42 protein-coding genes, 1 tRNA gene and 2 pseudogenes are annotated in these 44,096 nt (G+C 70.1%); 21 read left to right on the top strand and 24 right to left on the bottom strand.

All coding sequences use genetic code 11. The features are described from left to right. Positions 1–2,281, top strand: a 2,281-nt coding sequence (locus HW837_RS30545; protein WP_237270447.1) for a D-alanyl-D-alanine carboxypeptidase, incomplete at its 5' end; no start/stop codon positions are given. A gap of 145 nt (positions 2,282–2,426) precedes the next feature. Here the strand turns inward: HW837_RS30545 and HW837_RS30540 are convergent. From HW837_RS30540 to HW837_RS30525, 4 genes are all read right to left on the bottom strand, one after another. After that, the gene (locus tag HW837_RS30540) at positions 2,427–4,109 is read right to left on the bottom strand and encodes a hypothetical protein (RefSeq protein ID WP_045556153.1); all 1,683 of its coding nucleotides are present in this window, start codon (positions 4,107–4,109) and stop codon (positions 2,427–2,429) included. A gap of 319 nt (positions 4,110–4,428) precedes the next feature. Continuing rightward, entirely contained in the window at positions 4,429–5,310 is an 882-nt protein-coding gene (locus HW837_RS30535; RefSeq protein ID WP_390623583.1) for a MerR family transcriptional regulator, read from the bottom strand. 109 nt (positions 5,311–5,419) lie between these two features. Continuing rightward, on the bottom strand, positions 5,420–5,926 hold the full coding sequence (locus tag HW837_RS30530; RefSeq protein ID WP_045556155.1) for a glutathione peroxidase: 507 nt from the start codon (positions 5,924–5,926) through the stop codon (positions 5,420–5,422). Then, positions 5,916–6,944 carry an ArsR family transcriptional regulator gene (locus HW837_RS30525; protein WP_193380368.1) on the bottom strand — a complete coding sequence of 343 codons (1,029 nt, stop codon included), beginning with the start codon at positions 6,942–6,944 and terminating at the stop codon, positions 5,916–5,918. Before HW837_RS30525 ends, HW837_RS30530 begins: the two co-directional genes overlap by 11 nt. Before the next feature lie 134 nt (positions 6,945–7,078). Between HW837_RS30525 and HW837_RS30520 the strand changes: the two genes are divergently transcribed. The 4 genes from HW837_RS30520 to HW837_RS30505 all read left to right on the top strand — a co-directional run bounded on the left by HW837_RS30520 (position 7,079) and on the right by HW837_RS30505 (position 10,691). Continuing rightward, positions 7,079–8,269: an MFS transporter gene (locus HW837_RS30520; protein WP_193380417.1), complete on the top strand. Its 1,191-nt coding sequence runs from the start codon at positions 7,079–7,081 to the stop codon at positions 8,267–8,269. A 471-nt stretch (positions 8,270–8,740) separates the two neighbouring features. After that, a complete protein-coding gene (locus HW837_RS30515) occupies positions 8,741–8,929 on the top strand; it encodes a hypothetical protein (protein ID WP_143110795.1) in 189 nt (62 codons plus the stop codon). Then, on the top strand, positions 8,926–9,873 hold the full coding sequence (locus tag HW837_RS30510; protein ID WP_045556158.1) for a sigma factor-like helix-turn-helix DNA-binding protein: 948 nt from the start codon (positions 8,926–8,928) through the stop codon (positions 9,871–9,873). The genes HW837_RS30515 and HW837_RS30510 overlap by 4 nt, the downstream gene beginning before the upstream one ends. Then, a complete protein-coding gene (locus tag HW837_RS30505) occupies positions 9,870–10,691 on the top strand; it encodes a hypothetical protein (protein ID WP_143110794.1) in 822 nt (273 codons plus the stop codon). The genes HW837_RS30510 and HW837_RS30505 overlap by 4 nt, the downstream gene beginning before the upstream one ends. A gap of 82 nt (positions 10,692–10,773) precedes the next feature. On the opposite strand, the gene HW837_RS30500 is transcribed toward HW837_RS30505, so the two are convergent. Together HW837_RS30500 and HW837_RS30495 are read right to left on the bottom strand one after the other, a co-directional pair. Continuing rightward, positions 10,774–11,067 (bottom strand): zinc ribbon domain-containing protein, encoded by a 294-nt coding sequence (locus HW837_RS30500; RefSeq protein ID WP_045556159.1) that lies wholly within the window; start codon positions 11,065–11,067, stop codon positions 10,774–10,776. An 82-nt stretch (positions 11,068–11,149) separates the two neighbouring features. Then, positions 11,150–11,872 carry a hypothetical protein gene (locus HW837_RS30495; protein ID WP_193380367.1) on the bottom strand — a complete coding sequence of 241 codons (723 nt, stop codon included), beginning with the start codon at positions 11,870–11,872 and terminating at the stop codon, positions 11,150–11,152. Positions 11,873–12,172: 300 nt separating this feature from the next. Between HW837_RS30495 and HW837_RS30490 the strand changes: the two genes are divergently transcribed. The 4 genes from HW837_RS30490 (at position 12,173) to HW837_RS30475 (ending at position 15,372) form a co-directional block, all read left to right on the top strand. Continuing rightward, the gene (locus HW837_RS30490; protein WP_193380366.1) at positions 12,173–13,219 is read left to right on the top strand and encodes a Clp protease N-terminal domain-containing protein; all 1,047 of its coding nucleotides are present in this window, start codon (positions 12,173–12,175) and stop codon (positions 13,217–13,219) included. Positions 13,220–13,302: 83 nt separating this feature from the next. Next, positions 13,303–13,647 carry a hypothetical protein gene (locus HW837_RS30485; RefSeq protein ID WP_196789312.1) on the top strand — a complete coding sequence of 115 codons (345 nt, stop codon included), beginning with the start codon at positions 13,303–13,305 and terminating at the stop codon, positions 13,645–13,647. A gap of 225 nt (positions 13,648–13,872) precedes the next feature. After that, the gene (locus HW837_RS30480; protein WP_060886596.1) at positions 13,873–14,346 is read left to right on the top strand and encodes a carboxymuconolactone decarboxylase family protein; all 474 of its coding nucleotides are present in this window, start codon (positions 13,873–13,875) and stop codon (positions 14,344–14,346) included. A gap of 102 nt (positions 14,347–14,448) precedes the next feature. Then, complete coding sequence (locus HW837_RS30475) at positions 14,449–15,372, top strand: RNA polymerase sigma-70 factor (protein ID WP_193380365.1); 924 nt, start codon at positions 14,449–14,451, stop codon at positions 15,370–15,372. Positions 15,373–15,893: 521 nt separating this feature from the next. Here HW837_RS30475 and HW837_RS50450 read toward each other — a convergent pair. The 4 genes and pseudogenes from HW837_RS50450 to HW837_RS30460 form a co-directional block, all read right to left on the bottom strand. Beyond that, positions 15,894–16,586 (bottom strand): annotated as a pseudogene (locus HW837_RS50450) (IclR family transcriptional regulator); the annotation flags it as partial. 21 nt (positions 16,587–16,607) lie between these two features. Continuing rightward, positions 16,608–16,934, bottom strand: coding sequence for a GYD domain-containing protein (locus HW837_RS30465; protein WP_193380415.1), 327 nt, complete (start codon positions 16,932–16,934; stop codon positions 16,608–16,610). A gap of 236 nt (positions 16,935–17,170) precedes the next feature. Beyond that, positions 17,171–17,296 carry an Imm32 family immunity protein gene (locus tag HW837_RS50445; RefSeq protein WP_419583498.1) on the bottom strand — a complete coding sequence of 42 codons (126 nt, stop codon included), beginning with the start codon at positions 17,294–17,296 and terminating at the stop codon, positions 17,171–17,173. Between the two features lie 119 nt (positions 17,297–17,415). Next, positions 17,416–19,977, bottom strand: a complete 2,562-nt coding sequence (locus tag HW837_RS30460) for a GH32 C-terminal domain-containing protein (RefSeq protein ID WP_193380364.1) — start codon at positions 19,975–19,977, stop codon at positions 17,416–17,418. A 538-nt stretch (positions 19,978–20,515) separates the two neighbouring features. Here HW837_RS30460 and HW837_RS30455 point away from each other — a divergent pair. From HW837_RS30455 to HW837_RS30420, 8 genes and pseudogenes are all read left to right on the top strand, one after another. Continuing rightward, positions 20,516–21,523: a LacI family DNA-binding transcriptional regulator gene (locus HW837_RS30455; protein WP_193380363.1), complete on the top strand. Its 1,008-nt coding sequence runs from the start codon at positions 20,516–20,518 to the stop codon at positions 21,521–21,523. 420 nt (positions 21,524–21,943) lie between these two features. Beyond that, the gene (locus HW837_RS30450; RefSeq protein ID WP_193380362.1) at positions 21,944–23,242 is read left to right on the top strand and encodes an extracellular solute-binding protein; all 1,299 of its coding nucleotides are present in this window, start codon (positions 21,944–21,946) and stop codon (positions 23,240–23,242) included. 34 nt (positions 23,243–23,276) lie between these two features. Then, positions 23,277–24,263, top strand: a complete 987-nt coding sequence (locus HW837_RS30445) for a carbohydrate ABC transporter permease (RefSeq protein ID WP_193380361.1) — start codon at positions 23,277–23,279, stop codon at positions 24,261–24,263. Between the two features lie 6 nt (positions 24,264–24,269). After that, complete coding sequence (locus HW837_RS30440) at positions 24,270–25,157, top strand: carbohydrate ABC transporter permease (protein ID WP_193380360.1); 888 nt, start codon at positions 24,270–24,272, stop codon at positions 25,155–25,157. 66 nt (positions 25,158–25,223) lie between these two features. Further along, a complete protein-coding gene (locus tag HW837_RS30435) occupies positions 25,224–27,521 on the top strand; it encodes a glycoside hydrolase family 3 N-terminal domain-containing protein (protein ID WP_193380359.1) in 2,298 nt (765 codons plus the stop codon). A gap of 116 nt (positions 27,522–27,637) precedes the next feature. Further along, positions 27,638–29,110, top strand: coding sequence for a glycoside hydrolase family 32 protein (locus tag HW837_RS30430; RefSeq protein WP_193380358.1), 1,473 nt, complete (start codon positions 27,638–27,640; stop codon positions 29,108–29,110). A 92-nt stretch (positions 29,111–29,202) separates the two neighbouring features. After that, positions 29,203–32,139, top strand: coding sequence for a discoidin domain-containing protein (locus HW837_RS30425; protein ID WP_193380357.1), 2,937 nt, complete (start codon positions 29,203–29,205; stop codon positions 32,137–32,139). Between the two features lie 245 nt (positions 32,140–32,384). Continuing rightward, positions 32,385–32,887 (top strand): annotated as a pseudogene (locus HW837_RS30420) (transposase); the annotation flags it as partial. 145 nt (positions 32,888–33,032) lie between these two features. Here HW837_RS30420 and HW837_RS30415 read toward each other — a convergent pair. The 3 genes from HW837_RS30415 to HW837_RS30405 form a co-directional block, all read right to left on the bottom strand. Continuing rightward, on the bottom strand, positions 33,033–33,479 hold the full coding sequence (locus HW837_RS30415; protein WP_193380356.1) for a hypothetical protein: 447 nt from the start codon (positions 33,477–33,479) through the stop codon (positions 33,033–33,035). After that, positions 33,476–33,742, bottom strand: a complete 267-nt coding sequence (locus HW837_RS30410; RefSeq protein WP_193380355.1) for a hypothetical protein — start codon at positions 33,740–33,742, stop codon at positions 33,476–33,478. The genes HW837_RS30415 and HW837_RS30410 overlap by 4 nt, the downstream gene beginning before the upstream one ends. 432 nt (positions 33,743–34,174) lie before the next feature. Then, positions 34,175–34,741: a Uma2 family endonuclease gene (locus HW837_RS30405; RefSeq protein WP_193380354.1), complete on the bottom strand. Its 567-nt coding sequence runs from the start codon at positions 34,739–34,741 to the stop codon at positions 34,175–34,177. 630 nt (positions 34,742–35,371) lie between these two features. On the opposite strand from HW837_RS30405, the gene HW837_RS30400 reads away from it, so the two are divergent. After that, positions 35,372–35,444, top strand: a tRNA-Arg gene (locus tag HW837_RS30400). 101 nt (positions 35,445–35,545) lie between these two features. On the opposite strand, the gene HW837_RS30395 is transcribed toward HW837_RS30400, so the two are convergent. From HW837_RS30395 to HW837_RS30345, 11 genes are all read right to left on the bottom strand, one after another. Beyond that, positions 35,546–36,682 carry a tyrosine-type recombinase/integrase gene (locus tag HW837_RS30395; RefSeq protein ID WP_193383083.1) on the bottom strand — a complete coding sequence of 379 codons (1,137 nt, stop codon included), beginning with the start codon at positions 36,680–36,682 and terminating at the stop codon, positions 35,546–35,548. Beyond that, entirely contained in the window at positions 36,682–36,894 is a 213-nt protein-coding gene (locus HW837_RS30390) for an excisionase family DNA-binding protein (RefSeq protein ID WP_193383084.1), read from the bottom strand. The genes HW837_RS30395 and HW837_RS30390 overlap by 1 nt, the downstream gene beginning before the upstream one ends. Further along, positions 36,887–38,167 carry a replication initiator gene (locus HW837_RS30385; protein WP_193383092.1) on the bottom strand — a complete coding sequence of 427 codons (1,281 nt, stop codon included), beginning with the start codon at positions 38,165–38,167 and terminating at the stop codon, positions 36,887–36,889. Before HW837_RS30385 ends, HW837_RS30390 begins: the two co-directional genes overlap by 8 nt. Before the next feature lie 155 nt (positions 38,168–38,322). Beyond that, entirely contained in the window at positions 38,323–38,568 is a 246-nt protein-coding gene (locus tag HW837_RS30380) for a SpdD protein (protein WP_193383085.1), read from the bottom strand. A gap of 23 nt (positions 38,569–38,591) precedes the next feature. Then, positions 38,592–38,786 (bottom strand): hypothetical protein, encoded by a 195-nt coding sequence (locus tag HW837_RS30375; protein WP_013002341.1) that lies wholly within the window; start codon positions 38,784–38,786, stop codon positions 38,592–38,594. A 24-nt stretch (positions 38,787–38,810) separates the two neighbouring features. Beyond that, positions 38,811–39,002: a mobile element transfer protein gene (locus HW837_RS30370; protein WP_093791186.1), complete on the bottom strand. Its 192-nt coding sequence runs from the start codon at positions 39,000–39,002 to the stop codon at positions 38,811–38,813. Continuing rightward, entirely contained in the window at positions 39,002–39,187 is a 186-nt protein-coding gene (locus HW837_RS30365; RefSeq protein ID WP_037705489.1) for a hypothetical protein, read from the bottom strand. The genes HW837_RS30370 and HW837_RS30365 overlap by 1 nt, the downstream gene beginning before the upstream one ends. Before the next feature lie 3 nt (positions 39,188–39,190). Further along, entirely contained in the window at positions 39,191–39,847 is a 657-nt protein-coding gene (locus HW837_RS30360) for a DUF2637 domain-containing protein (protein WP_193383086.1), read from the bottom strand. A gap of 88 nt (positions 39,848–39,935) precedes the next feature. Further along, positions 39,936–41,312 carry an FtsK/SpoIIIE domain-containing protein gene (locus HW837_RS30355; protein ID WP_193383087.1) on the bottom strand — a complete coding sequence of 459 codons (1,377 nt, stop codon included), beginning with the start codon at positions 41,310–41,312 and terminating at the stop codon, positions 39,936–39,938. Next, positions 41,312–41,668: an SCO3933 family regulatory protein gene (locus HW837_RS30350; RefSeq protein ID WP_193383088.1), complete on the bottom strand. Its 357-nt coding sequence runs from the start codon at positions 41,666–41,668 to the stop codon at positions 41,312–41,314. The genes HW837_RS30355 and HW837_RS30350 overlap by 1 nt, the downstream gene beginning before the upstream one ends. A 169-nt stretch (positions 41,669–41,837) precedes the next feature. Further along, positions 41,838–42,626, bottom strand: a complete 789-nt coding sequence (locus tag HW837_RS30345) for a GntR family transcriptional regulator (protein WP_193383089.1) — start codon at positions 42,624–42,626, stop codon at positions 41,838–41,840. Between the two features lie 107 nt (positions 42,627–42,733). Here HW837_RS30345 and HW837_RS30340 point away from each other — a divergent pair, with 107 nt between their 5' ends. From HW837_RS30340 to HW837_RS30330, 3 genes are read left to right on the top strand one after another with little or no spacing between them, the layout of a single operon-like run. Next, a complete protein-coding gene (locus HW837_RS30340) occupies positions 42,734–43,141 on the top strand; it encodes an NUDIX hydrolase (RefSeq protein ID WP_193383093.1) in 408 nt (135 codons plus the stop codon). Between the two features lie 46 nt (positions 43,142–43,187). Then, positions 43,188–43,616, top strand: a complete 429-nt coding sequence (locus HW837_RS30335; RefSeq protein ID WP_193383090.1) for an ATP-binding protein — start codon at positions 43,188–43,190, stop codon at positions 43,614–43,616. Then, positions 43,610–44,014, top strand: a complete 405-nt coding sequence (locus HW837_RS30330; RefSeq protein ID WP_193383091.1) for a hypothetical protein — start codon at positions 43,610–43,612, stop codon at positions 44,012–44,014. Before HW837_RS30335 ends, HW837_RS30330 begins: the two co-directional genes overlap by 7 nt. The last annotated feature ends 82 nt before the right edge of the window (positions 44,015–44,096 follow it).

The raw sequence follows: 44,096 nt of genomic DNA, 5'->3' as shown, positions 1-44,096 counted from the left end.
CTCCCCACGCGAGCCCGCCACCGACCGCGAGCCCGCCACCGACCGCGAGCCCGCCACCGACCGCGAGCCCGCCACCGCCCGTGGGTCCGCTACCGACCGCGAGCCCGCCACCGCCCGTGGGTCCGCTACCGACCGCGAGTCCACCGCCGCCCGTGGGTCCGCTACCGACCGTGGGTCCGCGACCGACCGCGAGCCCGCCACCGACAGCGAGCCCGCCACCGACCGCGTGCCCGCGACCGACCGCGAGCCCACCGCCGACCGCCAGCCCGCGACCGACGGTGCGCCCGTCACCGACCGCGAGGTCGCAGCCGACCACGACCCCGCTGACGCCCACGAGCCCACCGCCGACCACGAACCCACTGGTGGCCGCGCAAGCGCCCACGACGGACCGGCGGTCGTCCACGACGGGCGCGCGGTCGCCGACGACGGACCCGCAGTCGCCGACGGTGAGGACGCCCCACAGGGGCCACCCGCAGATGACGACGAAAGCCGCACGGGTGGGGCGGGTGGGGGCGTCGGGGCGGATGGCGGAGCCGACGTGGCTGTGGATCAGCCGACCGCCATCTTCCGGGCCCCCCGGCCCCCCGCCGTCGACCAGCCCACCACCATGCTCAAGCTGGGCGACGCCGTTCCCAGGGACGCGGCGCCCGCCAAGGCCGACCCCGCCCCCCAGGACGCCGAGCCCCGCAAGCCCGGCGCCCCCGAGGACGCCGGGCCCGCCGAGACCGACGACCGCCCCGTCCACGACGCCACCCCCACCGGCGCCGACCCCGAGGAGGAGACCCTCCGCGACGAGGGCGCCCACGGAGGCGTCGGCGTGGACGAAGCGGTGCCCCCGGCCGAGCGCACCAGCAAGTTCGTCGCCCTGAAGCCGCTGGTCCAGACCACGACACCCAGCCGCGCCGCGGAGCGCCCGGCGCCGTCCCTCACCCCGGCCGAGGCCACACGCGCCCTCCCGCAGGTCGGCCCGGAGCGCACGACGCAGCAGCCCCTGCCTCCGAAGCCGCCGCTGGACCTGCTGGCGGAGCTGACGAACACGCCCCCGCCGCGCCAGACCCCGGTCCGGACGGTCATCCGCAAGGTCAAGATCTGGACCCCGCTGGTCATCCTGCTGGTGATCGTGTTTGCGGTCGTACAGGCCGTACGCCCGCTCCCCACCCCCACCCTCGCCCTCACCACCGACGCGACATACGCGTTCGAGGGCGACAAGGTCTCCCTCCCGTGGCCCGACGAGGGCCAGGGCTGGATGGACCTCAACGGCATCGGCACGATGGACAGCTTCGGCGAGCAGAAGCCCGTCGCCATCGGCTCCGTCGCCAAGGCGATGACCGCGTACGTCATCCTCAAGGAACACCCGATGAAGCCGGGCGAGAAGGGCGAGACCATCCCGGTCGACGCGAAGGCGGAGACCGAGGGCGGCTACGACAAGGACGGCGAGTCCACGCTCAACACCGTCAAGGAGGGCGACAAGCTCTCCCAGTACGACGCGATCGCGGCCATCATGATTCCGTCCGCGAACAACATCGCGCGTCTCCTCGCCCGCTGGGACGGCAACGGTTCCGAGGCGGCCTTCGTCAAGAAGATGAACGCCGCCGCCAAGGACCTCGGGATGAAGAACACGACGTACACCGACCCGTCCGGGCTGAAGGAGACGACCGTCTCCACCGCCGAGGACCAGGTCAAGCTCGGCAACGAGCTGGTGAAGATGAAGGCGCTCACCGACATCACCAGGCTGCCCGTCTGGTACGACCCCTCGGGCGCCAAGTGGGACAACTTCAACCGTCTCGTCCCCTACAACAACGCCATCGGCATCAAGACCGGGTCCACCACGGCCGCCGGCGGCAACCTGCTCTTCGCGGGAACGAAGGAGGTCGGCGATGAGACGGCGATCGTCGTCGGCGCGATCCTCGGCCAGCACACCCCGCCGATCATCGACACCGTCAACGCGGTCAGCAAGACGGCGATGATCGCCGCCCAGGACGCGGTGACCTCCGACACGATCCTGAAGAAGGGCGATGTCGTCGGCTACGTCGACGACGGGCTCGGCGGCCGGACCCCGGTCGTGGCCACGAAGAACGTCACGGCGGTCGGCTGGGCGGGCAAGACCGTCAAGCTCGAACTCGACGCGAGCGCGGCCATCCCGCACGAGGGCAAGGCCGGCACCGAGGTCGGCAAGCTGATCGTCGGCGACGGCGCGGGCGAGGGCGTAGAGGTCCCCGTGGCCCTCCAGAAGCCCCTCACCGAGCCCGACTTCCTCACGAGGCTGACCCGCGTGAGCTGACCCGCGTGAGCCGACCGGCGGCCGGTCGCGAAGCCGACCGCCCCGAACCCGAGGCGCCCCTTCCGTCACCTGGACGGAAGGGGCGCCTTCGTACGAGTGGGCGCCTCTCCGCTGCTCGCCCCCGCCCGCTACTGCTCCCCGCCCGCTACTGCTCCCCGCCCTCCAGCCCCGCCTTCTCGTCGGCCTCCTTCTCGCACTCCAGGGTCGTCGTCCGGGACGGCCCGCCGTACTGGGAGCTGATCCGGACGTCGCCCGGCTCGTGGACCGTGAGGCGGGTGAACTCGGTGAGGGCGCCGTCGGACTCGCGGTCGGCGGTGAGGCAGCCGTTGTCGGCCCAGAGCCAGGGGGAGTAGGCGACACGGACGGTGATCTCGCCCGCCTTCGGCATGTGGACCACGAGGTTGGCCCCGTCCGCGCTGACCACGGTGGCCGGCCGGTCGACCAGCGGTGTCGCGTTCTTCACCCGGTAGATCTTCCAGTTGGCGTCCTGCCAGACCGGCTCCAGATAGTCCGGCCCGCTGGTCACCAGCGCGTGTTCGAGCTCGGCGGGCCCGTCCGGCTCGCCGTTGACGAGGACGACGAAACCGACGGCCCACTGCGACAGCCACGCCTTGTACGCGGCCGGGGTGAACGCCCCCTCGGGCACCTCGGTCCCGCCGTGACCCTCGTAGAAGAGGCGGCCGCGCTCGACGTCGGCCTGCCGGTTCCAGCCTCGCGCCATGTTGATGTACGGCGCGAGGATGGCGGCCTCACGGTGGTCGCGGGCCGGCACCACCTCGACGCGGGTCTTCCAGGCCCCCAGCCGCTTCAGCTCCTTCACCACACCGTCGGTCTTCACGGCCCACTCGGGCACCTTGGTGTTGGTGACGATGTCGGCGGTCGTCTTGCCGGTCAGCCAGGTCACCGAGAGGACCAGGGCCACCGCGCCGGCCACCGTCCGCCGCCGGGGCGTGAACCAGGACAGGGGCAGACGGCCGTCGTCGGCCGTGCGCGACTCGCCCCGGTGGAGGCAGATCGCCAGCGCGGCCGCCGGTCCCGCCAGTTCCAGGAGACGTTCGACGTTGGTGCCGATGGGGGTCGGGATCAGATAGCAGAGGACCACGCCGAGCGCGTAGATCGCGGCGCTCAGGCGCAGCACCCGCCAGGCGCTCGGCGCGACCAGCACCACCGCCGCGCACAGCACGACCGGCGGCCATATCCGGCTGAAGGCCATCGGCTGCTCGCCCTCGAAGGGGAACAGCAGCGTGGTCACGGCGACGACGGTCACCGGCGGCACGAGCAGCGCCGCCGCCCGGCCCCACTCACGGCACAGCAGATACGCGGCGCCGACCACGAGGAGGAACAGCCCGGAGACGGGGCTCCCCAACGTGGACAGCGTCGCGCACACCGCCGCCACCGCGATGTGCCGCCCGGTACGCCCGCTCACCACCGCCAGCAGGGCGCCCATCGCGAAGGCCGTGCCCAGCATGAACGTGGAGCGGCCGGACACCACCTGGCACCACAGCGAGAACGTCGCCGCCAGCGCGACCGGCACCGGCGCGCGTACGCCCGTCCGGGTGACGACCTCGCCGGCCAGCCAGGAGGACGCGAGCCCCGACACCAGCGTCACGGGGACGACCCCGCACGCCGCCATCAGATACGGCGAGAGCACGCTGTAGTTCGCCGCGTGCAGTCCCCCGTACCAGAACAGGTTGACCGCGGAGTCCGGGTACGTCTTCGCGAACTCCGCCCACGCCACCTGGGCCGCCAGATCGCCGCCGCCGGTCGCGAAGACCGCCCACCACACGAAGTACAGCGGCAGGGCGCACAGGGCGGCCGTGAGCGGCACCCGGTGGCGTTCCCGCCACGGCTCGCGCGACGGCGACGGCCCGTCGGCACGCGAGACGGGTCGTCGTGGGGTCAGCTCGGCAAAGGCCACTGCGGCTCTTCCGTTCCGTTCGACTCGGGCGGGCGGGTGGTGTGCGTTTGTCGGTGTAGACGCTAACCACCCGCTGACAGTTGGCCGACAGGACCTGCTCGATCCGGTACGGCCGTAGGGAAAGCCCTCGGCCGTACCGGTACTGCACGGCTCAGGATGTGACTACTGCACGGCTACTGCACCGCTACCGCGCGGCTACTGCTCGGCTGCTACACGGCTGCTACACGGCTCAGGATGCGACCGGGAACGCCACGTCGCACACCGGGTCCTCGGGGCCCGCCGCCGCCCAGTCCGCGAAGTAGATCTCACGGCACGGGCCGGTGACCCGCAGCCCCCGCGCGGCGATCCACCGCTCGACCGCCTCGAACGCCGCCAGGATCTGCGGATGCGCCACCTGGGCCTTGCTGATCCGGGTGTACGCGAGGCGCGCCGCCGGCTCCACGCGCACCCCGGTCTCCCAGGCCCGCCCGTGTGCGGCGGCCCAGGCGCGCGCGGCGCCCTCGTCGGCCACCGGCACACACGACTCCGCGGGCCCGTCGCTCTCCATCGACACCTCGGAGTGGTACACCACGAACGGCGCCCCGACGCCGCCGCCGCAGGCCGCCGCGCCCTTCTCCAGCCGTCCGAGCGACGCCCCGATCCACGCGGGCAGTTCGTCCGCGAGGGTGTGCCGTGACTCGGTCAGCACCACCTGTGGGGCGATGTCGACCGTTTCCACCGTGAAAGTCCCGTACGTCTCCGCCATGTCCGACTCCGTTTCCGACAACCGTCCACGGAGGTAGGCGACCAGGGTCCGCTGGGACGCGAACCGCTCCTCGGCCCCGGCCCAGTACCCGGCCAGCCGTTCGGCGGCCCGCGTGCCGTCCCGCTCGACGAGGCCCACGATCTCGGCGATCCGCGCGAGAGGCATGTCGAGCTGCCGCAGCAGCGCCACCGTCCGGGCACGTTCGACCTGCTCGGCCCGGTAGTACCGGTAGCCGTTCACCTCGTCGACGTACGCCGGAGGGAGCAGTCCCAGCCGGTCGTACAGCCGCAGCGCCTTCGCCGACAGCCGCGCACGGGCGGCGAAGGCGCCGATGGTGAGCAGGTCGTCCCTGTCCATGGGGGTCATTGGTGCATCCTCCGTCACCGGGCGCCCTCCGCCCGGCGAGAGGGACGCTGCCCCTTGCCCCAGGGGCAAGGTCAACGGCGGCCCTGGAGTCGACATGCCCTCGCGGGCGTCAGCCGAGGGCCTTCTCCACGGCGGCCACCAGCTCCGCCGACTCGGGCTCGGTCTGCGGCGAGAAGCGCGCGACGACCGAGCCGTCGCGGCCGATCAGGAACTTCTCGAAGTTCCAGCGGATGTCACCGGTGTGGCCCTCGCCGTCCGCGTGGTCCACGAGCCGCTCGTACAGGGCGTGCCGGCCCTCTCCGTTGACCTCGACCTTCTCGGTCATCGGGAAGGTGACGCCGTACGTCGCCGAGCAGAACTCCGCGATCTCCTCGGCCGAGCCGGGCTCCTGCCCGAGGAACTGGTTGCACGGCACGCCGAGCACGGTGAAGCCCTGCGCGGCGTAGCGGGCCTGGAGCGCCTCAAGGCCCGTGTACTGGGGGGTGAGGCCGCACTTGGAGGCCACGTTCACGACGAGGACGGCCTGGCCGGCGTACTGGGCGAGGTTCGCGGGGCCGCCCTTGAGGGCGTCGATCTGCACGTCCAGGACGGAGGGGGTGGCGTTGTCAGTAGTCATAAACGGATGCTATCTCCGGTACCGCACGCCCCCTCCGGGCGGGTTCACGCCCCCCCCGGCCGGCCTGGAGGAGCACCTCTCCGGCCGCCGTGCGCACGTACAGCACCGAGCGCCCGGCCCGCCCGCGCCGCACGAGACCGGCGTCCAGCAACACCTTCAGATGCCGCCCGACGGACCCGAGCCCCTGCCCGGTGAGGGCGCAGAGCTGAGTGGTGCTCATGGGCGAGTCGAGAAGCACGAGCACCCGCAAGCGGGCCTCGCCGAGGAGGGGGGAGAGGGGCGAGGGGACGACGGGGGCGATCCCGGGGTCGGAGAGGACGCCCGAGCACGGGTAGACCACGGCGTACCGCTCGCGCTCCTCCCACGCCACCCACCCCGTGCGCTGGGGCGTGACCGGCACGAAGAGCAGCCGTGCCCCGGAGATCTCGCGCGGCGGGTACTCGTGCAGATTGACCTGGAGCCGGTTCTCGCCGAGCCACCGCATCCCCGGTCGCATCGCGTCCAGCACGGCCGCCCAGCCGCCCTGCCCCAACCGCGCGGTCCGGGCGAGCACATCGGCCTCCAGTACGCGCCGCCGCCGCTCCCAGTACGGCCGTACGGCCTCCTCCCACACCTGGGTGAGGAGGTCGGCCGCACGGTCGGGCAGGTCGTCCCGGCGCAGGGCGGCGGGCAGCGGGCCGCGCAGGGAGACGGTGAGATGGGCGCGGGCGGCGGCCGGGTCGGCGCCCCGGACCCGGGCGATCTCGGTGGCGAAGGTCTCGTGCTCGCGCGGGGTGGGGGTGAGGAAGTCGGCGATCCACTCCTGGCCGAGCCCGGCGCGGATCAGCAGGGCGGTGAGCGGGTCGGCCGCCAACGCGGCGCGGTAGGCCGGGAGATGGACCCGTAGCCAGGTCTGCTCCCCGGGGTGCGTGCCCGTCCCGGCGTGCAGCATCTTCAGACTCGCGAACGTCTCCGCCAGCGGCGAGACGACGAACCGGCTGCCGGCGAGGGTGTCGGCGTTGACCTGCCACCAGCCCATGCGTCACCCCCGGGATCCGACGATTGCGACCCCACCGCTCCGTCTCCCGCACCACCATCCGGGCCCGGACCGACCTTTCGCGTGTGCGCGAAACATTACGGGAGACGAGCGACGCCCCCTCAGGCTCGTTCTCCATGCGCGGCTATCGATCCCTCTTCCGTACCAGGGAGTTCACCCCTCTCTTCGTCTCCTCCTCGCTCCAGGTCGCGGCCTCCACGATCGGCGGACTTGCCCTCGGCACCTCCGTCTACGAGGCGACCGGCTCCCCCCTCCTGTCCGCCCTCAGCATGTTCGGCCCGTCCCTCGCCCAGGTGGTCGGCGCGACGACCCTGCTCTCGGCGGCGGACCGGCTGCCCCCGAGGGCGACGCTGACGGGCCTGGCCGTGGTCTTCGCGACGAGCACGGCGGTGCTGTCGCTGCCCGCCCTGCCCCTGTGGACGGTCTTCGCCGTGATCGCGGCCCAGGGCCTGGTCGCCTCCCTCGGCGGGGGAGTCCGCTGGGGCCTGCTGAACGAGATCCTCCCCGGCGAGGGCTACCCGCTGGGCCGCTCGCTGTTCAACATGCTGCACGGCCTGACACAGATCGCCGGATACGCGACGGGCGGCGCCCTGGTGGCCCTCCTCTCCCCGGCGGTCACGCTGCTGGTCTCGGCGGCCCTGTACGCGGCGGCGGCCCTGTGCACCGCGCTCGGTCTGAGCCGCCGCGCCCCACGCGCCGCCGGCCGCCCGTCCGTCACCGAGACCTGGCGCACCAACGCCCTCCTGTGGTCGTCCGCCCCACGCCGCCGCCTCCTTCTGGGCCTGTGGATCCCCAACGGCCTCGTCGTCGGCTGCGAGTCACTGTTCGTCGCGTACGCACCCGACCGCGCGGGCCTCCTCTTCGCGTGCGCGGCGCTCGGCATGCTCGTCGGCGACGTGACCGTGGGCCGCCTGCTCCCGCCCCGGACACGCGACCGCCTGGCCACCCCGCTGCTCCTGCTCCTGGCGACGCCGTACCTGCTGTTCGCCCTCCACCCGCCGACCCTCGTCGCCGCCACCTGCGCGACCCTCGCCTCCGTCGGCTTCGGCGCGAGCCTGGTCCAGCAGCGCCACCTCCTGACCCTGACCCCACCCGAACTCACCGGCCACGCCCTGGGGTTGCACTCGGCGGGCATGCTCACCTGGCAGGGCCTGAGCGCGACGCTGGCGGGCAGCCTTGCCCAACTCACCACCCCGGCAACGGCGATGACCCTCCTCGCCGCGGCCTCGGCGACGGCGACCCTGACCCTGTGGATCACGTCGCGAGGCGACCGAGCCCTCTACACCCCGCCGATACCCGTCTCCTGACGGCCCACGGCCCACGGCCCACGGCTCACGGCCCTCGGGCCACGGCCGACGACCCCTCCGCTCCCGCCCGTCCTGGCCGGACGGAGCGGGAGCGGGGCGTCCCCCTCTTCATCGGCACGAGGGGCACGGCTTCCCGGACGGGAAGGTCCCGGCGCTCGGGGCGCCTGTGGTCTCCATCATGCGGGCCGTCGGTCCGGGCACCCGGAAATGGGGGAACTTCGCCCCGAAAGCCTGTACTGCCACGCGTTTCGCGGCTGATGTGCGCTGGGGGGCGGTACCTTGCGCGCTGTCGTACGGCTGCCGCATTGTTCCGCGATTCCCGGATGCCGTGGCGTCAGGGGCGGCGGGCCCAGCATGCTGACGTCCGGCTCCCCGATGACGCGCCGGCACCGCCGAGGGGGCCTCTCGGACGTACGTATGTCTCGGAAGGTACCGATGTCCAGAAGGCAAGTCTTATCCGTCATCGTGTTGTTGACGGTCCTCGGGTGGAGCGTGGTGCTCGTCGCCGTCGGGGAGACGGCCGCGGCCGCCGCCGCGGTCCCCGCGCTCGTCGTGAGCGCGGAACAGGTCGTGACGTCGATGACCACCGCCACGGCACGGGTGCCCGTGCCGAACGGCGACCCCCTGCGCGCACCGGGTGACGAGGAGCGCCTCGGGTGACCCCGCCGTCCCTGTCGCGGCGGCCCGGAGGGGGCGCGCCGGCGGGCAAACGGGGCCGGAAGCTGGGTCCGATAGCGGAGGGCGTGGGCCGGGCGCACCGGGCCTGGCTGGAGCCCCTGCGGATCCGGTTCCTGGCCAGCGGTCTGACGATCAGCGAGCTGAGCGACCGGTCGGGCTGGGCCAAGTCGAAGATCTCCGAACTGCTGCGCGGCGCGGGCCGTTACCCGCGCTGGGAGATCACCCACGGTCTGCTGGACGTCCTCGACCTGCCGGCCTGGCCGATGCGGCGGCTGTGGACGGCCGCCGCGCTGGAGGCGCGGAAGAAGCCGGACTGGATAGACGGCTGCATCCAGAGCCGCCGGGACCAGCAGCGCCCGAACCGTCCGCCCGGCCCCGGCGCGGTGCTGTCGGGCGGCCCGGCCGTCCCCCCGCTGGAGCACCGCGCGTTCACCGAACTCAACCGCGCCGCCTATCTCGCCTACGCCCGGCTCTTCGTGGGCGAGGACGAGGCCCGTGAGGCGGTCTCGGAGACGTTCGACGTGCTGTGGTTCCGCTGGGACGAGGCGCTGGCCAGTTCCGACGTGGTGCCGTTCGCGTGGTCGGTGCTGCGCGGGAGCGTCATGGCCCGGGCCCGCCACGCGGACGGCCACCCCGAGCTCGCCCGTACCGCCTTCGACACCGTCGCCCTGAGCCTGCTGTCGACGCCGGCGGCACGGTTCGCGCAGATCGAGGAGTCGATGTCCCTCTTCAGGACCATCAGCCGGCTGCCCGCCCATCAGCTGGACGTCATGGTCCTCACGTATCTGCGCGGCATGGACCACGCGGCCGTGGCCGACGTCCTGGGCGTCCCGATCGCCTCGGTCCACACGGCCGACCGCTACGCCCGCAAGACGCTGAGCGCAGCTCTCCACCCCCAGAACGCCCTGGGAGAGACCCCGGAATGATGCCCACCCCGATATTTCCGACGCCCCCGACGTCCCCGATGGACGCCCTCCTCGCCCGAGCCCTGCTCCTGGAGGAGCCGCACGCGCCGCACGACGTCGTCCCCGGCGTCCGGCGTCCCGACGCCCTGCTGCCGTTCCCCGGTCCGCACGACGACCGTACGAGCACCATGGCGGCCCGCGATCTGCGCACCCTCTGCGAGACGGTCCTGACCCACACCACCCTCCGGGCCCTCCAGGACTTCGTGACCGAGCATCTGCCGGAGCCGCCGGGCGCGCGCGTCCTCGGCTGCATCCTCCAGCTCGCCGACGCGGGCGACAGCGCCCGCTCCTGGTGGCAGTACGCGGCCGGCGCCGGTGACGACCTCGCCTCGTACTGCCTCTACCTCCACCATCTGATCCTGGGCGACACGGACGCGGCGGCCTGGTGGCGCGGCCAGACGAACATCGCCACCCGCCCGGCCCCCGAACCCCTGACGGCCGTCCCGGACCCGGGCATCCCCACCGCGTACGACGCCAGTTTCCCCACCGTCCTGCGCGCCCTCACCCACCTCGACCGCGCCGCCCCGCCCCGCCGCACGGAACTGGTCGACGCCGTCATGCACTACGTCCCCGGCGCCGTCGCCCTCGGCTACGTCGACAATCCCGACTTCGAGCTGCCTCTGCCGGGCCCCGACTTCGCCGAACACATCAGCATCCTCGTCGCCGCCGCCTCGGCCGCGGCCTCCTGGATGACGCCCCCGCCCCTGCACCCCACCTCCCCCCGCCTGCCCCGCCGCCCCCGGGAGTCCTCCGACTCGGGCCCGCCGGCCCACGGCTGAGACGGTGGCCTTCAGCGCGGGGCCGGGGGCGTGGTGGGTGGGCTGGGTGAGGTCCGACCATGTGCCCGGTCCCGGGCCGGTCTCACGACTGGTACGGCTGCTGCTGCGGCTGGCCGGACGACCGGCCGCCGTGCGCGCCGGCGCTCTGCTCCTGGAGCCGCTCGGCCTCCTCGGCGCTGACCTTGTGCTCGGCGCCGCAGAAGGTGCACTGCGTCTGGTACTTCGTCGAGAGCGGGATGAGCGGCACGAAGAACAGCGTGAACTTCGTGACCCGCTTCCTGAGCGTGTGCGCGGCGGGGTTCCCGCACTGCCCGCACACCAGCGTCAGTATCGCGAGCTGGTACAGGTATCCCTTGGTGCCGAAGATGATGAACATCTGATCCTTCCCGGGGGTGCCCTATCGACGCACCGCGCGCGCTGCGCGCACGATACGCACTGCCCTCAAGTGTGCCCGTCCCTCACTTCTTCACGTCGCCGGTGAAGATCGCTTCCTCGGAGTCCCAGTCGGGGGAGACCTCGACCTGGAGGAACGTTTCGCTCTTGGGCAGCTCACAGGCCCACGGAACGGTGAGGGAGCGTCCGGCGAGGATACGGGTGTCGGGGAGTCCGTCGAGGCCGTCGTCGTAGATCGCCTCGCCCTCCTTGCCCTGGTCGCCGTAGGCGCAGTTCACGGTCAGCTCGTTGGCGTCGACCGTGGCGTCGGACCCGTTGGTGATCTTGATGCTGAACTTGACGTACGGCGTGCGCTCGGGCACGGCGTACTCGCTGGACACCCCACGCCTGAACCCGGAGAGCGCGACCTCGACCTCGCTGTCGTAGACCACCTCGTCGTCGAGGGCGAAGACCCCGTCGTCGTCGGTCGCGGTGTCGCTCGCGTCCTCGGAGGAGTCCTCGGTCCCGTCGCCGCTGTCGTCGCCGCCGTCGCCCGTGCTGTCGTCGCCGGTGGTGTCGGCGTCCTCCGCCGCGACCGTCTTCGTGACGGTGACCGTCGGCGCGGGCGAGGCCGAGCCGTCGCCGTCGTTGGTCACCACGATGCCCGTGCCGATGACACTGGCGACGACGGCGACGGCACAGCCGACGATGATCAGGTTCGTACGGTTCCCGCTCGGCGGCTTCGGCGGCTGCGGAGGTATCGGCGGCCCGAATCCCGGCATGGGCGGTGGCGTGATGTCGTGGCTCATTGGTCCCCCCACGGTGGTGCAGTTGAAGGGTGAATCATCCCGTACGTACGCCGTTTTTTGGAGGGGGTGTGGCTGGATCGTGATGGCGCTGTGGAGGCGGTGCCCGCCGGGGACTCGCTCCCGGCCGTACTCGCCGGTGCCCCCGCGGATCACGCCGCACCGGAACTCCCCCCTGGGGTCGCCCGGCGTGTAACCAGAGAGGCACGCCGGGGCCCGCCGGGGTCCCCCTCCGGATCGATGTGGCCGGGACCCCGCTCGGGGAGGCTGGACGTCAGGACCAGCGAGAAGAGGGAAGCCGCGATGGAAGCGATCAAGGAGCCCGACTGGAACACCGTGGGCATTCTGGGGGCGGCCCGAGGCGCCCGGTCGGGCAGCGGGGGCGCTCTCGGCACCGAGCATCTGCTCGCCGGCATCACCACGTCCAAGGGGCCCGCGCGCGAGGCACTCGCGAGCGAGGGGGCGACGAAGACGGCCCTGCTGGCGGTGCTGCGGCACCGGCAGGACCGGGAGGCGGCGTGGAGCGCCGCCGACGACCCGGAGGCGAGCGTCGACGCGCGGGAGGTGCTGGGCGAGAGCGACGGCCGGAGCGACCGATTCACGGGCGCCGCGGCGAAGGCGCTGACCGCGGCGATGCGCCACGCGGAACGGGAGGGCGCGGCGAAGTTCGGCGCACCTCATCTGCTCCGGGCCCTGCTGGACGAGGACAACCGGGCGGTGGAACTGCTGGGCGCCTGCGGTATCACTCCCCGGGCCGTACGAGCCCGCCTCGACGGCAGCGGCGACGGCACCGGGGACGGCACGACGGGCGGCGGCCTGACCCCTCTCCTGCACGGCACCCGCGACCGGCTCCTCGGCCGCGACCACTACCGCAACCTGCCCTTCTGGAAGCGGTGGCTCATCAAACGCTCCGGCATCAACTGGGCGTCGCGCCCGTCCCGTTGGGTGGACATGGAGGCCCACGAGCTGGCGCACCGCCTGGGCGCCGACACGGTCGGCACGGAACACGTCCTCCTGGCGGTCCTCGCGACGCACGAGGTCGCGTCGCACCACCCGCATCTCGCGGAGGAGAACGCCCCCACCCCCGACCTCCGCTACACGGGCGGCGAACGCCTGACCGCCCTCGGCCTCGACTACGCCGCGGTCCACCGGGCCCTGGCGGGAAGCGACCGGGTCCGCCTGCTCCCCGACCCCCACCCCCTCACCCACTACCTGGCCGCCCCGACCCCCACCCCCACGGACGACCTTCCACCCGACCCGGGCACGGGCCCCGTGGTCGAGTCCCTGTTGAACGGACCAACCCGGGCCCACCAGCTGATCACGACCCTGACGGCCCCACCCGCCGCCTGATCAACAGCCGTCGACCGCCTGCCGGCCACCCGTGAACCCCCGTCGCTCGCCGCCCGCTCGTGAGGCTGCGCGAGACTGTCCCCGTGGCACACGAAACACCTGACGACGCGAAGGCCGCGACCATGGCCGTCCTCTTCGACCCCGAACCGGAGAGGTGGGGCCTGCGCGGCGATCCGCACCTGTGGCGGGCCATGCGCGCCCACCTGTCGCACACTGAGGTCCCGCCGTCGTACGACGAGGCCACCGCCCTGCTGCTGGCGACGTTCGACGAACTCACCGCCCTCGACCGAGCCGAGGCCGAGACGCCGGCCGTCTACCGGGAGCAGTACGCCCACGGCGGGATGTCCAGCGGCATGATCCACCTCGACACATGGCGTACGAGCCTGCTGCCCCTGCTCGCGGAGCGGGCCCGGGCCCTGACGGGGTAGTGACCGCGGTCAGCCGCCGAAGGCGGGGGCGTTGTCGCGTGCCCAGTCGGCGAAGGTGAGCGCGGGTCCCTGCGACCTTCCCCCGCGACGAGGCAGCACCCCCGCTTGTGGCATCTCCGAACAGCCGGGCCCGGTGAGTCGTGGGTCACACATGTCCGTGTCACAGGGCATCGGGCTGTCTCGTCCCAGGGGGTGTAGCCACCGACGAGCACGGAGGAGAACGAGATGGACGCTCGACTGAACTACTTCGCCAGCCCGACCGCCGCGAAGGCACTCAAGCACCTCATGGCGGCGGGCAGGACGCTCAAGGAGTCACCGCTGCCGGCCGAGACCCAGGAACTCGTGGCCCTGCGCGTGAGCCAGATCAACGGCTGCGCCCTCTGCATCGACATGCACACCAAGGAGGCCGCCGCGGCCGGCGAGACCTCCGTACGGCTGAACCTGGTGGCGGCGTGGCGGGAGGCCACGGTCTTCACCGAGGCCGAGCGGGCCGCGCTGGAGCTGGCCGAGCAGGGCACCCGCGTCGCGGACGCCGCCGAGGGCGTGAGCGACGAGGTCTGGGCACGTGCCGCGAAGCACTACGACGAGGAGCAGCTCACCGCCCTGGCGGTCCTGGTCTCCTTCATGAACACGGCGAACCGGCTGAACATCATCGCCCGGCAGCCGGCCGGCGACTACGAGGTCGGCCAGTTCCACTAGGGGACGGCGACACGGCGCGATCAGGGCGCCATCGAGTCGCGAACGGGGCGCGAACAGGGCGCGAACAGGGCGCCATCAAGTCGACATCAAGGGGGATACGGCGTGCACAAGGTCGAGGAGTTCGAGGAACTGCGGCCCCTGCTGTTCTCGATCGCCTACCGGATCCTGGGCAGCGTGAGCGAGGCCGAGGACGCGGTGCAGGAGACGTGGCTGCGCTACGACGGCTCGACGACCCTTCCCACCTCGGTCAAGGCGTTTCTGTCCACCACGGTGACGCGGATCTCGATCGACGTACTGCGCTCGGCGCGGATGCGACGGGAGGAGTACGTCGGGCCGTGGCTCCCCGAGCCCCTGCTGAGCGATCCGTACCAGGATCCGGCGCGCTCGGCCGAACTGGCCGACTCGGTGTCGATGGCGGCGCTCCTGCTGCTGGAGCGGCTCAGCCCGCTGGAGCGGTCGGTGTTCGTGCTCCGGGAGGTGTTCGGTTTCGGGTTCGATGACATCGCCTCGGCGGTGGGGCGTTCGGAGGCGGCGTGCCGACAGCTTCTGGTACGGGCACGGCGGCACATGCAGGCCGGGCGGCCGAGGTTCGAAGCGGACCGTCAGGAGCGGCAGGAGTTGGCGACGAGGTTCTTCGAGGCCCTTCACGAAGGTGATGTGGTCGGCCTGCGGGATCTGCTGGCCGCCGACGTGCAGTTGGTCGGGGACGGCGGCGGCAAGGCCCCGCAGCTGGCCAGGGCCGTCGCCGGTGCCGAGAACGTGGCCCGGCTGCTGGCCTCCGTCTTCCCGCTGCTGGCCAGGATCGACGTGACGTGCGAGCCGCACGAGGTCAACGGCCAACCGGGCGCCGTCTTCCGCGACCGGGACGGCAAGGTCCTGCACACCCTGGCCCTCGACGTGCTGGACGGGCAGATCCAGACCATCCGCTCGGTGATCAACCCCGACAAGCTGGGCCACCTCGGCCCGGTCGCCGACGCCTGGGCCATCGACGGCGAGGTGAAACGGGCCCGCAGACAGATGAGGTGACCCGGCACCGGCGAGGGTTCCTCACCGGACGAACCACCTGATGGACCACCCGTCGGAGCAGGCGCTTCATCCGGGACCCAGGTGCCCGCCCCCTGACGGCCGGCCCACCCCCCTCGACCCGCCCGCCCTCTGACGACCAGCCTGCCCCTGAACGACCCGCTCGGCCCCGGACCATGATCGGTCCGGGGCCTTCGCGCCGGCGCCCGCCGATGCCTTCGCCCGCCGCCCGAACCGCAGGACCGACGGGCCGACGGGCCGGCGCCCGGCGGGTTCAGCGGTTGGGGCCGAGCGGGTGGCTGAACCCGTGGTCGGAGATGAGCCCCGCCGCTTCGGAGAGGTCCGCCGCGAACCGTTCGACGGCCTCGTAGGGGAAGCGGTGGCTGGGGCCGCTGAGGGAGAGGGAGGCGATGCCCCGGCTGGAGCGGCTGGTGATCGGGACGGCGCGACGGTGACGGCGGGGGTGGCGTGGCGACCGCGGTCAGGCCCTCGTCCCATTCGCTGCTGCTGACCGCGTAGCCGCGGTCCGCCGCCTCCTGAGCTGGCGTGCGCAGTTCCTCCGCGTACGCCTCGCCGTGCGGGGAGGAGGCCGCGACCCGGTGCAGCAGGGTGTCGGAGGCGTCTCGCAGGAGGACCTTGGAGGAGGCGGCCGCCCACAGGGGCTGCTCGTCACCGATGTCGACGACATGGCGCAGCGGGTGCGGGCTCTCCTCGTGGGCGACGCAGACTCGCCTGAGATCGCGGGCGACGAAGACGTTGACCGTCTCGCCCAGCCGGCCGGCGAGGTCACGCATGACCTTGCGTGTCTCGCGCGGCACCTCCCATTGGCTGCGGGCCAGATAGGCCCAGCGCCACAGGCCGGGGCGGGCGATGTAGTCGGCCGGGTCCGACCACAGCAGGCCGCTCTCCTCCAGGGTCTGGATCAGGCGCAGCGCGGTCGTCTTGGCCAGTCCGGTGGCGTCGGTGATCTCGCGCAGGGTGATAACGGGCCGGTCCTCGCCCAACAGGTTCAGGATTGCCCGTTGCCCGCCCCGGGGCGGTGATCGAGGCCCGCTTCCCCTGCACGAGTCCCAGAAGGCGTTCGCCGGCGCAGCCGCCCGCGCCGGGAAACCTGGATCAGCATCCACGACACCGACACCGACACCGACACCCCGGCCGCTGATGGGAGCGTTCGGGGGACCGACGCCAGCGGCCCGGCCGCCGACGGGAGCCGGCATGCTAAAGCCGCACCTGGACCGCTACGCGCCGGGGGCCCGGTACTGGACTTGCCCGGCTTTGCGCAGGGCATCCATGGTTTCGTCGACGCTCAGGAGAACGGCCGTCTCGAACGAGCTGAGTGCGCCGCCTCCGCTGATCGCCAGGGCGACCGCGGCCATGGAGACGTTGTCGGGGGCCTCCCACAAGTTGTAGCCGTCGCGGGTGCCGAACGCGTACCAGAAGCCGTGCAGCTTGCCGCCGACGGACTCGATGTACGACTGAGCGGCCTTTGCGCGGTCCTCGGGGTGGCCGATGAGCCTCGCCCACGTCTCCGGCGTGTAGCTGAACCTTGATAGATAGAGCGGCATCATGTCTCCCTTTCGTCCCAGCAAGGGATGCCCCCGCCGGGTGAGACACGCCTCCGAGGCCGCGCGTATCTCCCCCGAACGGCCGGGATGATGACTGACTTGGGAAGCTCAGAGCCTCTGGGGGCTGCTTCAGGCCCGACCTGCGGCGACGGGACGCAGACGCGGCGTAGACGATCGGTTGGTTCCCCGCTGTTCCCCGTGGTTCTCCGCACGATCTGGCACGCGTATGGCACGAGTCATTCGTTGTCGCACCGCTCCAAGACCAGCGCCGCGGAACCTTCTTCGAGCCCGTTGTGCTCCTCCAGGTGGAGATGGGCGCCGTTCGGTGTGCCGTCCTGGGCACCCTGCGGTGATCCGCCCACTGCCCACCCGGATTGCCGTTGAACCCGCCACCTGCTGCCCTCCCTGGCCGGGAACCCGGTCAGGGAGGGCGCGTGCGGGCGGTCTGCCCGGTGGCCGGCTGCGGTGAGCTGCGGGTTCGTCACTTCCAGATGGATCCCAGGTGCCAGGCCCGCAGCTGGTCGAGGGTGGTGGTGCCGCCCTCGGCGAAGACCTCGACGCCGGTGCTGGAGGGGTCGGGGAGGATCTGGTCGGTGATCACGGCTTCGCCGTTGCCGCCGAAGACCTCGACGGACGACGCGTCGACGAGGACGCGCAGCTTGACCTTGCCGTTCTTGGGCTTGAGGGGTGCGGTCTCGATGCCGGTGGAGAAGAGGTTGTGGAAGTCCACGGCGCCGGAGCGGGAGCGGTCGACATACAGCTCCTGCGTCGTGGCGTCGTACCCGATCACGGTCTCCTCGCCACCCGCGCCGGTGCGGACCCTGAGGCCGAACCGCTTGGCGTCCTTGAGGGAGAAGGTGGCCTCGATGTCGAGTGTCCTGCTCTTGGCCGTGCGGCTGAGCAGGGGCTTGGAGGTGTTCTTGACGGTGACGCCGGAGGCCGTGGCCGGGCGCTTGTTCCGCAGGGACTCCAGGTTGCCCACCGGCTTGCTGGTCAGTCGGGTCCGGCCGTCGATCGTGCGCAGGGCCATTTCCCGGGGGATGCTCTGTGCGCCGCGCCAGGGGGCGGTGGGGACGGAGCCGGCGTAGTCCCAGTTGTCCATCCAGCCGATCATGTAGCGCTTGCCGCCCGGGGCGTTCTCCCAGGACACGGCCGCGTAGTAGTCCTTGCCGTAGTCGGTCCAGTCGGCCCGTTGCAGGACGGACTTGGCCGGCTTGTCGGCGGTGGTGAACTGGTCGGCCATGACGTGGCCCCAGCCGCCGGTGTTCATGTCGACGACCTGGATGCGTGCGTTCTTGCCGGCGTAGGGGCGCAGGTCGAAGGACGCCCAGTCCAGGGTCTCGCTGTCGGTGCCGGTGGCGGTGCGGACGACCTTGCCGTCGATGATCAGGTTGACGGAGGTCTCCGTGGAGACGCGTGGGGCGGTGGTGTCGGAGAGCACGATGTGGTCGACGTTGAGGTGGCCCCAGCCGCCGGTGTTGTCGTCGACGATCCTGATCCGTGCCTTCTTGCCCGCGAGGTCGCCGACGTCCCAGGAGGCCCAGTTGAGCGCTTCGGCGTCCTTTCCGGTGGCGCTGCGGACGACCTGGCCGTCCACGAGGAGCTCGATCGCGGTGGGGTGGTCGGAGCCGGCCGGGTGGTTGCCGCCGCCGATGAGGAAGTTGATGTGCTTCTTGTCGAGGGTGAACTCGGGCGAGGTGAGGGTGCCGGTGGTGGAGTCCCCGTTCAGGAAGGTGTTGACCAGCCCGTCTCCCAGGAAGCCGGAGACCTGGCCCTGGTCGGGGAGGGTGCCGGCGGCCGGTGCGGTGCCGAAGGCGTCCCCGGTCGCCGTCCAGTCGCCGTACGTGCCGCCCTCGAAGTCGGCCAGGACCGTGCCCTCGGGCGGCGACGCGCCCAGAACGGTTCCGGCTTCGTGCGGATGCCGCCCGCCACCGATCTTGAAGTTCAGGTAGGGGCTGTCGACGGTGAAGGAGGGAGAAGTGAGGATGCCGGTGGCGCCGTCACCGCCGTGGAAGCTGTTGGCGAGGCCCTTGCCCTCGAAGCCGGTGACAGCCCCCTGCCAGTCGACGGACCCGGTGGCCGGTCCCTGTCCGAAGGCGGTTCCGGTCGTCGTCCACTCACCGAAGCCCGCACCCTCGAAGCCCTGCATCACGGTGCCGGTGGGCGGGGTGTAGGTGCCCTTGTCCTCGGCGGTGAATTTCTCGCCGTCGAAGTCGCCGATGAAGTACTGCGAACCGGAACCGCCCGCGATTCCGCCGGGGTTGAGGTTCACGACCAGGACCCACTTGATGTTCTTCTTGTCCCCGTCGACGGCGAGGGGGAACAGGTCGGGGCACTCCCACACTCCGCCCGTCGCGCCGGTGGGTCCGAACTCGCTGAGCAGGCTCCAGTCCTTGAGGTTCTTCGACGAGTAGAACTGCACCTTGTGCTCTTTGGACAGCGAGACCGTCATGAGCCAGCTCTTGGTGGGCGCGTACCACTGCACCTTCGGGTCGCGGAAGTTCTCAGAGCCGATGTCGATGACGGGGTTGCCCTGGTACTTGGTCCAGGTGCGGCCGCGGTCGGTGCTGTAGGCGAGGGACTGGGCCTGCTTGCCGCCGTCCTTGTAGGCGCTGGTGTAGATCGCGACCATGGGCGGGTTCTTCTTCGTGCCGAAGCCGGTGGTGTTGTTCACGTCGACGACCGCGCTGCCGGAGAACACCATCTCCTCGGCGTCGTGCGACAGAGCGAGCGGCAACTCCTCCCAGTGCACGAGGTCCCTGCTCACCGCGTGCCCCCAGGACATGTCGCCCCAGGAGTTGCCGTTCGGGTTGTACTGGTAGAAGAGGTGGTACTCGCCCTTGTAGTACACGAGACCGTTGGGGTCGTTCATCCAGTTCTTCTCCGGCGTGAAGTGGAACTGGGGTCTGTAGGTCTCGGTGTACGGCGGCGGGTCGGCGGCGACGGCCTGGGGCGCGAGCGGGGCCGCCGACAGGGCGCAGACGGTCGCCACCGCCGCCATCAGCCGCATGCGGGCAGGCCGGGATACGCGTGCAGAGCTCATGGTGACTCCTTGTCCCGCGGACCGTCCTCGCAGCGGTGACTGCGGCCCTGGCGCGGGCGGATCGAATGTGGCAATCCAGCGACGGCGACGTCCACGCAGCCGACTGGGTGTCATCGTTGACTTATGTCATCGATGACAGCGAGTGCCCGATTATGAAGCGCGATCAGGCCAGTGCGTCAACGGTTCTGACGTGATTGCTCCGATACGAGCCCGCGCTTCCGGGGCGCCGCCGGCGCTCGCGAACTGGGCCCAAGCGGCGAGGGGGGAGCCTCTCAGGCCGCAAACAGGCAGGTCAGAGCCTATCGCGTCGAGTGCCTGCCCATCGCCTTCCGTGGCATCGGTGAGGCTGAGGCCGGCCGGCGAAGCGATTTGTTTCCGATGTGTTGACCCGTCGGGGCTCTCGGTGCTTCACTTCCGGAACCGGTACCGAAACCGGTTCCGGAACCGCTTCCGGTACCGGTTCCGAGGGTCGCTGTACGATCGGCCCTTCGGCGCGGGAGGACATCTTCCGCCTCTACCGGGAGAGAAGGGAGGTGACATGGGAGTCACTATCGCCGACGTGGCCACGCGGGCCGGAGTGAGCAAGACGACGGTCTCGCGGGTGCTGAACGGCAAGGGCGAGATCAACGAGAACACCGTCTTGAGGGTCCGCCAGGCGATTTCGGACCTGGGCTATGTGCCGAGCGCCGGGGCCGTGGGGCTCGCCCGCGGCACGACGCAGATGATCGGCATGCTGGTCCCTGACATGGCCTGGGCCTGGGCCGGCATCGTGCAGGCGGTCGTCGAGACGCTGGAGACCGAGGGCTTCGGTCTGCGCATGCTGACCTGGAACCGCGGTGAGGAGTCACTGCGCAGACTGGGGCTGCAGGTGGCCGCCAAGTCGTTCGACGGTCTGCTGGTGATAGAGCCCGAGGGAGCCCTGGGCTACATCACGGAACTGCACGAAGCAGGGCTGCCGATGGTGCTGATAGACGACCGATTTCACCGGCCTGGCTTCCCTTACGTGGCCACCACCAACAGGGAGGGCGGTGAACAGGCGGCACGCCATCTGCTGGACATCGGCCGTCGTCGCCCTCTGGTGGTGACGGGCCCCGAGGGGTTCGGCTGTACCGAGGAACGGCTGGGCGGCTTCGCCGACGTCTACGCGCAGGCCGGGATCGAGCTCGACCGGCGCAGCATCGTCTGCGGCGACTTCCTGTTCGACACCAGCCGGGCCGCGGTCGCGAAAGCGATCGAGGACGGTGTGGAGTTCGACGCGGTCTTCGGGCACAACGACCCCTCGGCGGCGGGTGTGCTCGCGGCCCTGAACGAGGCCGGCCTGCGTGTTCCGCGGGACGTGGCCGTGGTGGGGTTCGACGACGTCGAGATCGCGTCGTACACCTGTCCGGCACTGACCACCATCCGCCAGCCGATGCGGGAGATGGGGGAGGCGGCGGCCCGTCTGCTGCTGGACCACGTACGCAGATCCCCGGAAGCCGCCACCTCGCGCATCATTCCCACCAGCCTCGTGGTGCGTGGCTCGACCTCAGGGCCGAGCGCGAACTGACGCGCCTCACCGCGATGCGCCCCGGACGTCGGCGCTTCGTGGCCGGGCGGTGTGTCGCCCCCGCGTGACACACCGCCCCTGTCTTCCAGACACCTCGGCGGACCTTCTCCGCCTCACCCTCCTCACAACTCCCGGCGGCTGCGCCTGCGTTCACGCTGCACCGCCCCTCCGCACCCTCCTTCTCGCGCGTTCCTGATCCGGGACACCGATCGATGCGCCGGGCACACCCCGCCCGGCCGCCACCCCACTCCGCGTCGGACTCTCCAGTCGCGATCCGCGTCGTGCGTCCGACCGTGAATGCCTCTCTCGCACCCGGCCCCCACTTACGGGCCGACCCGGCCGAACACCCGTGCCCTCCCGCTCTCCGCCGCTCGCCGGCCCACTCGCTTCCGTATCGCTCACTGGCAAGGAGCCGCACCCATGCGTATATCGACCCGTCACGCTGTCAGAACCGCCCAGGTCCTGTCCGTCACCGTCACGGCAGCCCTCGTGGCCACCGGCTGTGGCCGGAGCGAGGACTCCGGCCCCGCCAAGGACGCCCCGGCCGAGATCGGTGCGGGCAAGGCCAAGGGGACGGTGGTCATGTGGAACATGGGCGACATCGAACCTGCCCTGAAGGACCTGGCCGAGAAGTTCGAGCAGGAGAACCCGGACGTCGACGTCAAGATCACCGCGGTCCCGTGGGACGGCGCCCACGACAAGCTGACCACCGCGATAGCCGGCGGCAACACACCGGACATGTCCACGATCGGGAGCACCTGGATGGCCGAGATGGCCGCCATGAACGGCTTCCAGGCCACCCCGACGTCGATCAAGTCGTCGGACTTCTACCCCGGCCAATGGGACACCACCAAGTACAAGGACACCTCCTACGGTGTCCCGTTCACCGCCGACACCACAGTGGTCTACTACCGGACCGACCTCACCGAGAAGGCCGGCATCAAGGGCGCCCTGGCCGGCGACCGGGAGGGATATCTGAAGGACCTCAAGGCCATCCAGGCCACCGCCGGGAAGCAGAACCCCAAGCTGCGCCATGCCGCCGGGCTGGTGATGGGCTTCAACTCCTGGGTCTTCTGGGTGCCGATGGTCTGGCAGCAGGGGGGTGACATCTACGACGCCGAGACCGGGAAGTTCACCTTCGACACGCCCGAGGTGGCCAAGGCGCTGGAGTACTGGGCGACCGTCCCGAAGGACGGCCTGGCGCCGACCGACAGGTCCGACGGCGTGCAGGGCTTCCGGGACGGGCTGATCGCCACCTATCAGCAGGCCGCGTGGGCCGGTGCCAGCTTCCACAAGGACGCCCCGGAGCTGGACGGCAAGTGGAAGACCATGCCGGTGCCGTACTCCGAGCAACCGGCCGGGTTCGCCGGCGGCACCGACCTGGCGGTGTTCAAGGAGGCCGAGAACCCCGACGCGTCATGGAAGTTCGCCCGGTTCCTGACCGAGCCCGCCAACCTCGCGGCCTATGTCAAGGCCACCGGCGGCCTGCCTGCTTCGCCCCAGGCGTGGTCGGACGGGAACCTGAGCGCGGACGAGAACATGAAGCCGTTCGACGAGCAGCTCAAGGTCAGCAAGGCGCCGCCCGCCATCACGACCTGGCAGCAGATCGCCGACGCCATCGACTCCGAACTGGAGAAGCTGGCCCTCGGCAAGGCCACCGTCGCCGAGGTGCAGAAGGCGCTGCAGTCCAAGGCCACCAGCATCGGCACCGGCCGCTGAGCGCCACCGCCATGAGCAGCCCTCGTACGGACGGATGACATCCATGTCCACGAAAACGCTCCCCGGGCGGGGCGACACCAACCAGCGGAGCACCGCGGGGCCGGAGCGGAGTGCCGGACGCCGGCACTTCCCGCTCCGGGGCAAGGCACGCGGCAGGCAGGCCCGGGCCGCCTGGATCCTCGCCGCGCCCTTCCTCGCGCTGTTCGCGACCTTCATGCTGTTGCCGTTGGTCTGGTCGCTGCTGATGAGCCTGACCGACACCAGCAGCGCCGACCTGCGCACACCGCTGAACGTGTCGTTCATCGGCCTCGACAACTACGTGCGGCTCTTCCAGGACGAGCAGTTCTTCACGGCCCTGCGCAACACGGCCGTGTTCGTCCTGGTGGCCCTGCCGCTGACGCTGGCCGCCGGGCTCGCCGCGGCGGTCGCCCTGGATCGCGGTATCCGGCGCTTCCGGGCCGTCTTCCGGGTCGGCTTCTACCTGCCGGTGATCACCAGCATCGTGGCCGTCGCCGTGGTGTGGAAGACGCTCCTCGAACCTCGCGCGGGCCTGGTGAACCTCGTTCTGGGCTGGTTCGGGATCGACGGACCGGCCTGGCTGGCGGACACCCGCTTCGCTCTGCCCGTCATGATCGTGATGGCGGTGTGGCGCAACCTCGGCACCGTCATGATCATCATGCTGGCGGGTCTGCAGTCCGTTCCCCAGTCCCTGATGGAGGCCGCCGAACTCGACGGCGCCGGCGCCTGGCAGCGGTTCTGGCGGGTCACCTTCCCGCTCCTGCGTCCGGCCCTGCTGCTGACCGCCGTGACCACGGGCATCGGCTATCTGCAGTTCTTCGACGAGCCGTTCGTGATGACCGACGGAGGACCGCTGGACTCCACCCTGTCGGCCACGTTGTACGCCTACAAGCAGTTCGGCAACGGCAACTACGAGATGGCGTCGGCCGCCAGCTACGTCATCTTCGTCCTCATCGTGGCGCTGACCGTGCTGCAGTTCCGCGTGCTGCGAGACAAGGACTGACGACCCATGAGCACCCTCTCCACTCTCTCCACGCCACACCCGGACACAAACCGCGTGCTGCGGCGCCGCCGCGTCCGCCGGACCTGGGGCCAGCCCTGGCTGTACCTACCGCTCGCCGGCGCACTGCTGCTCATGATCGCGCCGTTCCTGTGGATGCTGTCCGGCTCCTTCAAGCCCGAGGCCGACATCCGCAGAGTGCCGCCCGTACTGATACCCACGGCGCCCACGACCAGCAACTACGGTGAGCTGTTCAGCAGGCTCGACTTCACGAGCATGTTCGCCAACTCCGTGACCGTCGCCCTCGCCGTCACCGCGGGCAACCTGATCTTCTGCTCGATGCTCGGATACGCCCTGGCCAAGCTCGAGTTCCGCGGACAGCGCGCCGTCTTCCTGCTGGTCATGGGAACGCTCATGATCCCCGGCCTGGTCACCTTCGTACCGCTGTACGTGCTGGTGGCCAACATGCAGCTGACCGGCTCCCTGCTCGGGCTGATCCTGCCGTTCCTAGCCGGCCCCTTCGGGGTGTTCCTGATGCGGCAGTTCATCTCCACCCTGCCCGACGAACTCATCGACGCCGCGCGGGTGGACGGCTGCCGCGAACTGGCCATCTTCTGGAAGATCATCCTGCCGCTGACCAAGCCGGCCCTCGCCACCCTCGGGATCATCACCTTCCTCGGCTCCTGGAACAACTTCCTGTGGCCGCTGGTCGTGGCCCAGAACGAGAGCCAGTACACCCTTCCCGTCGGCCTCGCCCTGGCCAGCAGCGGCCAGTCCTTCACCCGCTTCGGCATCCTGCTCGCCGGCGCCGTGGTCGTGCTGCTGCCGGTGATGCTCGTCTTCCTCGTCTTCCAGCGCCAGTTCGTGGCTGGCATCGCCACCACCGGCCTGAAGTGACCTCCCGGCGCCCCGCCGCCGGACATCGACTCACCGCCCCTCACCACTCATCACTGGGAGAACAACGTGGGACAGCCGGTCGGCACCGCCGTGTACCTGGACCCGGAAGCGACCGTGGAAGCGAGAACCGAGGACCTGCTGTCACGGATGACCCTTCCGGAGAAGGTCGGGCAGCTGCTGATGCTCGACGCACAACACGGGGACCTGGAGGACATCGTGTCGGCCAAGCTGGCCGGATCGGTTCTGCACGTGTCACCCGACCTGATGCCGCAGGCCATGGAGATCGCCACACGGACACGGCTGGCCATTCCGCTGCTGACCGCCGACGACGGCATCCACGGCCACTCGTTCTGGCCCGGTGCGACGATCTTCCCGACCCAGCTGGCCATGGCCTGCGCCTGGGACCCCGCCCTGCTCCACCGCGTGGCCCGGGCGGCCGCGACCGAGATCGCGGCGACCGGGATCCACGGGACGTTCTCCCCGGTGCTGTGCATCACCCGGGACCTGCGCTGGGGCCGGATCAACGAGACGTTCGGCGAGGACCCGTACCTGATCGGTGAACTCGGGGCGGCGATGGTGCGCGGCTACCAGGGCGAGGGCCTCGGCGACCCGACCGCCGTGCTGGCGTACGCCAAGCACTTCGCCGGCTACTCCGAGACCCTGGGCGGGCGCGACGCCAGCGAGGCCGATCTCAGCCCACGCAAGCTGCGCTCATGGTTCCTGCCCCCGTTCGAGCGGGCGGCCCGGGCCGGCTGCCGGGCCTTCATGCTCGGCTACCAGTCGATCGACGGGGTGCCCATCACCGCGAACGAGTGGCTGATCAACGATGTGCTCAAGGGCGAATGGGGCTTCACCGGCACGCTGGTGACCGACTGGGACAACGTCGGCCGGATGGTCTACGACCAGCGGACCTGCGCCGACTACGCCGAGGCTGCGGCCGTCGCCGTCAACTCCGGCAACGACCTGATCATGGCCACACCCGGCTTCTTCGAGGGCGCGCAGGAGGCGGTCGCCCGCGGCCTGGTCGAGGAGAAGCAGATCGACGACGCGGTACGGCGGGTGCTGCGGCTGAAGTTCGAGCTCGGACTCTTCGAGGACCCGCGCGTTCCCGACCCCGAGCGGCAGGCGCAGGTGATCGGCTGCCGCGCCCACACAGACCTCAACCTCGCGACCGCCCGACGCTCCCTCGTACTGCTGCGCAACGACGGCACCCTGCCCCTCGAAGGAGGGCTGACCTCGGACGGAACCGGCCGCGCCGTGAGCCGGGGTACGCCGCGGACGATCGCGGTCATCGGCCCCAACGCCGACAGCACCCAAGCCATGCTCGGCGACTGGGCGGGCGCCACCGGCCAGGTCCCGTGGATGCCCGAAGGCCATCCACGGGAGTCGGTGGAGACGGTCCTCGACGGCCTCCGCGCCGTCGCACCCACCGACTGGACCATCACGCACGCCCGCGGAGCCGACATCGCGAGCCCCCACCAGGACACCGGGTGGACCCTCGGCCCCGACGGCCAACCACAGCCGGACGTCTTCACCCCCGCCCCCGTCGACCAGGCACAACTCGGGCAGGCCATCGCTGCCGCAGAAGCCGCCGACTACGCCGTCGTGGTCGTCGGGGACACCATCGACCTCACCGGAGAGGTGCGCTCCACCGCCACGCTCGACCTCCAGGGAGGACAGATCGCCCTGCTGGACGCGGTCGCCGCCACCGGCACACCCATGATCGTCGTACTCGCCCAGTCCAAGCCGAGCACCCTGCCGGACTCGGCACTGAACGCGGCCGCGCTCATCGAGGCGTTCAATCCGGGCATGCGCGGTGGCCGCGCCGTCGCCGAACTCCTCCTCGGACTCATCGAACCCAGCGGCCGGCTCCCCGTCTCCTTCGCCCGCCACGTCGGACAGCAGCCCGTCTTCTACAACCAGGTGCGAGGCCAGCACGGCAGCCGCTACGCCGACCTCACGCAGGACCCCCTGTTCGCGTTCGGCGAGGGCCTCACCTACACCACCGTCACCTACTCCGACCTCGTCGTGCACGACCCGGACATCCCCGCCGACGGCACCGTCGACGCGACCGTACGGCTCACCAACAGCGGCAGCCGTCCGGCCCTGGAGACGGTCCAGGCGTACATCAGCGACCTGACCACCAGCGTCACCTGGGCCGAGCAGGAACTGAAGGCGTTCACCCAGGTCGAGATCCCCCCAGGCGAAAGCCTGGACGCCACCGTCAGCATCCCCGCCGCGCAGTGCTCACTCGTCACCGCCGACAACCGCCGCGTGGTCGAACCGGGTGAGTTCGCGCTCCGCGTCGGGCCCAGCTCCCGGCGGGAGCAGCAGCTGAGCGCACGATTCCGCATCCGAACCTGACCGCGACCGGCCCGCAAGACCCTGCGCGGGCTCGAAGACCCCCGCCCCGCCGACCCAGCCGCCCCGCCGAATCGAGGGCCGGCGGGGCGGGCCCAGCAAGACCGAAAGGCACGCGTGTGTCCACCACACCCAGCGATCCGCACCGCCCCGTGGCGCACCTGCGCCCGCCCCACCACTGGATCAACGACCCCAACGGCCTGGTCTTCCACGACGGCCACTACCACGTCAGCTACCAGTACAACCCCTACGGAGCGACTCACGCGAACCTGCACTGGGGCCACTTCCGCAGCCCCGACCTGCTGACCTGGGAGCCGCTGCCGATCGCCCTGTCCCCGACCGCGGGCGGCCCGGACGCCGACGGCTGCTTCTCCGGCAACGCCGTCTCCGACGGCGAACGGCTGGTCGCCTTCTACTCCGCGCACCGCGAGGACCGCTCCTTCCAGCACCAGCCGGTCACCTCCGCCGTCTCCGCCGACGGAGGCCGCACCTTCACCCCGCGGGGCGAACTGCTCATCCCCGAGCTGCCCGAGGGCTGCACCATGTACCGCGACCCCTACGTCTGGCAGGACGGCGACCGCTGGCGGATGCTGGTCGGCGCCGCCCTCGCGGACGGCCGTGCCGCCGCCCTCCTGTACGACTCACCCGACCTGGAGACCTGGACCTGTCGAGGGCCCTTCGCGGCTCGTCGCCCGGAGCCCGTCGGCGACACCGCCCTGCACTCCGGCGAGGGCTGGGAATGCCCCCAGTACCTTCCGGCGGCAGACGGGCCCGGCGCCCTCATTTTCGGCACGTGGACCGAACCCACCGGCCCGCTGAGCGTCGCGGCCCTGATCGGCGAAGAACACGACGGCCACTTCGAGGCCGGACCGGCGGTACCCGCCGACCACGGCCCTGACTGCTACGCACCGGCCCTGCTGCGCGGACCGGGCGACAGGTGGCTGCTGTGGGCCTGGTCATGGGAGGCCCGCGACGAAGCCTGGGCCCTCGCGGACGGATGGGCCGGAGTCCTCACGCTGCCCCGCGAGATCCACGTCGACGACGAGGGCACACTGCGCCAGCGGCCCGCCGCCGAACTGCTCGCCCTGCGCGGCCGACACACCATCCACGCCACAGGCGCGACGGACGGCCCGTGGCCGGTGGACCTCGGCATCGTAGGCCGCGCCTTCGACCTGACGGCACGTCTGGAGCCGACGGGAAACGCCGGCCTACGGCTGGTCACCACCGCGGACGGCTCCGAGTACCTCGACATCCGCCTCGACACCGACGCGGGTGAACTGGTCGTCGACCGCGCCCACGCCTCACTGGACGGCAGAGCCCGCGGCGGCTCCCACCGGATGCCCTGCCCGGCGGACCAGCCCGTCGACCTGCGCGTGGTCGTCGACCACTCCATCGCCGAGATCTTCCTGATCACCACCGGCCAGGTCCTCACCCTGCGCTTCTACCCCACAGGGCAGAGCCCCTGGCGACTGCGGGCCCGCACCGCAGCGGGGACGCGCCTCGGCTTCGCGGTCGACGTCTGGGAACTGCACCCGCTCGTGATCAAGGAACCGAGTACCAGCGCCGCACAGCCGGCGCCGACGTCGCCGTAGCACCGATTCCGACCGGTCGATCCCCCACCTCGGCACTGTGTCCCACCCCCTCACCCAAGTACAGAACAAGCTGGTCCGAAGGAGGATCTTCCATGAGCTCGTACGGTCTCGGACGACGCCGGTTCCTGGCCACCGCGGTCGGCGTCGCCGCCGCGTGGACCCAGGTTTCCGGGAATGCCCTAGCCGCCCCGCGGCTGAAGCAGGCCCCACGTGACAATTCCGTCCGTGTGTGGCTGACGGACGTATCGGCCGACAAGTGGGTCGCCGGCCAGGACGATGTGCTGTTCAAGGCGAGGAAAGCGGCCAACCCGCTGACGATCAAGATCGACGACAGCGTCAAGTACCAGAAGGTCCACGGCTTCGGCGCGGCCATGACCGACTCCGCCGCCTGGCTCATCGACAAGCTGTCCCCTGCCGAGCGGGCCAAGCTGATGAAGAAGCTGTTCGATCCCTCGAAGGGAATCGGCCTCAGCCTTCTCCGCTCCCCGATGGGCGCCACGGACTTCAACGCGTCCGGCAGCTACTCCTACGACGACATGCCCGCTGGCCGGACAGACCCGACGCTGGCCGACTTCTCCATCCAGCATGACGTCCCGTACATCATCCCGGCCCTGCGCCAGGCCCTCTCCCTCAACCCGTCCCTCAAGGTCATGGCCAACCCCTGGAGCCCACCAGGCTGGATGAAGACCTCCGACTCCATGATCGGCGGCACCCTCAAGGGCGAGTACGTCTCCGCCCTGGCCGAGTACTTCGTCAAGTTCGTCCAGGCCTACGACGAAGCCGGCGTGCCCATCTCCTACATCTCCCCGCAGAACGAACCCATGGGCACCCCCACCTGGCCCGGAATGTTCCTGTCCGCGTACCAGGAAGCCGAGCTGATCAAGAAGATCGGCAAGGCGTTCGAAGCCAACGGAATCTCCACGAAGATCCTGGCCTGGGACCACAACTGGGACGTGCCCTCCTACCCCGAGACGATCTTCAGTGACCCCGCCGCCTCCACATACACCGCCGGAACCGGATGGCACATCTACAGCGGCGACCCGACCTACCAGACGCTGGTCCACAACGACTACCCGAGCAAGGAAACCTTCATCACGGAGGCCACCGGAGGCGTGTGGCAGGACAGCGACCAGACGGCGTTCACCGAGGCACTGGGTACGTGGATCATCAACGGCACGCGCAACTGGGCGAACGGCGTGATGCTGTGGAACATCGCACTCGACCCCGACCGGGGCCCGCTCAACAGCGACACGGCCGGCATCCCCATGCTGCGGGGCCTGCTCACGATCGACCCGGCCGACGGGCAGGTGTCCTACAACGTCGACTACCACGCCCTCGCTCACGCGAGCAGGTTCGTCAGGCCCGGAGCACGCCGGATCTACTCGAACACCTTCGGGGAAGGCAGCATAGAGAACGTCGCGTTCCAGAACCCGGACGGATCGAAGGTGCTGATCGCGCACAACTCGGGAAAGGCGGCGAAGACCTTCAGCGTCGCGGACGGGACACACTCGTTCGACTACACCCTGAACGCCGGAGACGCCGTCACCTTCACGTACTCCGGCCCCGCGCGGAGCGGCAGCACCCCCGCAGCGGCCAAGGTCCCGGACCCGACACACGACTTCGCGTTCAAGTCGGAGTCCGGTCCGGTCACCGTCACCTACGACCCGGCACTGCGGCCCCACCAGAACTCCATCCGCACCGGAAACAAGCTGATCACGTACTCCCTGCCGATCGGAGCCTCCGTCCGGACGACCGGAAGGGCACTGAGCCGTACCAAGTGGACGGCCACGGCTTCCGCGCAGCCGGACTGGGGCAGGGCCGCGAACGCGATCGACGGCGACATCAACACCAAATGGAGCCTCGGGCACGGGACGACGAGCGGTGACTGGTTCCAGATCGACCTGGGGAGCCCCACGAGCTTCAACAAGATCGTCTTCGACACCGGCGTGAACAACTCGTTCGACTACGTCACGAAGTATCAGATCTACGTGTCGGACGACGGAGCCGAGTGGGGCAGCGCGATCGCGAGCGGCAGCGGGGGAATCGGGAAAACAACCGTCGCACTGCCGACCCGCACGGCACAGTACATTCGCATCGTCAGCACCGCGGCCTCCGGTTTCTGGTGGGCCATCGGCGATATCGAGGTGTACGGGGCCGCGCGCGGAACCGGCTCCATCGCGGCTCCGGCAGCGGTGGCGCACGGCCTCCAGTCGAAGAGCTGGACCAGCAAGCAAGGGGCCCAGGTCACCGTGGTCTTCAACGGGACCGCTGACAGCAAGAGTTTCAAGATGTCCACCGACGGCTCGTACACCTATGAGCTGCCGGGTGGCACCTCGGCGATGTTCACGACCAAGAAGCTCTCGAGCTTCCCGTCGCCGACCTTCAGCGATCTGAAGCCGGAACGGGGCGTACCACGCTCCAAGTTCACGATCCACGGTTCCGGCTTCGGCGACTCGCAGGGGCTGGGCACGGTGTACTTCGGATCGAGCTATGCCGAGATAGACACCTGGTCGGACACGAGCATCAGCGCCTACGTCCCGAAGGGACTCCCAGCAGGGAAGGTCACGGTCTCCGTGAAGGGCGCCACCGGAGCGGACGCGGGCGGCTCATCCTTCGACGTCATGGACCTGGGCCCCGCACTGCCGCGCACGGGCTGGACCGCGACGGCTTCGGACGCGAGCCAGTGGGACGCACCCGGAAACATGCTGGACGGTGATTCCGGTAACCGCTACAGCTCCGGAACCGGGCAGTACGACGGCCTCTGGATCCACGTGGACATGGGGCAGGCGCAGACCTTCAACAAGGTCGTCCTGGATGTCGGCGGAAGCATCGACGATTACGCGCGAAGCGCGGACGTGTACGTCTCGGAGGATGGAACCGACTGGATCAAGGTCTCCTCCGTGACGGACGGCCAGCGCGTCCAGGTGGTCTCCTTCCCCACGCGGACGGCTCGCCACATCAAGGTCGTCAACACCGCTGACGTCGCGAGTAACTGGTGGTCCATCGCGGAATTCAACGTCTACAACTGACCGAGCCTACGACTGACGGTGTCTACGACTGACGGCGTCGACACCGGGCGCTCCTTGCCCCTGCTGCTGGGCGGAGAGCGTGCGGCACGACCGAGACGCGAGGACGGGCCGGTGCGAGAGAGACCTTCTCCCGAGCCGGCCCTCACGGCCGAGACCCGGCAGCATGCAACGTGTCGCCGATCTCCAGCGCCTCACGTGGGTCTGTACGGTGAGCGGTGTAACTCCCGTGCTGGAATCGACAGTTGATGACTGACGTGACGAGTGGCGCCGAGGCCCGGAAGGCCGCTGTGGGTGCGACGAGTGCCGTGGATGACGGGCTGATCGCCGAGTTGGTTGCCCTGGCTCAGGCCGGTGGGGTGAAGCTCACCGGTGAGGGCGGCTTGCTGCAGCAGCTGACGAAGCGGGTGCTGGAGTCGGCGCTGGAGGGTGAGCTCACGGATCATCTGGGGCACTGGCCCGGTGGGCGGGCTGAGGGCGGCCGGGAGAACTACCGCAACGGGCACCGGTCCAAGACGGTGATCACCGAGTCGGGGCCGGTCGGGATCGCGGTGCCGCGGGACAGGGCCGGGTCGTTCGAGCCGCAGCTGGTCAGGAAGCGGCAGCGGCGTCCGGGCGGGGTGGATGAGATGGTCCTGTCGTTGTCGGCGAAGGGGCTGACGCACGGGGAGATCTCCACGCATTCGCCGAGGTGTACGGCGCGGAGATCTCCAGGTCCACGATCTCCACGATCACCGACAGCGTGATGGCCGGGGGTTTGCTCCGGCATCGGGATGGTGCCCGCATAGATGAACGGCCACCGGCTCGTGCTGGTGGATGCTGTCCGACGAGGGCACGGGTTGCTCAGGGGAGCCGGCGGGTGGCCGGAGTGAGGTTCAGGCGGCGTCTCGTCGTCGTCAGACCTTCTCGACTCGCACGGCGTGTCCCGCGAGGAGTTGATTCATGTCGTCGGTGTCGGAGGTGAAGACGGTTGCCTGAGCTCCCTGCACGGCTTCCCGCCCGGCTACGGCCGCCAGAATGGCGTCGATGGCGTATTTCTGCCCGTGCAGGCCGGCTGCCTTCAGCATGTCGCGCGCCATGGCGATCACCTGGTCGTCCGTGTGCACGATGCGGATCCGGGACAGCGTCCAGTTCCACAGTGCCTGCCTCGACGTTTCGCGAGGGTCCCATGCCTCCAAGGTCGTGAGCGATGAGGTGACGATCGGGATGTCCAGCCGCGGAGCCGTCTTGATCAGCGCAGTCATCTCCCGATCGCCCTGAACCGCCTTGGAGAGAGCCTCGGAGTCGAACACGAAGACGCGCTGTCGTGGCCGGTGCAGCTTCGCTCGGGCGGTGCGGCTCACGCGGCCTCGTCCGAGTGTGATCGCTGCTCGTCATGCCAGCCGTCGATGGCGGCGATGCGGTCCAGCGCTGCTTGCTGCTCGTCTTCCGTCACGGCGCCGTGCTCTTCTTCGAGACGTTCGGCCAACTCGCGCAGTCGGTCAATGGCGTCCTGATGGGCGGCGGCGGCGGCGATGTAGCCGGACACCCCGCGCGCGTCGACGCGCTCCTTGATCGATTCCACCAGCTCTTCCGGCACGGTGATGGTGATCTTCCGGGTTGCCATACTTCAAGTATGCCAGATCTCGTCCGGCGCGGCCTGGCCTCCTCTGGCTCCTCACCTGCCCGGGCCGCCCTCCCGACGGATACCGCGCCTCCCGACGGATACCGCGCAGGTCTGCGAGAGGCGCGTCCGGGGTTCACATGGAGATGTGGACTCTTGTGGACTCCAGACATGAGGAAGACCCCCCGTTCGAATGGAACGAGGGGCCGGGATCTCTCTTACCTGCGGTGCAGGTGGTGCCCCCGGCAGGATTCGAACCTGCGACACCGGCTTTAGGAGTGGGATCGAATTCTTGCCGGGGGGTGCCTGGCGCTGCCGCGCCGTGCTGTTGTCCCTGGTCGGAACCGCGCGGCGAGCCACTTGATCCGGCTCGTGCCGCCTCGTATCGGGCCGTCCGCATCGCTCACGCGCTGCCGACTGCTGAGCAGCGAGTGGTCAGATCTGTCCGAGGTCGATCTCCACCGGGAAGGGGGCCGCTACCTTGAGGACGCCGGTGAACACGTCTCCGTCCCGGTAGGTCTTCGTCGCGGGGTCGAGAACGTAGGTGTAGACGAGAGGAACGCCTGTCGCGGCCTGCTCGATCCGCCAGTAGAAGGCGATGCCCGCCTTGGCGTACTGGTCGACCTTCACGATCCGGTCGGTGGTCTCCGAACCTGGCGACACCACCTCCGCGACCAGGAGCACGTGCTCAGGGCGGGTGGGGGTGATGTCGATCGTGTCTGCGCGGTACACAACGACGTCCGGGCGGCGATTGGTGAGCGGGACGTCCTGAAGCCGGACGTCGAAGTCCGTGTCGGCGTTCCACTCCGGGCCCGCGGCGGCATCCAGGGCGTTCGCCAGAATCCGGGCGAGCCGGTTGTGGCGCTTGGACGCACTCGGGCTCACGACGACCATCCCGTCCACGATCTCGATGCCGGCGCACTGCTCCTCGGACCAGGAGTCGTACTCCTGCGCCGTGATCTGCTCATGCATCCACGCCGGGGCCACCATCTCGGCCGTCATGAAGCACCTCCCGGACACTGTCGCTGCGGGCCCGATCCCGCCGGATTCAGCGTACTGTCTGCCATCCGTCCGGCATGCTGATCTCGCTCACGCCCCTCCCCGTCGGCCGGCATCCGACCAGTGTGCCCTCGACAGTCAGGAACTGGCGCGGTGGACTTGTCATCAGGAGATCGGAGCAGACCAGCGGCGCCACTGACCTGGTGGCCACACCGGTGAGCGCCGCACCACCCGGCGACGTGAACCGTCGCGCAACCCTGGGCCGCGGACGCACCGAACGCCGATGCCAGGCGCCCCGAGACAGCGGCAAGCAGCCCCACAAGCTGACACAGCGAGCAGAACGGTCCAACGGCCCTCGGTCCCGGCTCCCGCAACGTCCACCAACCGCGCGATGCAGCCCTAGGCACCACAGGTCAGAGGCACTCCAGCTCGCCGCCCCGACCTCCTGCCCCCAGACAGAGGACCCGCACTGGCGCGCATCCGCTAAGCTACCCCTGGGTCAGTCGTTGGTACGTGACGTTGTCTGCTCAGATGACCCAGCGGAGAGCGTTGCACCACGTCTGACCAGCGGGCTTGTGCTCCTCGTCGAAGATCCACACCCTGGGTTTTCAACAAGGTCTTCTACAAGCCACTGCCTTCGTAGCTCAGGGGATAGAGCACCGCTCTCCTAAAGCGGGTGTCGCAGGTTCGAATCCTGCCGGGGGCACAGCAAAAGGGCCAGCTCAGGAGGGTTTCCTCCCAGGCTGGCCCTTCGTCGTGTTCGAGGCCGTGCCACACGCGTGCCACTAATGCCACGCGGATGCCACGTCACTCCTGGCCGGTGGCCTCTCCCCCGCCCTCGCGGATCATCGCCCCGAGCCGATCGGCGATGGCCCGGTCACGGTCGCTGGTCATGTGCTGATAGATCAGCGCGGCACGCGAGCTGCTGTGGCCCATGCGGGTCATCAGCTCTCGGGTGCTGGCACCGGCGGTCGAGGCCAAGGTGTTGCCGGTGTGGCGGAGATCGTGAAAGTGGAGCTCCGACGTGACGCCCGCCGCCTTCCTGGCAGACACCCAATCGTCGCGGAAATTGCTCCGCCGAAGTTGGCCGCCCTGCGGACCGACGAAGACGTGTCCGTCGCGGCCGGGCGCGGCGAACTGTTCCAGGTGGCCCGTCACGTCGTCGAGCAGCTCAGCGGGGAACGAGATGGCACGCACGCCAGCGGCAGACTTCGGCGCTTTGTCGAAGAGGCGACCGTCCTGCAACTCAGCCTGAGACCGGCGAACGCTGACGGTCAGCCCCTCCAAGTCGATGTCCCGACGGCGAAGGGCGGCGAGTTCACCGAAGCGCAGAGTGGTGAACGCGGCCAGGAGGACGAGCAGCCGGTAGCGCGGCGCGATGGCATCGGCGACGGCGAAGACCTCGGTGACCAAGAGGACCGGCCGCTCGGGCACGTCGTAGCGATCGGCGCCCTTGATACGGCACGGGTTGCGCCGGATCAGTTCGTCGTCCACAGCTGTGTTCATCAGGGCCCGGAGCAGTTGATACGCCTTGACCACCGTCGGCTCGCCGATGCCGGCCGTGAGGAGCTTCCCCCGCCAGCTACGCACACGAGCCGTCGTCACGTCGGCCATGGTCCCAGCTCCGAAGGTGGGCAGGATGTGCAGCCGCATGACGGACTCAGACCGCTCACGGGTGCGGTCGGCGAGCTTCCGGTCCCGGAGCCATGCCGTCGCGTACTCCGCGAAGTTCACCGCCCCGGCGTCCGGGTCCGACCACTGGCCGCGCGTGATGTCGGCCTCGATGTGGGTGAGCGCGACTTGAGCGTCGGTCTTGGTCGCATACGTCGTCTCAGCCGGCCGAAGTTGCCCCGTCTCGGGGTCGCGGTAGCGAACCTGCCAGCGACCGGACTTGAGCTGTCGGACCGACCCGAAGCTTCTACGCTGCCCCTTCTTGTTGGCCATCAGGCAGCCCTCCGCAGCGAGCCTCGCCGATGGCCGATCGGCTGCACTGTGTTGGCGTCGATGAACGCGCTCAGCTCACGTTCTGGGATGCGTACGTGGCGGCCAACCTTGACGAAGGCGATGCGTCGTTCGGCGATCAGACGGCGCGGGAAGCGCTCCGAGGTGCCGAGGAGTTCGGCCACCTGCGCCACGGTGAGATAGCGGTCAGCCACGAGTGGGTTCTCCTTCCGTTCCGGGGGCGGGTTCGAGAGATGCGGCGAGCCAGGCTTCGGTGTCGGAGAGGCCGGTTCCGGCGAAGACCCAGTGAGCGAGCACGTACGTCGTCTCGGACCCGGTGTCGGTGGTGGCGGCTTGGGCTCGTCGCCACTCGGCGCGGGCGTCGCGGAGGGCGCCGAGGGTGGTGGAGTAGCGGCGGGATTTGGTGGAGAAGTGGCCGCGGAAGCCGAGCATGTGGGCCCAGGCGCGTAGGCGGAGGTGTTCGAGATCCTTGCGTGCGCCGAGGAACCAGGCGGTTCGGATGAGGCGGCGGGCGTGGTCGCTGATGTCGAGCTGGGCGAGTTCGGCGGCGAACTTCAATGGCCGGTCGAGAGCTCCCGTGGCGGTTTCGGCGCCCTTGGTGGCGTACTTGGCGATGTACGCGGCGACTGCACGTTCGGTCAGTTCCTGGCCGTCGTTGAAGTCGGCGGAGCGGATGGTGCGGACATCGAGTTGGCGGCCGAAGGTGAAGGTGTGGGTGCGTCCGTCGATGACCGGGCCGTCGACGCGGACCTTGGCGGCAGCGGCCTCGATGGCGTCGGTGAGCAGTTCGGCCGTTGCCCAGGCCGGGGGTGGGGTGTCACCGCCGGTGGGGCCGTCGATGCGGATGACCGCGTGGAAGTGAACGGCGCCGCGCTTCTGGTACTCGGCGACCTTGGCGAAGGACACGCGGGCGTGGTCACGGAAGCGGCGTTGTGACAGGCCGGCGCGCTTGGCGACCTCTCGGCGCAGGTAGGTGGAGAAGCGTCGCCAGAGCGGACCGGCGTGCGCGTTCCAGAGAACGGCCGCTTCGTAGTCGTAGGTGTCCGGGTCGAGCGCGGTACCGAGTACAGCGTCGTCCTGGTCATGGCGGGTGCCGCAGCGGCAGGGGCGTCCGCTGGAGGGGCGGTTGTGGACCGGGCCGAAGCTCGGTGCGGTGAAGGTGGCGAAGACACGCGGGTGGGTGGCGACGTGTTCGGGGACGCCCTTGCCGCCGCGCAGGCCGGAGGTGATCAGGTGGAAGGTGTCGCGGCGGTAGACCTCGGAGCAGGCCGCGCAGCGGGTGGTGCGGCGGTTGTTGCAGCGGACGAGGAGTTGGCCGGCCGGGAGGTCGGTGGAGTCGAGGTACTGGAGGACGCGACCGATCTCGCCGGTCGTGGTGTCGACGTCGTGCTCGGTGCGGTGGCCGTCGAGGCGGATCGGGTGGGTGCAGCCGCCGAGGCCGGAGAGCTGACGGAGGATACCGGGCAGCGTGCCGTGCTCGGCCAGCTTCGCGAGTTCCGGGAGCGGGGGCGGTGTGGTGCGGGTGAAGATGGCGATTCTCCTTCTGGCTGGCTCGGTCAGGAGTGATGGGCCCGGGGCGGCGGATGCTTGGTCGTGTGTGCCGCCCCGGGTGTCGGGCGCGTTCAGCGCTGGTTCTGCTCGCGGATCAGGGAGCGCAGGACCACGGCCGCGATGGCGACGGAGATGGCCGAGACGGCGACGGCGGCCAGGAGCGCGGTGAGGACGACACCGCCGACGACCACGGCCGCCGCCACTGAGGGGCTGATGGAGACCGCCGGGAGCGAGCGCCGTACGGGCGCCGGATCGGCCGGGGCGTGGGTGTGCGCGGGCGGCGGCGCGGGGCTGTCGGGGTACTTGGGCAGAAACACGGCCGATCTACTTATCTACTCGTCTAGGTATGTGAGCCGTTTATGACGTCCACGCCGGAGCGGGTGCCGGATTCGATGGCGGGGGCGAGGAAGGTCTGCGAGAGGTAGAAGCCGAAGAGGGCGATCAGGACGACGACCCAGGTGCGGACGCCGAGGAACTTGACCGCGCCCCAGGCGAAGAAGCCGAGGACGACGACGAGCGGCAGGCTGACGGTCACGGTGTGCGGGGTCCCTTCGGAGGATCAGCGGACGGGGCAGCGGTGGGTGCGGGCGGCCAGCTCGGCGGCGGCGCGGCTGTCGTAGTCGGCGGAGAAGTTGCAGCGCGGAGCCGTGCAGGCGGCGGTGTGCTTCTCGCGGCCCCGGCCGTCGTAGGACGTGGCGACCTGGACGGGGCCGATGCGGGTGACGTTGCGGAAGCGGCGGTTGGGCATGATCAGTCCTCCTGTCGCAGGCTGGGGCCGGGGAAGTCGTGCAGGATGCGGGCGGCTTCGGCGGGGTCCGTGACGCGGTCGGCAGCTTCTTCGGCGAGGAGCCGGGCCAGCGTGGTCCGGCCGCTGACGGCCATCTCGCGGGCCGCTTCGAGGTAGTCGGCGGCGGTGTTGAAGCAGAAGAGGGGCACGGGTCAGCTCCCGGTCGGGGCGAGGTGGGCAGCGATGGCTTCGGCCATGGGCGCGGGGACGCCGAGGCGAGCGCGGAGGGTTGGGGTGTCGATGGGTGTTCCGGTGCGGGTGTGGTGTTCGGTGGCGACCTTGCGGGCGTGTTCGACGAGGGCGGCCGGGACGGGTACGGCGGGTCGCTCGGGCGTCGGTGGCTCGATGGCAGGTGGTGTCGGCGGGGGTTCCTCGGGGGCGAGTTCGGGCGCGTGCTCCTGGTCCACGGTGTCGTCTGTGTCCTCGGGGTCCTTGTCGGTCGTTGTCGGTGCGGAGTGGGCGAGGAGGGTTCCGCCGAGGAAGGCCACGGCGGGCCAGCCCGCGACGAGGATGCGCAGCCAGGCGGGTACGTCGTTGAGGTCGAGTAGGCCGGCGGTGGCGACGTTCGCGCCGAGGGAGGCGGCGAGGGCGATGACGAACCAGCACCACCCGGACGCTTTCGCCTCACCGGAGCGCAGTCGGCGCCAGGCGGCGACGAGCAGCAGGTCGACCGAGATCGGATAGGCCCACGCTTTCCACCCGTCCTGACCGGCCGCCATAGCGATGTCGTGCAGGTGGGCGAAGGACAGCGCGGCGGCGATGAGCGCCTGGACGAGCACCGCGTCGACACGGGCCAGTTGGGCGCGCATGAGCGGCTCCTTCCGGGATTCAGGCATGGCAGGGGTAGGGAGTTGGCGCGAGGCGGTCACGCCGACCGGGGTGAGGGGTGGGCGAAGGTCAGTCGGTCACCGGGTGCGGCTGCACTGCCGGGGCCGAGGACTCGACGGGCCGCACGGGGATGTCGGGCCGGAACGGCTTGAGCGCGGGCAGGTCGGGCACCAGGTGGGCCGTATCCCGGCAGATCTCGGCGGCGGCGCTGAGGGAGAGGTACGGCGTGCGGATGCGGGACCAGCCGCCGGAGGTGTCACCGGCCACGGCCAGGCCGGGCAGCTCGGGCGCGATGGCGCAGGCGGCGAAGACCGCTTCGGGGGCGATGTCACCAAGCGCCATCTTCGCGGAGGCTTCGTCGTTGACGCGGTGGCAGACCCGGCCGGTGAGCTGGGCCCGGAGCATGGTGGCGCCCTTGCCCAGCTCAGCGCCGAAGCGCTGCCCACAGACCTCCAGGTAGATCCCGGCGGCGCGGCCGAGCTGGGCGAGGCGGATGAGCTGGGTGACCATCTCGTCGCGCCGTTCCTCGTCCTTCTTCGTGGCGACGAGGAAGAGTTCCGCCACCTCGTCGACGAACAGCACGATCGGCACCGGACGTTCACCCTCGGGCAGGCCCCAGATATCGGAGGTGATCTCCTCGTCCGGCGTGCCCGGCGCAATGCCCTGCCGGGCCTTGATCAGGTCGTAGCGGTCCTCCATCTCCTTCACGAGCACAGGCAGCAGCTCAGCAGCTTCGTCGGGATCGGTCGCCAGGGCCGAGAGCCGGGAGACGAACGGCGCCAGCTCCACACCCCGCTTGCAGTCGATGCCGACCAGGGCGACGGGTTGCCGGGCGAGTCCGGTGATCAGGTGCCGCAGGTACATGGACTTCCCCGACAGCGTGGCGCCGAGGGTGAGCTGATGCGGAATCGTGCGGTAATCGCGGACGAACGGGGTCGCGTCCTCCCGCAGCGCCACGGGCACCTTGAGGAGTTCGACGGTCGCCTTACGGGGCATCCGCACGTTCCGCAGTACGTCGAAGCCGACGAGCCGCAGTTCGACCACGCCCGGCTTGACGGTCGAGACGTACACGGCGTGAACGCCCCAGGCATGCCGCAGCCGTTCGGCCGAGGCAGCGACGTCCGCCGGTTCCTGTCCGGGAGCGAGCCGGAGACGGAGCCGCAGCCCGGTCGTGGTGGGCCGGATGATGCCCCGACGCGGCGGCACAGGCCGGACCTCCCGCCGGGTGGTGGCCTTGACGGCGAGGACCCGCAGCCGGGACGGCGCCACGGTCAGCCCGCACGCCTCCATGACCGAGCCGTACGAGCCGAGGAGCCGGGCAGTGGATATCGGCAGGCCGACCGTGGGCCAGTACACGCGAGGGTGCTTGACCCGGGCGTAGGCAGCCCCGCCGCCGAGCGCGGCGACAGGACCACCCACCTCCAGAAGTGTCACCAGATCGGACATCAGGCCGTGGCCCCCATGGCGGCCGGGAACGCGGCCGGAGTCACGGCGGCGGCGCGGAAGGCGATGCCGTGGCGCTGCTGCCCGTTGAACACCGACTCCCACGGCCGGGCAACCAGCCCCGGCAGCGAGACCGGCGCCCCCAGCGTCAGCCCGTCGGCCACACCGCCCTCGGGCACGGTGACCTTGACCAGCGACGATTCCCCGTCCTCGATGTAGACGACGCCGAGCGTCATCAGTGCCTCACCGCTGACGGCGTCCTTGGCGATCTCGCCCGTCTGCCGGTCCCGGACCTTGGGCTCAGGGGCCTCAGTCAGCAGGATCGTCGCAGCCGAGGTCTCAACACGAATGGTGCGCAAGGCAATTCACCCATCTACTCGTCTATACATGATGCGTCCTGCGAACCCGACTTGCCGGGCTCACGCGGACCACCCTGCCACACCACTTGCCCACTCGTCTATACGAGTATGCCTGTTGGGGTGTACGAGTCGGAGAAGCGTCCCCCGCGCACCACCGCAAATCACCGCATCACGTCGCCGGAAGCTGGTACGACAGCACGTACGCATCCGCCGCCATGACCGTGTCGCAGACCTCCACGGCCCGCCCCTCGGTGTCGAAGGCAGTCCGGATCAGGTGGATCACGGGCACACCAGAGGCCAAACGGAGCGTCTTGACCTCAGCCGGGGAGGGCATCCGGGCGCGAATCTCCTCCTCGAAGTGGTCGAGGCGATGGCCCAGCTCTTCGAGTCGGGCATAGATCCCGCCGGGCCCGGGGTTGGTTTCGGCGATGGGCGTACCGCGCGCGATGTCGAGCGGCAGATACGAGGTGGCGAACTCGACCGGCCGCCCGTCGAGCAGATAGCGCCGCCGACGAGCCAGCACCCGCCGCACGGAGCCGAGCCGGGTGGAGACGTCCTGGCTGGCCTTCTCTTCCTTGACCTCAAGGCTGTCGACCTGAGGGTGGCTGCCGGCCGCGTTGGCTTCGACGATGAAGGCCGCCTTGCCCTGCTCGCGGTGGCGCCGGGCGAAGCGGTCGGAGGCGAGCCGTCGCACGGGCGGCCGGGGCCGGACGAAGACGCCCTTGCCGTGCTCGGCGTGCACGAGCCCTTCGCCCTGGAGGACGGAGAAGGAGTTGCGGACCGTCATCCGGGATACCCCGTAGTGGTCAACAAGCTCAGCCTCCGAGGGCAACTTTTCACCCTCCTTGAACCGCCCCCGGTCGATGGCTTCACGCAACTGGTCGGCGATCTGCCGAAACACCGCACGATCGCTCGTGGGGTCGAGATCACCGAGGAAGCCGGAAGGAAGAGAGGGCACGTGTACTCCTTTAGATATCTAGACGAGTGGGCGATTGTTGTTGCTACGGTAGAGAGCCTAGCCAGCCGAGAGGGCCGAGGAACGTGAGCACCGACCGTCCGCACTCCGTGAGCGTCGCCGGAGTCATCGTCGACGACCAGGGCCGGGCCCTCTTGATCAAACGGCGCGACAACGGCAAGTGGGAACCCCCCGGCGGAGTCCTCGAACGCGAGGAAACCCTCCCCGAGGCCCTCCAGCGCGAGGTTCTCGAAGAGACCGGCATCAAGATCGCACTTCCCGCGACCCTGACCGGCGTCTACAAGAACATGACGGGCCTGATCGTCTCGCTGGTCTTCCGGTGCGAGGCGGCCGACGGCACGCCGACCACCGGCGACGAGACCCGCGCACTGCGCTGGGCCACCCGTGAAGAAGTCACCGAGCTTGCCGACGAGGCATACGCGATCCGCGTCCTGGACGCACTCGACGCGACATCCCCGCCGGCCATCCGCGCCCACGACGGCGTGAAACTCATCTAGCCCGAACCCGCTGCACATGGCGGCCTACCAGCATGAAGGAACTTGTATGCACGAGTATACGAGCAGTGCGCGGGTCTGGGGACTCACTTGCCCAGGATTTCCGGAAGAGGTGAGCCGGGCCCGCCGCTGGACCCGCGACATCCTGCGCGGATCTCCCCTGGCCGACGACGCCGAACTGATCGTGAGCGAACTGAGCGCGAACGCGATCCTCCACACGGCCAGCGGCATGGAATCCGGCAGCTTCCACCTGGCCCTCGCAGTGACCCGGCAGGTGATCGCCCTCTCGGTGACGGACGGCGGAGGAACGGGCACGGCCCCCAAGGCCGAGCACCAGGACGACGAAGCCGAACACGGCCGGGGCCTGGGCATGGTCACCGCACTCGCCCACCGAGTCGTGATCCACGGCAGCGAAGGCGGCTACACGGTCACCGCGGAACTCTTCGCCGGCAGCCGACCGGGAGACCACCCGTGCTGAACGACGAAGCCCGCCGAGGCTACTGGTGCGAGTGCTGGACCGAAGACCTCACCGACGAGGGCGAGTTGGTACTCCGGGCATCCTTCGACGCCTACACCGCACCCCAGGCCGACCGATGGGTTGCCGTCGCGCTCCGCACCATCTCACCGGCATTCGACCCGGAAGCATCCGAGCAGGCATGGCAGTGGCTGTACGACGGCCGCATAGACACCCGACGGGCCCTCCTGCGCTCCGAGCCCTGCACCGTGTCAGTCACCTTCGACTCGACCCGCATCACCTGGACGATCCGTCCCGTGATCTTCCTGCCGCTCGCACACCGCCAGAGCACAGAACTGCCAGCTTGCGCATACGACTTCAAGCCCCGACCGCCCCAGCGGACCGTGTCGGGTCCCAGCTGATGCACGACGTTCTGGTCCCACCTGAGGCTTGACGGTAGGCCTAGGAAACGTGGGAAGCCCCGTGGGGCTTGTTCGCTTTCAC

It is taken from the genome of Streptomyces caniscabiei (assembly GCF_014930365.1).
GTDB classification, from domain to species: domain Bacteria; phylum Actinomycetota; class Actinomycetes; order Streptomycetales; family Streptomycetaceae; genus Streptomyces; species Streptomyces caniscabiei.
This window is presented reverse-complemented; position numbering and strand designations above follow the sequence as displayed.

Excerpts from the sequence above, each read along its gene's own strand:
- HW837_RS30455 (WP_193380363.1), top strand. The coding sequence starts at position 20,516 with ATGGGAGTCACTATCGCCGACGTGGCCACGCGGGCCGGAGTGAGCAAG.
- HW837_RS30460 (WP_193380364.1), bottom strand. The coding sequence starts at position 19,977 with ATGAGCTCTGCACGCGTATCCCGGCCTGCCCGCATGCGGCTGATGGCG.
- HW837_RS30480 (WP_060886596.1), top strand. The coding sequence starts at position 13,873 with ATGGACGCTCGACTGAACTACTTCGCCAGCCCGACCGCCGCGAAGGCA.
- HW837_RS30410 (WP_193380355.1), bottom strand. The coding sequence starts at position 33,742 with ATGGCAACCCGGAAGATCACCATCACCGTGCCGGAAGAGCTGGTGGAA.
- HW837_RS30520 (WP_193380417.1), top strand. The coding sequence starts at position 7,079 with ATGCGCGGCTATCGATCCCTCTTCCGTACCAGGGAGTTCACCCCTCTC.
- HW837_RS30395 (WP_193383083.1), bottom strand. The coding sequence starts at position 36,682 with ATGGCCAACAAGAAGGGGCAGCGTAGAAGCTTCGGGTCGGTCCGACAG.
- HW837_RS30450 (WP_193380362.1), top strand. The coding sequence starts at position 21,944 with ATGCGTATATCGACCCGTCACGCTGTCAGAACCGCCCAGGTCCTGTCC.
- HW837_RS30360 (WP_193383086.1), bottom strand. The coding sequence starts at position 39,847 with ATGCGCGCCCAACTGGCCCGTGTCGACGCGGTGCTCGTCCAGGCGCTC.
- HW837_RS30335 (WP_193383090.1), top strand. The coding sequence starts at position 43,188 with ATGCACGAGTATACGAGCAGTGCGCGGGTCTGGGGACTCACTTGCCCA.
- HW837_RS30405 (WP_193380354.1), bottom strand. The coding sequence starts at position 34,741 with ATGACGGCCGAGATGGTGGCCCCGGCGTGGATGCATGAGCAGATCACG.
- HW837_RS30425 (WP_193380357.1), top strand. The coding sequence starts at position 29,203 with ATGAGCTCGTACGGTCTCGGACGACGCCGGTTCCTGGCCACCGCGGTC.
- HW837_RS30465 (WP_193380415.1), bottom strand. The coding sequence starts at position 16,934 with ATGCCGCTCTATCTATCAAGGTTCAGCTACACGCCGGAGACGTGGGCG.
- HW837_RS30355 (WP_193383087.1), bottom strand. The coding sequence starts at position 41,312 with ATGTCCGATCTGGTGACACTTCTGGAGGTGGGTGGTCCTGTCGCCGCG.
- HW837_RS30505 (WP_143110794.1), top strand. The coding sequence starts at position 9,870 with ATGATGCCCACCCCGATATTTCCGACGCCCCCGACGTCCCCGATGGAC.
- HW837_RS30500 (WP_045556159.1), bottom strand. The coding sequence starts at position 11,067 with ATGTTCATCATCTTCGGCACCAAGGGATACCTGTACCAGCTCGCGATA.
- HW837_RS30490 (WP_193380366.1), top strand. The coding sequence starts at position 12,173 with ATGGAAGCGATCAAGGAGCCCGACTGGAACACCGTGGGCATTCTGGGG.
- HW837_RS30530 (WP_045556155.1), bottom strand. The coding sequence starts at position 5,926 with ATGACTACTGACAACGCCACCCCCTCCGTCCTGGACGTGCAGATCGAC.
- HW837_RS30535 (WP_390623583.1), bottom strand. The coding sequence starts at position 5,310 with ATGACCCCCATGGACAGGGACGACCTGCTCACCATCGGCGCCTTCGCC.
- HW837_RS30495 (WP_193380367.1), bottom strand. The coding sequence starts at position 11,872 with ATGAGCCACGACATCACGCCACCGCCCATGCCGGGATTCGGGCCGCCG.
- HW837_RS30525 (WP_193380368.1), bottom strand. The coding sequence starts at position 6,944 with ATGGGCTGGTGGCAGGTCAACGCCGACACCCTCGCCGGCAGCCGGTTC.
- HW837_RS30440 (WP_193380360.1), top strand. The coding sequence starts at position 24,270 with ATGAGCACCCTCTCCACTCTCTCCACGCCACACCCGGACACAAACCGC.
- HW837_RS30445 (WP_193380361.1), top strand. The coding sequence starts at position 23,277 with ATGACATCCATGTCCACGAAAACGCTCCCCGGGCGGGGCGACACCAAC.